The organism is Lentzea sp. NPDC102401, from assembly GCF_044765805.1.
In the GTDB taxonomy this organism is placed as follows: domain Bacteria; phylum Actinomycetota; class Actinomycetes; order Mycobacteriales; family Pseudonocardiaceae; genus Lentzea; species Lentzea sokolovensis.
Window position 1 is genome coordinate 1 of the sequence record NZ_JBIWKS010000008.1, and the last position, 55574, is coordinate 55574.

Annotated in this window: 57 protein-coding genes, 3 tRNA genes, 1 rRNA gene and 1 other RNA gene; 41 read left to right on the forward strand and 21 right to left on the reverse strand. The window is 68.3% G+C overall.

The window, feature by feature from the left end:
- Nucleotides 1-132: 132 nt before the first annotated feature.
- From rrf to ACIRG5_RS26250, 3 genes are all read left to right on the forward strand, one after another.
- Nucleotides 133-249, forward strand: a 5S ribosomal RNA gene (gene rrf / locus ACIRG5_RS26240).
- 100 nt (nucleotides 250-349) lie between these two features.
- On the forward strand, nucleotides 350-1177 hold the full coding sequence (locus ACIRG5_RS26245; protein WP_402908991.1) for a GNAT family N-acetyltransferase: 828 nt from the start codon (nucleotides 350-352) through the stop codon (nucleotides 1175-1177).
- Nucleotides 1165-1977, forward strand: coding sequence for a GNAT family N-acetyltransferase (locus tag ACIRG5_RS26250; protein ID WP_402908993.1), 813 nt, complete (start codon nucleotides 1165-1167; stop codon nucleotides 1975-1977). Before ACIRG5_RS26245 ends, ACIRG5_RS26250 begins: the two co-directional genes overlap by 13 nt.
- On the opposite strand, the gene ACIRG5_RS26255 is transcribed toward ACIRG5_RS26250, so the two are convergent.
- Entirely contained in the window at nucleotides 1970-2419 is a 450-nt protein-coding gene (locus ACIRG5_RS26255) for an Lrp/AsnC family transcriptional regulator (protein ID WP_402908995.1), read from the reverse strand. The genes ACIRG5_RS26250 and ACIRG5_RS26255 overlap by 8 nt on opposite strands.
- 81 nt (nucleotides 2420-2500) lie before the next feature.
- On the opposite strand from ACIRG5_RS26255, the gene ACIRG5_RS26260 reads away from it, so the two are divergent.
- The 6 genes from ACIRG5_RS26260 to ACIRG5_RS26285 all read left to right on the forward strand — a co-directional run bounded on the left by ACIRG5_RS26260 (nucleotide 2501) and on the right by ACIRG5_RS26285 (nucleotide 8965).
- Nucleotides 2501-2932 (forward strand): rhodanese-like domain-containing protein, encoded by a 432-nt coding sequence (locus tag ACIRG5_RS26260; RefSeq protein ID WP_402908997.1) that lies wholly within the window; start codon nucleotides 2501-2503, stop codon nucleotides 2930-2932.
- A gap of 25 nt (nucleotides 2933-2957) precedes the next feature.
- Entirely contained in the window at nucleotides 2958-3713 is a 756-nt protein-coding gene (locus tag ACIRG5_RS26265; protein WP_402908999.1) for a type 1 glutamine amidotransferase, read from the forward strand.
- Nucleotides 3714-3799: 86 nt separating this feature from the next.
- Nucleotides 3800-4933: an anion permease gene (locus tag ACIRG5_RS26270; protein ID WP_402909001.1), complete on the forward strand. Its 1134-nt coding sequence runs from the start codon at nucleotides 3800-3802 to the stop codon at nucleotides 4931-4933.
- The gene (locus ACIRG5_RS26275; RefSeq protein ID WP_402909002.1) at nucleotides 4930-5115 is read left to right on the forward strand and encodes a hypothetical protein; all 186 of its coding nucleotides are present in this window, start codon (nucleotides 4930-4932) and stop codon (nucleotides 5113-5115) included. Before ACIRG5_RS26270 ends, ACIRG5_RS26275 begins: the two co-directional genes overlap by 4 nt.
- Before the next feature lie 20 nt (nucleotides 5116-5135).
- Nucleotides 5136-8036 (forward strand): bifunctional [glutamine synthetase] adenylyltransferase/[glutamine synthetase]-adenylyl-L-tyrosine phosphorylase, encoded by a 2901-nt coding sequence (locus ACIRG5_RS26280; protein WP_402909004.1) that lies wholly within the window; start codon nucleotides 5136-5138, stop codon nucleotides 8034-8036.
- Nucleotides 8033-8965, forward strand: a complete 933-nt coding sequence (locus tag ACIRG5_RS26285; RefSeq protein ID WP_402909006.1) for an NADP-dependent oxidoreductase — start codon at nucleotides 8033-8035, stop codon at nucleotides 8963-8965. The genes ACIRG5_RS26280 and ACIRG5_RS26285 overlap by 4 nt, the downstream gene beginning before the upstream one ends.
- 64 nt (nucleotides 8966-9029) lie before the next feature.
- Here the strand turns inward: ACIRG5_RS26285 and ACIRG5_RS26290 are convergent, their stop codons facing one another.
- Nucleotides 9030-9263: a hypothetical protein gene (locus ACIRG5_RS26290; RefSeq protein ID WP_030481542.1), complete on the reverse strand. Its 234-nt coding sequence runs from the start codon at nucleotides 9261-9263 to the stop codon at nucleotides 9030-9032.
- Between the two features lie 137 nt (nucleotides 9264-9400).
- Here ACIRG5_RS26290 and ACIRG5_RS26295 point away from each other — a divergent pair, with 137 nt between their 5' ends.
- The 3 genes from ACIRG5_RS26295 to ACIRG5_RS26305 are packed head-to-tail and all read left to right on the forward strand — an operon-like array spanning nucleotide 9401 to nucleotide 10642.
- Nucleotides 9401-9940 (forward strand): hypothetical protein, encoded by a 540-nt coding sequence (locus ACIRG5_RS26295; protein WP_402909008.1) that lies wholly within the window; start codon nucleotides 9401-9403, stop codon nucleotides 9938-9940.
- 31 nt (nucleotides 9941-9971) lie between these two features.
- On the forward strand, nucleotides 9972-10133 hold the full coding sequence (locus ACIRG5_RS26300; RefSeq protein ID WP_402909010.1) for a hypothetical protein: 162 nt from the start codon (nucleotides 9972-9974) through the stop codon (nucleotides 10131-10133).
- Nucleotides 10134-10150: 17 nt separating this feature from the next.
- The gene (locus ACIRG5_RS26305) at nucleotides 10151-10642 is read left to right on the forward strand and encodes an NADAR family protein (protein ID WP_402909012.1); all 492 of its coding nucleotides are present in this window, start codon (nucleotides 10151-10153) and stop codon (nucleotides 10640-10642) included.
- Here the strand turns inward: ACIRG5_RS26305 and ACIRG5_RS26310 are convergent.
- Nucleotides 10590-11150 carry an NUDIX hydrolase gene (locus ACIRG5_RS26310; RefSeq protein WP_402909014.1) on the reverse strand — a complete coding sequence of 187 codons (561 nt, stop codon included), beginning with the start codon at nucleotides 11148-11150 and terminating at the stop codon, nucleotides 10590-10592. The two genes, ACIRG5_RS26305 and ACIRG5_RS26310, sit on opposite strands and share 53 nt — an antisense overlap.
- Nucleotides 11151-11252: 102 nt before the next feature.
- Between ACIRG5_RS26310 and ACIRG5_RS26315 the strand changes: the two genes are divergently transcribed.
- A complete protein-coding gene (locus ACIRG5_RS26315; RefSeq protein WP_319977883.1) occupies nucleotides 11253-11516 on the forward strand; it encodes a hypothetical protein in 264 nt (87 codons plus the stop codon).
- Between the two features lie 172 nt (nucleotides 11517-11688).
- On the opposite strand, the gene glnA is transcribed toward ACIRG5_RS26315, so the two are convergent.
- Nucleotides 11689-13113: a type I glutamate--ammonia ligase gene (glnA, locus tag ACIRG5_RS26320; protein WP_319977884.1), complete on the reverse strand. Its 1425-nt coding sequence runs from the start codon at nucleotides 13111-13113 to the stop codon at nucleotides 11689-11691.
- A 169-nt stretch (nucleotides 13114-13282) separates the two neighbouring features.
- On the opposite strand from glnA, the gene ACIRG5_RS26325 reads away from it, so the two are divergent.
- On the forward strand, nucleotides 13283-13756 hold the full coding sequence (locus ACIRG5_RS26325; RefSeq protein WP_402909017.1) for an RDD family protein: 474 nt from the start codon (nucleotides 13283-13285) through the stop codon (nucleotides 13754-13756).
- A gap of 75 nt (nucleotides 13757-13831) precedes the next feature.
- Here ACIRG5_RS26325 and ACIRG5_RS26330 read toward each other — a convergent pair whose 3' ends face one another.
- On the reverse strand, nucleotides 13832-14563 hold the full coding sequence (locus tag ACIRG5_RS26330; protein ID WP_402909019.1) for a DUF4191 domain-containing protein: 732 nt from the start codon (nucleotides 14561-14563) through the stop codon (nucleotides 13832-13834).
- A gap of 60 nt (nucleotides 14564-14623) precedes the next feature.
- On the opposite strand from ACIRG5_RS26330, the gene ACIRG5_RS26335 reads away from it, so the two are divergent.
- From ACIRG5_RS26335 to ACIRG5_RS26360, 6 genes are all read left to right on the forward strand, one after another.
- Nucleotides 14624-16693 carry an ATP-dependent DNA helicase UvrD2 gene (locus ACIRG5_RS26335; protein WP_402909021.1) on the forward strand — a complete coding sequence of 690 codons (2070 nt, stop codon included), beginning with the start codon at nucleotides 14624-14626 and terminating at the stop codon, nucleotides 16691-16693.
- 146 nt (nucleotides 16694-16839) lie between these two features.
- Nucleotides 16840-17112, forward strand: a complete 273-nt coding sequence (locus ACIRG5_RS26340) for a hypothetical protein (protein WP_402909023.1) — start codon at nucleotides 16840-16842, stop codon at nucleotides 17110-17112.
- Between the two features lie 98 nt (nucleotides 17113-17210).
- Complete coding sequence (locus tag ACIRG5_RS26345; RefSeq protein ID WP_402909025.1) at nucleotides 17211-17531, forward strand: WhiB family transcriptional regulator; 321 nt, start codon at nucleotides 17211-17213, stop codon at nucleotides 17529-17531.
- Entirely contained in the window at nucleotides 17528-17746 is a 219-nt protein-coding gene (locus tag ACIRG5_RS26350) for a hypothetical protein (protein WP_402909027.1), read from the forward strand. The genes ACIRG5_RS26345 and ACIRG5_RS26350 overlap by 4 nt, the downstream gene beginning before the upstream one ends.
- A gap of 74 nt (nucleotides 17747-17820) precedes the next feature.
- Complete coding sequence (locus tag ACIRG5_RS26355; protein WP_402909029.1) at nucleotides 17821-18693, forward strand: class I SAM-dependent methyltransferase; 873 nt, start codon at nucleotides 17821-17823, stop codon at nucleotides 18691-18693.
- Nucleotides 18690-18860, forward strand: coding sequence for a hypothetical protein (locus ACIRG5_RS26360; RefSeq protein WP_402909031.1), 171 nt, complete (start codon nucleotides 18690-18692; stop codon nucleotides 18858-18860). The genes ACIRG5_RS26355 and ACIRG5_RS26360 overlap by 4 nt, the downstream gene beginning before the upstream one ends.
- 969 nt (nucleotides 18861-19829) lie before the next feature.
- On the opposite strand, the gene ACIRG5_RS26365 is transcribed toward ACIRG5_RS26360, so the two are convergent.
- From ACIRG5_RS26365 to ACIRG5_RS26380, 4 genes are all read right to left on the reverse strand, one after another.
- Nucleotides 19830-20372, reverse strand: coding sequence for a hypothetical protein (locus tag ACIRG5_RS26365; RefSeq protein ID WP_402909033.1), 543 nt, complete (start codon nucleotides 20370-20372; stop codon nucleotides 19830-19832).
- 85 nt (nucleotides 20373-20457) lie between these two features.
- On the reverse strand, nucleotides 20458-21768 hold the full coding sequence (locus ACIRG5_RS26370; RefSeq protein ID WP_319977892.1) for an AarF/UbiB family protein: 1311 nt from the start codon (nucleotides 21766-21768) through the stop codon (nucleotides 20458-20460).
- On the reverse strand, nucleotides 21765-22529 hold the full coding sequence (locus tag ACIRG5_RS26375; protein ID WP_402909035.1) for a TOMM precursor leader peptide-binding protein: 765 nt from the start codon (nucleotides 22527-22529) through the stop codon (nucleotides 21765-21767). The genes ACIRG5_RS26370 and ACIRG5_RS26375 overlap by 4 nt, the downstream gene beginning before the upstream one ends.
- 82 nt (nucleotides 22530-22611) lie before the next feature.
- Nucleotides 22612-22767: a DUF5679 domain-containing protein gene (locus ACIRG5_RS26380; RefSeq protein ID WP_169746029.1), complete on the reverse strand. Its 156-nt coding sequence runs from the start codon at nucleotides 22765-22767 to the stop codon at nucleotides 22612-22614.
- Between the two features lie 195 nt (nucleotides 22768-22962).
- On the opposite strand from ACIRG5_RS26380, the gene ACIRG5_RS26385 reads away from it, so the two are divergent.
- Nucleotides 22963-23490: a M48 family metallopeptidase gene (locus ACIRG5_RS26385; protein ID WP_402909037.1), complete on the forward strand. Its 528-nt coding sequence runs from the start codon at nucleotides 22963-22965 to the stop codon at nucleotides 23488-23490.
- Nucleotides 23491-23593: 103 nt separating this feature from the next.
- On the opposite strand, the gene ACIRG5_RS26390 is transcribed toward ACIRG5_RS26385, so the two are convergent.
- A complete protein-coding gene (locus ACIRG5_RS26390; RefSeq protein ID WP_402909039.1) occupies nucleotides 23594-24895 on the reverse strand; it encodes a zinc-dependent metalloprotease in 1302 nt (433 codons plus the stop codon).
- Nucleotides 24896-24939: 44 nt separating this feature from the next.
- Between ACIRG5_RS26390 and ACIRG5_RS26395 the strand changes: the two genes are divergently transcribed.
- Nucleotides 24940-26019, forward strand: a complete 1080-nt coding sequence (locus tag ACIRG5_RS26395; protein WP_402909041.1) for a PDZ domain-containing protein — start codon at nucleotides 24940-24942, stop codon at nucleotides 26017-26019.
- A 305-nt stretch (nucleotides 26020-26324) separates the two neighbouring features.
- On the opposite strand, the gene ACIRG5_RS26400 is transcribed toward ACIRG5_RS26395, so the two are convergent.
- Complete coding sequence (locus ACIRG5_RS26400) at nucleotides 26325-26864, reverse strand: PPA1309 family protein (protein WP_402909043.1); 540 nt, start codon at nucleotides 26862-26864, stop codon at nucleotides 26325-26327.
- Nucleotides 26865-26958: 94 nt separating this feature from the next.
- Between ACIRG5_RS26400 and ACIRG5_RS26405 the strand changes: the two genes are divergently transcribed.
- The 3 genes from ACIRG5_RS26405 (at nucleotide 26959) to ACIRG5_RS26415 (ending at nucleotide 30414) form a co-directional block, all read left to right on the forward strand.
- Nucleotides 26959-29961: a UPF0182 family protein gene (locus ACIRG5_RS26405; protein ID WP_402909045.1), complete on the forward strand. Its 3003-nt coding sequence runs from the start codon at nucleotides 26959-26961 to the stop codon at nucleotides 29959-29961.
- Between the two features lie 53 nt (nucleotides 29962-30014).
- Nucleotides 30015-30088: transfer RNA gene (locus ACIRG5_RS26410), tRNA-Met, on the forward strand.
- 252 nt (nucleotides 30089-30340) lie between these two features.
- Nucleotides 30341-30414: transfer RNA gene (locus ACIRG5_RS26415), tRNA-Met, on the forward strand.
- 198 nt (nucleotides 30415-30612) lie between these two features.
- Here the strand turns inward: ACIRG5_RS26415 and ACIRG5_RS26420 are convergent.
- Nucleotides 30613-30822 (reverse strand): hypothetical protein, encoded by a 210-nt coding sequence (locus tag ACIRG5_RS26420; RefSeq protein WP_089922009.1) that lies wholly within the window; start codon nucleotides 30820-30822, stop codon nucleotides 30613-30615.
- Between the two features lie 388 nt (nucleotides 30823-31210).
- On the opposite strand from ACIRG5_RS26420, the gene ACIRG5_RS26425 reads away from it, so the two are divergent.
- From ACIRG5_RS26425 to ACIRG5_RS26450, 6 genes are all read left to right on the forward strand, one after another.
- A complete protein-coding gene (locus ACIRG5_RS26425) occupies nucleotides 31211-31711 on the forward strand; it encodes a PadR family transcriptional regulator (RefSeq protein ID WP_030470382.1) in 501 nt (166 codons plus the stop codon).
- A gap of 61 nt (nucleotides 31712-31772) precedes the next feature.
- Nucleotides 31773-32876 carry a peptide chain release factor 2 gene (gene prfB / locus ACIRG5_RS26430; protein WP_402909047.1) on the forward strand — a complete coding sequence of 368 codons (1104 nt, stop codon included), beginning with the start codon at nucleotides 31773-31775 and terminating at the stop codon, nucleotides 32874-32876.
- A gap of 175 nt (nucleotides 32877-33051) precedes the next feature.
- Nucleotides 33052-33741 carry a cell division ATP-binding protein FtsE gene (gene ftsE / locus ACIRG5_RS26435; RefSeq protein ID WP_030470385.1) on the forward strand — a complete coding sequence of 230 codons (690 nt, stop codon included), beginning with the start codon at nucleotides 33052-33054 and terminating at the stop codon, nucleotides 33739-33741.
- A gap of 40 nt (nucleotides 33742-33781) precedes the next feature.
- A complete protein-coding gene (ftsX, locus tag ACIRG5_RS26440) occupies nucleotides 33782-34684 on the forward strand; it encodes a permease-like cell division protein FtsX (RefSeq protein WP_319977901.1) in 903 nt (300 codons plus the stop codon).
- Nucleotides 34685-34714: 30 nt separating this feature from the next.
- Entirely contained in the window at nucleotides 34715-35191 is a 477-nt protein-coding gene (smpB, locus tag ACIRG5_RS26445) for an SsrA-binding protein SmpB (RefSeq protein ID WP_093598230.1), read from the forward strand.
- Nucleotides 35191-36018: an amidohydrolase family protein gene (locus ACIRG5_RS26450; RefSeq protein WP_402909050.1), complete on the forward strand. Its 828-nt coding sequence runs from the start codon at nucleotides 35191-35193 to the stop codon at nucleotides 36016-36018. The genes smpB and ACIRG5_RS26450 overlap by 1 nt, the downstream gene beginning before the upstream one ends.
- Here the strand turns inward: ACIRG5_RS26450 and ACIRG5_RS26455 are convergent.
- Complete coding sequence (locus ACIRG5_RS26455) at nucleotides 36003-36644, reverse strand: response regulator transcription factor (RefSeq protein ID WP_319977903.1); 642 nt, start codon at nucleotides 36642-36644, stop codon at nucleotides 36003-36005. The two genes, ACIRG5_RS26450 and ACIRG5_RS26455, sit on opposite strands and share 16 nt — an antisense overlap.
- Nucleotides 36632-37873 (reverse strand): sensor histidine kinase, encoded by a 1242-nt coding sequence (locus tag ACIRG5_RS26460; RefSeq protein WP_402909052.1) that lies wholly within the window; start codon nucleotides 37871-37873, stop codon nucleotides 36632-36634. Before ACIRG5_RS26460 ends, ACIRG5_RS26455 begins: the two co-directional genes overlap by 13 nt.
- A gap of 122 nt (nucleotides 37874-37995) precedes the next feature.
- On the opposite strand from ACIRG5_RS26460, the gene ssrA reads away from it, so the two are divergent.
- Nucleotides 37996-38373, forward strand: a transfer-messenger RNA (tmRNA) gene (ssrA, locus tag ACIRG5_RS26465).
- Nucleotides 38374-38536: 163 nt separating this feature from the next.
- Here the strand turns inward: ssrA and ACIRG5_RS26470 are convergent.
- Complete coding sequence (locus ACIRG5_RS26470) at nucleotides 38537-38659, reverse strand: hypothetical protein (RefSeq protein ID WP_402909054.1); 123 nt, start codon at nucleotides 38657-38659, stop codon at nucleotides 38537-38539.
- 202 nt (nucleotides 38660-38861) lie between these two features.
- On the reverse strand, nucleotides 38862-39788 hold the full coding sequence (locus ACIRG5_RS26475) for a saccharopine dehydrogenase NADP-binding domain-containing protein (protein WP_402909057.1): 927 nt from the start codon (nucleotides 39786-39788) through the stop codon (nucleotides 38862-38864).
- A gap of 71 nt (nucleotides 39789-39859) precedes the next feature.
- On the opposite strand from ACIRG5_RS26475, the gene ACIRG5_RS26480 reads away from it, so the two are divergent.
- From ACIRG5_RS26480 to menC, 4 genes are read left to right on the forward strand one after another with little or no spacing between them, the layout of a single operon-like run.
- Nucleotides 39860-40786 carry a GlxA family transcriptional regulator gene (locus tag ACIRG5_RS26480; RefSeq protein WP_402909060.1) on the forward strand — a complete coding sequence of 309 codons (927 nt, stop codon included), beginning with the start codon at nucleotides 39860-39862 and terminating at the stop codon, nucleotides 40784-40786.
- Between the two features lie 28 nt (nucleotides 40787-40814).
- Nucleotides 40815-42227, forward strand: coding sequence for an amino acid permease (locus tag ACIRG5_RS26485; RefSeq protein WP_402909062.1), 1413 nt, complete (start codon nucleotides 40815-40817; stop codon nucleotides 42225-42227).
- Entirely contained in the window at nucleotides 42205-42924 is a 720-nt protein-coding gene (locus tag ACIRG5_RS26490) for a hypothetical protein (protein ID WP_402909065.1), read from the forward strand. Before ACIRG5_RS26485 ends, ACIRG5_RS26490 begins: the two co-directional genes overlap by 23 nt.
- Entirely contained in the window at nucleotides 42921-44024 is a 1104-nt protein-coding gene (gene menC, locus ACIRG5_RS26495) for an o-succinylbenzoate synthase (RefSeq protein ID WP_402909068.1), read from the forward strand. Before ACIRG5_RS26490 ends, menC begins: the two co-directional genes overlap by 4 nt.
- Here the strand turns inward: menC and ACIRG5_RS26500 are convergent.
- From ACIRG5_RS26500 to hrpB, 3 genes are read right to left on the reverse strand one after another with little or no spacing between them, the layout of a single operon-like run.
- Nucleotides 44009-44611 (reverse strand): hypothetical protein, encoded by a 603-nt coding sequence (locus ACIRG5_RS26500; RefSeq protein WP_402909070.1) that lies wholly within the window; start codon nucleotides 44609-44611, stop codon nucleotides 44009-44011. The genes menC and ACIRG5_RS26500 overlap by 16 nt on opposite strands.
- Nucleotides 44608-45690, reverse strand: coding sequence for a macrolide family glycosyltransferase (locus ACIRG5_RS26505; RefSeq protein WP_402909073.1), 1083 nt, complete (start codon nucleotides 45688-45690; stop codon nucleotides 44608-44610). The genes ACIRG5_RS26500 and ACIRG5_RS26505 overlap by 4 nt, the downstream gene beginning before the upstream one ends.
- A gap of 57 nt (nucleotides 45691-45747) precedes the next feature.
- Nucleotides 45748-48027 (reverse strand): ATP-dependent helicase HrpB, encoded by a 2280-nt coding sequence (gene hrpB, locus ACIRG5_RS26510; protein WP_402909076.1) that lies wholly within the window; start codon nucleotides 48025-48027, stop codon nucleotides 45748-45750.
- A gap of 26 nt (nucleotides 48028-48053) precedes the next feature.
- Between hrpB and ACIRG5_RS26515 the strand changes: the two genes are divergently transcribed.
- The 4 genes from ACIRG5_RS26515 to ACIRG5_RS26530 are packed head-to-tail and all read left to right on the forward strand — an operon-like array spanning nucleotide 48054 to nucleotide 52071.
- Nucleotides 48054-49103 (forward strand): glycosyltransferase, encoded by a 1050-nt coding sequence (locus tag ACIRG5_RS26515; protein ID WP_402909079.1) that lies wholly within the window; start codon nucleotides 48054-48056, stop codon nucleotides 49101-49103.
- On the forward strand, nucleotides 49096-49905 hold the full coding sequence (locus ACIRG5_RS26520; protein WP_402909081.1) for a GNAT family N-acetyltransferase: 810 nt from the start codon (nucleotides 49096-49098) through the stop codon (nucleotides 49903-49905). The genes ACIRG5_RS26515 and ACIRG5_RS26520 overlap by 8 nt, the downstream gene beginning before the upstream one ends.
- Before the next feature lie 50 nt (nucleotides 49906-49955).
- Nucleotides 49956-51242, forward strand: a complete 1287-nt coding sequence (locus ACIRG5_RS26525) for an MFS transporter (protein WP_402909084.1) — start codon at nucleotides 49956-49958, stop codon at nucleotides 51240-51242.
- Between the two features lie 46 nt (nucleotides 51243-51288).
- Complete coding sequence (locus ACIRG5_RS26530; protein WP_402909087.1) at nucleotides 51289-52071, forward strand: DsbA family protein; 783 nt, start codon at nucleotides 51289-51291, stop codon at nucleotides 52069-52071.
- Here ACIRG5_RS26530 and ACIRG5_RS26535 read toward each other — a convergent pair.
- Entirely contained in the window at nucleotides 52064-53302 is a 1239-nt protein-coding gene (locus ACIRG5_RS26535) for a phenylacetate--CoA ligase family protein (RefSeq protein WP_402909090.1), read from the reverse strand. The genes ACIRG5_RS26530 and ACIRG5_RS26535 overlap by 8 nt on opposite strands.
- A gap of 123 nt (nucleotides 53303-53425) precedes the next feature.
- On the opposite strand from ACIRG5_RS26535, the gene ACIRG5_RS26540 reads away from it, so the two are divergent.
- Nucleotides 53426-53498, forward strand: a tRNA-Ala gene (locus ACIRG5_RS26540).
- Nucleotides 53499-54077: 579 nt separating this feature from the next.
- Here the strand turns inward: ACIRG5_RS26540 and ACIRG5_RS26545 are convergent.
- Nucleotides 54078-54863, reverse strand: coding sequence for a tyrosine-type recombinase/integrase (locus tag ACIRG5_RS26545; RefSeq protein WP_402909093.1), 786 nt, complete (start codon nucleotides 54861-54863; stop codon nucleotides 54078-54080).
- Nucleotides 54864-55574: the final 711 nt, after the last annotated feature.

Below are 55574 nucleotides of genomic sequence, written 5' to 3' on the forward strand. Positions count from 1 at the left end.
CGGTTGGAGCTGACTGGTACTAATAGGCCGAGGACTTGTTACAAAGACGCTACGCATCCACTGTGCGGTTCTGGAAGAACAACCAGAACCGATCGCGACCCCGCGGGGTTGCTGGTTGTAATTTCATAGAGTTTCGGTGATCATAGCGTTGGGGAAACACCCGGTCCCATTCCGAACCCGGTAGTTAAGCCCTTCTGCGCCGATGGTACTGCACTGGTTACGGTGTGGGAGAGTAGGTCGCCGCCGAACATTCTTTCCAGAAGACCCCTGAGGGTCGAGCACTTCGGTGCTCCCCTCAGGGGTTTTTTGCGTGCTGATTTTCGCTTGCGCACTCTGGTCTGATGGACCCATGGACGCGGTCGTGCACGCCACCCTGGAATCGTTCGATGCCGCCACCCACGATCGGCTGTCAGCCGATCCGGTGCGAAACACGGTGGCACTCACCTCGCTCGACCGCATCCGCCGCTCGCCGGCCACCGACCTCCTGCCGACCCTGATCACCTTCCACGACAACGGCGAAGTGATCGGATCCCTGGTCCGCACCCCGCCGTGGCCGTTCCAAGCGGCCGACCTCCCACTCCCCGCGGCGGAGCTGGCGGCGAACCTCGCCGCGAGAATCGATCCGGACGCCCCAGGAGTGACCGGCCCGCGCGACAGATCCGAGGCCTTCGCCACAGCGACGGGCAAGAACTACACCGAGTCCCTGACCACCAGGCAATACCGCCTGGGCACCCTCGCCCAGCCCACCGTCGAAGGCACCGGCCGCCTGGCCACCGAGGAAGACGTGGAACTCCTGGGCGTCTGGCGCCAAGCGTTCCTCCGCGAAGCCGTGCCAGAAGCACCGAACGAGCCGGCGACCGAAGCCATGCGCGCCTCCCTGCGCCTCGGCAACGGCCACGCCCTCTGGGTGATCAACGGCATACCGGTCGCCTGGGCCGTCGCCAGCCTCCCGCAGGCGGGCATGACGAGGATCGGCCCGGTCTACACCCCGCCCGAACACCGCAAGCACGGCTACGGCGCCGCGGTCAGCGCGTTCGCGAGCCAGTGGGCACTGGACCAGGGCGCGACCGACGTCCTGCTCTTCGCGGACCTGACCAACCCGGTCTCGAACTCGATCTACCAACGCATCGGCTACCAACCACTCGACGACTGGGCGGAGTTCTGGTGGAAGCACTGAGCCACAACGACATCAAGGACTTCCTCGCGGCGGCGGGCGACCTCCTCGACGCTGATCCCGTGAACAACAGCGTGCACCTGACCGGTGTGGACGCCGCACTCCAGGGACGTCTGACACCGATCACGCTGATCTCGTTGCACGACAACGGGACCGTGGTCGGCGCGGTCACCCAGATGGAGGGTCGTCCACTGCACGTCGCCGCGATGCCGGCGCCTGCGGCACCTGCGGTCGTGGAAACACTTCGGGGTCGTGAGATCAACGAGGTCAGCGGAACGCGGGACCGGGTCGAGGCCTTCCGCACGCTCTGGCGTGACGGCGGGAAAGAGCTCTACACCCTGCGGCTCTACCGGCTGGCGGACCTGACGGTGCCGGACGTGCCGGGGGAGTCGAGGCTCGCCACGCCCTCCGACGACGACCTGATCACCGAGTGGTGGATCGCCTTCTGGACCGAACTGGACGGACTCCCGCGGGACGAGGCCGAGAAGCGGGCGATGGAAAGCCGGTGGATGCCCGCGGGGCACGTCCTGTGGCTGGTCGACGGCGTCCCGGTGTCGTGGGCGGGCAGCACCTCCCCGGTCGGCGGGGTGTCACGGGTCGGCCCGGTCTACACCCCGCCCGAGCACCGGCGGCACGGCTACGCGGCCGCGGCCACCGCGGCGGTCAGCCAGTGGGCGTACGGCGAGGGTGTCGATCACGTCGTGCTCACCGCGGACCTCGCCAACCCCACGGCGAACTCCGTCTACCAGGGCATCGGTTTCCGCGCGGTCTCCGACTGGTCCGAGTACAGCTGGATCAGCTGAACAGTTCGGGCGCCAGCGGACGGTTCCGGACGTGGGAGGAGAACACGAGCGAGGTCGTGGTGTCGCCGTAGCGCTGCATCACCTCGACGAGCTCCTCCAACTCGACCATCGACCGGCAGACGACGCGCAGCAGCCAGCAGTCGTCGCCGGTCACGTGGTCCGCGTCGAGGATCTGCGGCAGCACCAGCACCTGCGTGCGGAACCGCGGCGTGTCCAGCGACCGCACCCGCACGCGCACGATCGACTCGATCGGCAGGCCGAGCCGTGCGGGGGAGACGATCGCGGTGAAACCCGTGATCACGCCGAGCGACTCCAGGCGCCGGACCCGTTCGGTCACCGCCGGCGCGGACAGCGACACCTCGCGGCCCAGCGAGGTGAACGACATCCGCCCGTCCTGCTGCAGCAACGACAGGATCTTCCAGTCCACCGCGTCGAGTTCCACCTGGAAATCATAGGGAGAACGCCCAGAACGCCTGGACTTCCGCATGTCGAAGACATGCAGGTGCCCAGCAGGATCAAACGCATGACGAACGCACTGCGCTTCCCCGCCGCCGACCCGCACGCCGCGGCGGCCCACTTCGCCGCCGAGCTCGCGTTCGAGGCCGACCCCGACGACGTGCACCGCGACCTCCAGGAAGGCAACACCCAGGGCTACGTCCTCGTGGAGACGCGCGCCCCGGAGGCGTTCGCGCAGGCCCGCATCCCCGGCGCGATCAACCTGCCCTACCGCGACCTGCCCGAGCGGCTCGACCTCGATCCGAGCCTCGTCTACCTCTGCTACTGCGAGAGCTTCCAGTGCAACGCCGCCACCAAGGGCGCCCTCGCGCTCGCCCAGCGCGGTTACCGGGTGAAGCGGCTGTCCGGCGGCATCACGGCCTGGCGCGAGGCGGGCTATCCGGTCGAGTCGGATCAGCTCGTCGGAGCAGGTGTATCCAAGGTCGCGTGTCATTGCTGAGCTGGGCCCACCTAGGCTCAGGTGCGTGAACGCACCGCGCCTGCTCGTCCTTCAGCCCTCGCAGTCAGACCCGTTGGCCAAGCTCGGGGACTGGCTGGAGGCAGAGGGCGTCGAGCTCGACCTCGTGCCGCTGAAGGAGATGCCCGCGCCGCGGAACCTCGACGGCTACCAGGGCCTCGTCTGTCTCGGCGGCGAGATGGGCGCGCTCGACGACCTCGACCACCCGTGGCTCGCGGACGCCCGCCGGCTGCTGTCCAGCGCCGTGTCGAAGCGGCTGCCCACCCTGGCGATCTGCCTCGGTGCGCAGCTGCTCGCGGCCGCCACCGGTGGCCAGGTGCGCAAGGGCCCGCAGGGGCCGGAGGTCGGCGTGCTGCTGGTGGCGAAGCGCGACGCGGCGGCCGCCGACCCGTTGTTCGCCGACCTGCCGTTCACCCCCGACGTCCTGCAGTTCCACAACGACGAGGTGCACCTGCTGCCGCCCGGCGCGGAACACCTCGCGGCGTCCCCGAAATATCCGAATCAGGCGTTTCGGGTGGGGGAGAGCGCTTACGGCCTTCAGTTCCACATCGAGACGACCCCGGAAATCGTCTTGAGCTGGGCCTCGAAGGATCCTGATTCGGCGTCCTGTGCGCGAGCTCACCACTTCGACCAGGAGTTCCTCGAAGAGGCCCACCGCGACTTCGAAGAGGTGTGGCAGCCGTTCGTCGGCAGATTCGCGAAACTCGTTCGGGGAGAACTGTTGCCCGCACTGGGTTCGGGCACACAACTTCCGTTGGTGTGACGTTACTTTCGTAGGTTTTAAGACATCCTCCGTTGGCGGTACCGTAATCTCCTGGACAGCTTGTTCGATCCAGCCGGAGGATCAGTGTGGATCCCGCACTTGTAGTGATCATCGTCGTTGTCACTGCTCTCATCTTCGACTTCACCAACGGGTTCCACGACACGGCCAACGCCATGGCCACCTCCATCGCCACGGGTGCCCTGAAGCCCCGCACGGCGGTCGCGCTGTCGGCGGTTCTCAACCTCGTAGGCGCATTCCTCTCCGTTGAGGTGGCCAAGACCATCTCCGGCGGCATCGTCGACGACGCCCAGATCACCCCCGCCGTCATCTTCGGCGGGCTGGTCGGCGCGATCATGTGGAACCTCGTCACCTGGTACGTCGGCCTGCCGTCGAGCTCGTCGCACGCGTTGTTCGGCGGCCTGATCGGCGCGGCCTGGGTCGCGTCCGGTGTGGACGCCATCCACTTCGCCAAGGTCGTCGACAAGGTCCTGGTGCCCGCGATCGTCGCGCCGCTGGTCGCCGGCCTGGTCGCGGCCATCGCCACGATCGTCGTCTACCGGCTGAAGAAGGCGGCGGACCCGCGCGTCTCGCACACCGGCTTCAAGGTCGGTCAGGTCGCGTCCGCCTCGCTGGTCTCCCTCGCGCACGGCACGAACGACGCGCAGAAGACCATGGGCATCATCACGCTCGCGCTGATCACGTCCGGCTCGCTCGCCCCCGGTTCCGGCCCGCCCACCTGGGTGATCATCAGCGCCGGTCTCGCGATCGCGGCGGGCACGTACCTCGGCGGCTGGCGCATCACGCACACGCTGGGCCGCGGCCTGACGACCATCGAGCCCGCGCAGGGCTTCGCGGCGCAGACCTCGACCGCCACGGCCATCCTCGCGTCGTCGCACCTCGGCTTCGCGCTGTCCACCACGCACGTCGCGTCCGGCGGCATCATGGGCTCCGGCCTGGGACGCGACCGCCGCGGCGTCAACTGGGGCACCATGGGCAAGATGGCCGCCGGCTGGCTGTTCACGCTGCCCGCCGCCGGCATCGTCGGCGCCCTCGCGGGCAAGTGGGCGTCGACCGGCACAGTCGGCATCATCGGCGTCGCCGCCATCGGCCTCGCGGTGTCGATCTTCATCTGGATCCTGGCGCGGCGTGAGCCGATCAAGCCGGAGCACATCGTCGACGAGGTCGCCGCCCAGGCCGAGCTGCACAAGGTGGTGGCATGAAGGTCGACTGGACGGCGCTGCTGCAGGTCTTCGGCGCCACGCTGCTGGCCACGGTTCTCGTGGTGACGTTGTTCGTGCTCGGCATCCGCGCTCTGTCGGGTGACAAGAAAATTCCCGCGTACGCGAGCTTCGCCGGTTGCGTGGCGGTTGTGCTCTACGGACTCTCACTGATCGTCTTCTAGCGCATTAGGGTTGGCTCACGATGAGCGAACCAGTCCGCCACGCGTCCCCGGCAAGATTCGGGCTCACCGAGCCGCGCAGCGAGGAAGTGCTGCGCGGTCTGGGTCTGTGGGCTGACCGCCGGCCCACCGACGGCTCCGAACCGGTCCTGGCGGCGCTCTCCCGTTCCCCGGACCCCGACCTCGCGCTGCGGGGCTTGGAGCGCCTGCACGCCGTCGCCGACTGGGACGCACTGTCGGCCGCGTTGCACAAGGACGTCGTGGTGCGCGGGCGTCTGCTCGCCGCGCTCGGCTCGTCCACCGCGCTGTCGGACTTCCTCGTCGTGAACCCCGACCGGTGGCGTTCGCTGACCGACGAGGTCGACGTGTCGCTGGAGCTCGCCGACGACGACGTGCTGCGCACCGAGTACCGGGCGAAGCTGCTGCTCGTCGCCGCGAACGACCTGGCGCACGTCGTCGAGCCCGATCTGCCGTTCGTCCCGTACGACACGGTGGCCGCGCAGCTGTCCGATCTGGCCGTGTCGGCGTTGCGGGCGTCGTTGAAGCTCGCCTCGGAGAAGGTGAACGGCGCCGACCGCTGCCGGCTCGCGGTGATCGCGATGGGCAAGTGCGGCGCGAACGAGCTGAACTACGTGAGCGACGTCGACGTCGTGTTCGTCGCCGAGGGTGATCTGGGCGTGGCGACCCGGCTGGCCAGCACGCTGATGCAGATCGCGGGCCAGTCGTGCTTCGAGGTCGACGCGGCGCTGCGGCCGGAGGGCAAGGCGGGCGCGCTGGTCCGCACCCTGGACGGGCACGCGTCGTACTACAAGAAGTGGGCGCGGACCTGGGAGTTCCAGGCGCTGCTCAAGGCACGGCCGGTCGCCGGGGACGCCGAACTGGGGCAGGCGTACCTCGACGTCGTGCGGCCGTACGTGTGGACGGCGGCCGAGCGCGAGAACTTCGTCGAGGACGTGCAGGCGATGCGGCGCCGGGTCGAGGACCACGTGCCGTCGGGGCTGGCCGACCGCGAACTGAAGCTCGGCCGCGGTGGACTGCGCGACGTCGAGTTCGCGGTGCAACTGTTGCAGCTCGTGCACGGGCGCTCCGACGAGGACCTGCGCATCCAGGCGACGACGGCCGCGTTGGCCGCGTTGGGCCAGGGCGGGTACGTCGGGCGTGAGGACGCGGCGGAGTTCGGGCGTTCGTACCGGTTCCTGCGCACGTTGGAGCACCGGCTCCAGCTGCAGCGTTTACTGCGCACGCACCTCTTCCCTGCCGACGACGACGTGACGGCGTTGCGCTGGCTGGCGCGGTCGACGGGGCTGGCGGCGGACGGGCAGAAGTCCGAGGGGCAGGTGCTGCTCGCGGAGTTCCGCAAGCACGCCAACCAGGTCCGGCGGCTGCACGAGAAGCTGTTCTACCGGCCGCTGCTGCAGTCCGTGGCGGGCGTGCCGACCGAGGCGCTGAGGCTGACCACGAAGGAGGCCGTGGCGCGGCTGTCGGCGTTGGGCTACACGTCGCCGGACGGCGCGTTGCGGCACATCCAGGCTTTGACGCACGGGATGTCCCGGCGGGCTCGCATCCAGGGCGCCCTGCTGCCGGTGCTGCTCGACCTCTTCGCCGGCACGCCCGATCCCGACGGTGGCCTGCTCGCGTACCGGAAGGTGTCCGAGGCGCTCGCGGAAACCCCCTGGTACCTGAGGCTTCTGCGTGACGAGGGCGCGGTCGTCGAACGGCTCGCGGTGCTGCTGGGCACGTCGCGCTTCGTGCCGGACCTGCTCGTGCGGGCGCCGGAGGTGTTGCGGTTGCTCGCCGACACCGACGCGTTGGTCGGCGGTGATCCGCACTCGATCGGGAAACCATTGCGCAGCGCCGTTTCCCGGTACGGCGAGGCGGCACGGGCGATCGCGGCGGCGCGATCGTTGCGGCGTCACGAGTTGCTGCGGATCGCCGCCGCGGACCTGCTGGGGTTCATGCCGCTGGAAACGGTGTGCGTTTCGCTGTCCGAGGTGTGGGGGTCGGTGCTGCGCAGCGCGCTGGACGCGGCGGTGCGCTCGTCCGGTGAAGCGGTGGCCGCGATCTCCGTGATCGGCATGGGCCGGCTCGGCGGGCACGAGCTCGGGTACAGCTCGGACGCGGACGTGATGTTCGTGTGCCGGCCGTTCGAGGGCGTGTCCGACGCCGAGGCGGTGAAGTGGGCGAGCGGGGTCGTGGAGAAGATCCGGCGGCTGCTCGGCGCCCCGTCGCAGGACCCGCCGCTGCAGGTCGACGCAGACCTGCGGCCGGAAGGCAAACAGGGCCCGCTGGTGCGGACGCTGGACTCCTACCGCGCGTACTACCGGCAGTGGGCCGAGCTGTGGGAGAAGCAGGCGCTGCTGCGGGCCCGGTTCATCGCGGGCGACGCCGAGCTGGGCGCCGAGTTCGAGGCGTTGATCGAGCCGCTGCGGTATCCGCCGGACGGCCTGGACGCGGCGTCCGTGCGCGAGATCCGGCGGATCAAGGCGCGGGTCGACGCGGAACGGCTGCCGCGCGGCGCCGACCCGAGCACGCACACCAAGCTCGGCCGCGGCGGGCTCGCGGACGTCGAGTGGACCGTGCAGTTGTTGCAGCTGCAGCACTCCGGTGCCGTGCCCGGCCTGCGCACACCGTCCACAATGGCCGCGATGGAGGCCGCGGTCGCCGCGGGCCTGCTGGCCGCGGAGGACGCCGCCGCGCTGACCACCGCGTGGAATCTCGCGACGCAGGCCCGCAACGCCCTGATGCTGGTGAGGGGTAAGGCATCTGATCAGCTGCCGACGTCCGGGCGCGATCTCGTGGCGGTCGCGTCGGTGATGGGGTACGAGCCAGGGGGCGATCCGGGGGAGTTCCTGGAGGAATATCGCAGGACCACTCGTCGTGCACGTGCGGTGGCGGAGCGTGTCTTCTACGGTGAGGGACTGTGAAAGCCATCGCGTTTACCCGGTTCGGCGACGCCGACGTCATGTCGCTGCAGGAGCTGCCCGACCCGCTGCTGGGGCCTGACCAGGTCCTGGTGGAGGTGCGCGCGGCCGGCGTGAACCCGGTGGACTACAAGATCAGAGCCGGGTACCTGCAGGGTCTGATGCCGCACCACCTGCCGTTGATCCCCGGTTGGGACGTGTCGGGCGTCGTGCGGGCGGTCGGGATCGGCGTGCAGGACTGGAAGCCGGGCGACGAGGTGCTCGCTTATGCCCGCAAGGACCACGTGCAGTTCGGCACCTACGCCGAGTTGATCTCCCTGCCGGACCGGATGATCGCGCGCAAACCGTCCACCGTGGACTTCGTGACCGCGGCCGCGTTGCCGCTGGCAGGACTGACGGCGTTGCAGGCGCTGAAGGCCGTCGGCACCGGCTCCGGCGACGTCGTCCTGGTGCACGCCGCGGCCGGTGGCGTCGGGCATCTCCAGGTGCAGATCGCGCGCGAACTGGGCGCTTCGCGGGTGCTCGGCACCGCTTCGCCGCGCAACCACGAGTTCGTGCGCTCACTGGGAGCGGAACCGGTCTCCTACGGTGACGCGCTGGTCGACGCGGTGGCGGAGATCGTCGGCGGCGACGGCCTGGTCGACGTGGTGGTCGACAACGCGGGAGGGCTCGCGTTCGACCAGTCGTTGCAGCTGGTGCGCGACCGGGCGCGGGTGACGTCCATTGTGGACGGACCGCGGGCGCTGGAGAACGGCGTGGTCAACACCTGGGCGCGGCCGAACGCGGAGCAGACGCAGTGGCTCGTGGATCTGGTCGCTGACGGAAAGCTGCGCGTCGAGGTGCAGCAGACCTTTCCGTTGGAAGAGGCCGTGAAGGCGCACAGGCTGCTCGAAGGTGGCCACGTACGAGGAAAAGTTGTACTGACCGTCTGAAATCTTCAGGTATTTCTTCAGGTTCGGGGGCACACCTGCCGGTGTGCCCCCTTATCTGAACTGCTCAGTCCTCGTCGGAATCGGGGTCCACCGCGGGAGCGCTGGTGTAAACCTCGACCACCCACTCCTCCTCCAACGCTTCCGCGTCGTCGGCGTCGGGCACGAGCCGGTTGTAGACGCGGACACCGAGGTCGAGCACGTCAGCGGCCTGAACCGCTTCGAGAGCGTCCGGTGCCGAGTCGAAGATGTGAGTGGTGAGCAGCTGCGGAGCCGTGAATTCGGCGACATCTTGAGACACGGGCGGACCCTAGCGCATTGACGTTTCACCCAATCGAGATGAGACTAGGCCCGCTCAGTGGGGGAGCTGTGGTTCGTCACGGGGGTCTAGCAGAGGAAGTCATGCAGCATCGCAGGGTCACGCGCCGAGGAAAAACCGTGATCGCCATCGCGGGCGTGGCGGTTGGTGTGCTGGCACTACTCGGTGTGATCGAATATGCACTGAACGGCAGCAACTCCGCCGCGCAGCCCAACGTCACCGCCACGACGACCACGTCGAACGTCGTCGAAACCCCTGATGGCGCACTGGAAACCACCGAGCCGTCCGCGGACGTGAAGGTGCAGACGGGTTCGTTCAAGCAGCAGCGCGGCATGCTGACCATAGAGGTCACTCGCGTGGAAGCGGCGAACGGCCGCGTGAAGCTGTTCGTGACGGCCACCAACGCCTCCCAGGCCAGAATGACCCTCCCCGTGGTCGGCATCGCGGTCCTGGACGACCTGAACCGCACCTACGCGGCGTCGAGCAGCAAGTGGGACGGCCCCGTCACGCAGGGCACCACCGCCTCGGGCACCGTCATCCTCGACGAGAAGCTCGGCACCGGTGTGAACTCGCTCACGCTGACGTTCTCGTCGATCTCCGGCCAGTTCGCGCCGACCGGCGCCGCCATCACGGTCACCGGAATCCCGCTGCCGAAGTGATTCGGCCCCGCCTCGCGGGTACGCCTGACGCATGACTCAACGCGGAAGTGATCAGCACGGCTTCCTGAAGGACGACCACCTGAAGAAGGAGGTCGAGAACGAGCTGCGTGCCAACGGACCCACGCGATCCGAGCAGTGGCGCGAGCCGGAGATGCCGGAGCCCGGCGAAATCGACGAGATCGAGCGCGGCTAGGCACCTACTGTGGCCGCATGAAGTACCTGTTCTTCTGGGGCCACCAGCCCGAACGCGACGGCGGCAAGGGCTGCCTCTCGCAGTGGTGGCCGTGCACGTTCACCGCCGACGGGCAGGAGTTCGCGTCCGCCGAGCACTACATGATGTGGCGCAAAGCTTTGCTCTTCGACGACGCGTCCGTTGCTTCGCGGGTGCTGGCCGCCCGCACGCCGGCCGAGGCCAAGGCACTGGGCCGCGAGGTGTCGGGTTTTTCGGACTCCACGTGGGATTCCGCGCGGCTGGAGATCGTCGTCGAGGGAAACCTGGCGAAGTTCGGCCAGGATCCCGCGCTGCGTTCCTACTTGCTGGGCACGGGTTCCCGCGTCCTGGTCGAGGCCAGCCCGCAGGACCGCGTGTGGGGCATCGGCCTCGTCGCGTCGGACCCGCGTGCTCAGGACCCGTCCTCGTGGCTGGGCCTCAACCTGCTCGGCGAGGCCCTGATGGAGGTCCGCTCGAGGCTGTCAGCGTGAGGTAGGTGGTGAGTGCCGCCAGCGTGATCCCGCAGGGAACGAGTCCTTTTCGGATCAACGCGGGAATCTCGTTGAGCGGCATCCACTCCACCCGCGCGGCCTCGGCGGGATCGTGCTCGCCGGTCTTGACCGCGCCCGTGCCGGTGAAGACGTGCGTGGTGTGGGAACTGAGGCCGTTCAACGGGTTGATCGTCACCAACGGCTCGACGCCCACCCGGTAACCGGTCTCCTCCTCGGTCTCCCGCACGGCCGCGGTCTCGGCCGTCTCACCCGCTTCGAGCCGGCCGGCCGGAATCTCCCAGCCCCACACGTCGGTCGTGAACCGGTGGCGCCACATCAGCAACACGTGCTCGTCCCGCACCACGACCACCGCCGTCGAGGCGAACGGCAACCGCAGCACGTGATGCTCGAACCGCTCGCCTTGGGGAATCTCGACGTCGTCGAGGTCGACGCTCATCCACTCCGACTCGTAGATCCTGCGGGTGCCGTGCACCGTCCACTGCGTCACGCCGCAACCTCTATCACGCGGCCGTCACTTCCTGCTCGATGAACCCCGCGGCCGCCCCGCCCGTGTGTCAGGGAGTCGGGGAGATCTGGCAGAGGAGAAGTGATGTTCAGCTACTCAGGGCCCGCCCGGCTCGTCTACGCGGACGGCAACGCGGTCGAGCTGGACCGGGTGGACCTGATCGAGACGGTGAACGACGGCGGGCTCTGGCAGCTGTCCGGTGCCGGGACCGCCATGACCGAGCTGACCGGTGGCGAGGCCCGGATCAAGCTGCCGACCGGCGGCGAGGCCGAGGTCCTGGTCTCGAACGTCCGGGTCAGCGAGGGGATGAACGGGGTGTCGTCCACCGTGACGCTGCTCGGTACCTAGTGGCGCGTCGCGGAACGTCGGCGAGGTAATCCACGCTCAGCAGGGCGCCTCGCGGCACCACGATGCACCCGTCTGACCGCGAATTCCCCTGGCAACGTTCCGAGCCACACCACTGGACAGGCCGAAGGCCCGGCGGGAATCCCGCCGGGCCTTCGGTGCGAAGCTCAACCGATCACACGTCGTAGTAGAGCGCGAACTCGTAGGGGTTCGGGCGCAGACGCAGCGGGTCGATCTCCTGCTCACGCTTGAACGAGATCCAGGTGTCGATCACGTCCGGGGTGAAGACGCCGCCCTCGAGCAGGAACTCGTGGTCGGCCTCCAGGTTGTCCAGCACCGCGTCGAGGGTGGCAGGGACCTGCTTGACGTCGCGGGCCTCCTCGGGCGGGAGCTCGTAGAGGTCCTTGTCGATCGGGGCCGGCGGCTCCATCTTGTTCTTCACGCCGTCGAGGCCCGCCATGACCATCGCCGAGAAGGCGAGGTACGGGTTGCCCGAGGAGTCGGGGCAGCGGAACTCGATGCGCTTGGCCTTCGGGTTGTTGCCCGTGATCGGGATGCGGACGCACGCCGAGCGGTTGCGCTGGGAGTAGACCAGGCTGACCGGGGCTTCGTAGCCGGGGACCAGGCGGTGGTAGGAGTTCACCGTCGGGTTGGTGAAGGCCAGCAGCGACGGCGCGTGGTGCAGGATGCCGCCGATGTAGTGGCGGGCGGTGTCGGACAGGCCCGCGTAGCCGCTCTCGTCGTGGAACAGCGGCGAGCCGTCCTTCCACAGCGACTGGTGGGTGTGCATGCCCGAGCCGTTGTCACCGAACAGCGGCTTCGGCATGAAGGTGACGGTCTTGCCGGCCTGCCAGGCGGTGTTCTTGATGATGTACTTGAACAGCATCAGGTCGTCCGCGGCGTGCAGCAGCGTGTTGAACTTGTAGTTGATCTCGGCCTGGCCGCCGGTGCCGACCTCGTGGTGGGCGCGCTCGACGGTGAAGCCCTGGGCCTCCATGTTGAGGACCATCTGGTCGCGCAGGTCGGCGTAGTGGTCGTTCGGGGTGACGGGGAAGTAGCCACCCTTGTACTTGACCTTGTAGCCGAGGTTGCCGCCCTCTTCCTCACGGCCGGTGTTCCACCAGCCGGAGACCGCGTCGACCTTGTGGAAGGAGCCGTTCGCGGTGGTGTCGAACTGGACCGAGTCGAAGATGTAGAACTCGGCCTCGGCGCCGAAGTAGGCGGTGTCCGCGATGCCCGAGTCGGTGATGTACTGCTCGGCCTTGCGCGCGATGTTGCGCGGGTCGCGGCTGTACGCCTCACGCGTGAACGGGTCGTGCACGAAGAAGTTGACGATCAGCGTCTTCTCGATGCGGAACGGGTCCAGCCGCGCGGTGTACAGGTCGGGCAGCAGCAGCATGTCCGACTCGTGGATGGACTGGAAGCCGCGCACGGAGGAGCCGTCGAAGGCGAGTCCCTCTTCGATCGCGTCGGCGTCGAACGCCTTGGCCGGCAGCGTGAAGTGCTGCATCACGCCGGGCAGGTCGCTGAACCGCACGTCGACGAACTTGACGCCCTCGTCGGTGATGAACTTCAGCACCTCGTCGGAATTCTTGAACACCCTCGTCGACTCCTTGGCTATGGAATACGGCTGGCCATCGCGTGCGACCGTATGCGGGCGGTGTTGCCCGTCCGTCACTCCGATGTTTCGCCAGTGTTAACGGGGACGCTCAACCGGGCAAGGCGACCTGCCCGTGCTCACCCGTTGAGCACGGCTTTACTCTGGTGGGGTGAGCAGGTGGACCGGTTCGTGGCTGTCTGGACCTAATTCGGTGCTGTCGCCGGGTGACGACTCGAACGACGGCACGCAACAGCGCTGGCGAGGCGAGCGGCACGGTTTCCCCGAGAAGGGGGCGGGCTCCATCGCCTCCATCGGGCGGCGCACGGCTGCCATCTTCGTCGACTTCCTGCTGGCGGCCGGCGTCGCGGCCGTGTTCACCCAGCCCGACCTGCCGAAGAACTGGAGCCTGCTGGCCTGGTTCGTGATCACCGTGGTCGCGGTGGCGTTCTTCGGCTTCACGCCGGGGCACGCGCTGCTCGGACTGCGGGTGGCGCGGATCGACGGCAAGACGTTCGTGCACTTGCCGCGCGCAATGCTGCGCACCGTGCTCATCTTCCCGCTGATCCCGGCGCTGGTCTGGGACGCGGACGGCCGCTGCCTGCACGACAAGGCCGCCGGCACCGTCGTCATCAAGGTCCGCTAGCTCATCCAGAACGTGAAGAGGCCCGCCGCACGAGATGTGCGGCGGGCCTCTTTGAGCTGGTGGGAGCGGGTTCGGTCAGCCCCGGCGGCGCATGGCGCGCTGGACGTTGCGCATCTTGGCGCCGGCCGGCATCGGGCCCTTGGGCAGCGCGGCGCCGCGGCTGGCCAGTGCGGCGAGGCGGGTCTCCAGCGTGTCGACCTGGGCGGCCGTGATGTTGCGCGGCAGCTTCATCAGCTTCGACTGGAGCTTCTTCAGCGGGACCTGGCCCTCTTCGGTGCCGATGATGAAGTCGTAGATCGGGGTGTCGCCGACGACGCGGGAGATGCGCTTCTTCTCCTGCGCGAGCAGCGGCTTCACCCGCTGGGGGGCGCCCTCGGCGACCAGGACGACGCCCGGCCGGCCCAGCACGCGGTGCACGGCGTCGAGCTGCGTGGTGCCCGCGACGGCGGGGGTGACGCGCCAGCGGCCGCGCAGGTTCTCCAGGGCCCAGGCACCGGCGCCCGGCTGGCCGTCCGCCTTGCGGAAGACGTTGCTCTGCACGCGGCGGCCGAAGATGATCACAGCCAGCAACGCGCCGATCGCGACGCCCAGCGGCACGAAGATCCAGACCGCGTTGAAGACGATGCCCAGGACCACGGCGACCGCGGTGGCACCCAGCAGGGCGCCCAGCATCATCGGGATCAGCGCCTTGTCCTCGCGGCGCTGCATCTTGAACGCCTCGAAGATCTGCTTGCGCCGTTCGCGTGAGGCCGCGCGGCGAACCTTCGCCGCTTCCTTTGCCGCCGCCTTGTCCTGCTTACCAGCCATGTGGACAGGATACGGCGCGGTGGTATCAGACTCGCATCGGCCGTCTGCGAGACTGCCGGGATGGACGCGTTGCTGGAGGGTCTTGATCCTGAACAGCGCGCCGCGGTCGAGGCCCCACGTGGCCCCGTGTGCGTGCTCGCGGGCGCCGGTACCGGCAAAACGCGCACCATCACCCACCGCATCGCCTATCTGTGCCAACGCGGTCACGTCGCTCCGTCGCAGGTCCTGGCCGTCACGTTCACCAAGCGCGCCGCGGGGGAGATGCGCACACGTTTGCGCTCCCTGGACGTGCAGGGCGCACAGGCCGTGACGTTCCACGCCGCCGCATCACGCCAGCTCCGCTACTTCTGGCCGCGCGTCATCGGCGGTCCGCGCTGGGAGCTGGTCGACCAGAAGATCCGCGTCGTCGCCCGCGCCGCGTCCCGGCTGGGACTGCCGACGGAGCCGGACGCGCTGCGCGACCTCACCAGCGAGATCGAGTGGGCGAAGGCGTCGCTGCTGACGCCGGAGGACTACCCGGTCGCCGCCGCTCGCGCCGCGCGGGACATCCCGGCGCCCGCCGAGCAGATCATGAAGCTCTACACGACCTACGAGCAGCTCAAGAACGAGGCGCAGCTGCTCGACTTCGACGACCTGCTGCTCTACACGGCCGGCGCGCTGGAGGACAACGCGGAGGTCGCGCAGGAGTTCCGCGACCGCTACCGCTGCTTCGTCGTGGACGAGTACCAGGACGTGACGCCGCTGCAGCAGCGCGTGCTCGACTCGTGGCTGGGCAATCGCGACGACGTGACCGTGGTCGGCGACGCGAACCAGACCATCTACTCGTTCGCGGGCGCCTCTCCGCAGCCGCTGCTGAACTTCGGGCGGAGGTTCCCCGAGGCGGTCGTCGTGCGGCTGGAACGCGACTACCGGTCGACGCCACAGGTCGTGGAACTGGCCAACGACGTGATCAAGTGGGCGCGCGGGCGTCCCGCCGGCTCGCGGCTGCAGCTGATCGGGCAACGCCCGGAGGGACCGAAGCCGAGGTTCCACGAGTTCGACGACGAGCCGAGCGAGGCCGACGCGGTCGCGGGCCGCATCAAGACGCTGCTCGACGAGGGCGTCGCGGCGTCCGAGATCGCGATCCTCTACCGCGTCAACGCGCAGTCCGAGGCGTACGAGCAGGCGCTCGCCGGCCTCGGCATCCCGTACCTGGTGCGCGGTGGAGAACGCTTCTTCGAGCGCGCCGAGGTGCGCCAGGCGATGATCACACTGCGCTCGTCGGGAGACGTCGCGGGGAGCCTGCCCGAGGTCGTTCGCTCGGTGTTGCACCGCGTCGGGCTCACCGACGAGCCGCCGACCGGTGGCACGGCGCGTGAACGCTGGGAGTCGTTGCTCGCGCTGGTCGAACTGGCCGAGGAGTTCGCCGTCACCGTGCCCGACGCCGACCTGCCGCGGTTCTGCGTGGAACTGGACGTGCGGGCCGAGGCGCAGCACCCGCCGACGGTCGAAGGCGTGACGCTGGCGTCGCTGCACGCGTCGAAGGGCCTCGAGTGGGACGCCGTGTTCCTCGTCGGACTGGTCGAGGGCACGATGCCGATCCAGTACGCCGACGGCGACGACGCGAAGATCGAAGAAGAGCGCCGCCTTCTCTACGTAGGTGTCACGCGTGCGCGTGAGCACATCTGGCTGTCGTGGGCGCTGGCGCGCGCGGCCGGTGGGCGCAAGTACCGCCGCCGTTCGCGGTTCCTCTACAACCTCGTTCCCGAGAATCACCCGGCCGCACGCGTATCCGCCGCCGCTCAGCGCCCTCCTCTCATGAAGAAGGAGAAGCCGACCTGCCGGGTGTGCGCGTCGACGCTGGTCGATGCGCAGGCCGTCAAGCTCGGCCGATGCAGGTCCTGCCCGTCCGATGTGGACGAAGAGCTGCTCGAGTCGCTGCGCCGGTGGCGTGCGGGACGGGCGCGGGAGCTGAAGGTGCCCGCGTACGTCGTCTTCACCGACGCGACCCTGGTGGCGATCGCGGAGCAGCGACCCACGGATTCGGCCGGACTCGTCGCGATCTCGGGCATCGGCGCCTCCAAGCTTGATAAGTTCGGTGACGACGTGTTGGGCCTGGTCCGAGCCGGTGTCGGGTACTCCGCTACCTGATCGGGACAAGTTTCGTTAAATAGGTTGCGAGCCCCCGGGACGGGGTCATAACCTGCTCATGCCGGGTCCGGAGGACCCGTCTGGGGAAGAAGAACTACTACTAGCTCTCGATGCAGAGCTCTCTCGTTCGGAGGAGGTGGCCCGTTGTGAAGATCTTCAGCATCTCCCGCGCGCTCGGCCTCCCGTTGACCGAGGGCATCTGCACGTCCGCATCCGCTCAGGCCATGTGGCACACCTCTGCCCACAAGCCAGTGGCACTGCTGGGCCGTGAGCGGGGCACCGCTCTGCGCGGCACCGCTCTGACCGCCGTCGAACTGGGCAGCGAGCAGCCGATCGCGCTGCCGGTCATCGATGACGTCGACAACTACACGAATGCGCTGTCCGCGCATCAAGTGAGAAGGCTCCTGCCGACCCCCTAGAGGGTCGAAGGACCACCAGGCTCACGAAAGCCGCGGACTCGCCAAGAGTCCGCGGCTTTCGTGTTTTTTGCTGTACCCCACACAAGGAGAAAACCCTGATGTTGACCGCGACTGTCCCGCTCACGGGCGAGACACTTCCGGACCTCGCGGAGGGGCTGGACATCCCCTGCCGCACCCACAACCCCGACCTCTGGTTCGCCGACGCACCTGCCGACCTCGAGAAGGCGAAGTCCTTCTGCGGGACCTGCCCGGTCCTCGCGGAGTGCCTCGCCGGCGCGGTCGCACGTCACGAGCCGTGGGGCGTCTGGGGTGGAGAGATCTTCGAGCGCGGTGTCGTCATCGCGCGGAAGCGGCCCCGTGGCCGTCCGCGCAAGGACGCGACCGTTGTCACTGCCAGCAAGACGGAGGCGGCGGCGTGAACACCGACCAGCTCACCAACAACGGCACGATCCCCGCCTACCTGAACGAGGGCCTGACACCCATGTCTCTGAATGAAGAACTCGTGCGAATACGAATACAAGAAGCCCAGAGGTTCGCGGAGGAGCAACGCCTGGCGAACCGCCTCGCGTCAGCGCAACGTTGGCGCAGGTTGTCGCGATGGGCGGGACGCAGAGCGGCTCGCTTCGACCTCTGACAGTCTCGAGCTGAGGCCGTCATCCACGAGAAGGTGGATGGCGGCCTCGGCCGTTCCTCCGTACCGTTCCCTTTGTGCCGCACCACACTCACGACGGAATCGACTGGTCCTCCCGCCTCCACGCGATGAGGCGCTACGGCTCGCTGCAGGCGGAGGCGCTGTCCTCGGTCGCGCGCAGGCTCGTCGCCCCACTACCGGACTCGCCGGTGGTGATGGACGTCGGTTGCGGCGCCGGCTCGATGAGCGTGCCGCTCGTCTCGGCCCTGCGCGAGCACGGCGGAGGCGTCCTCGTACTGGTGGACGCCACGCCCGAACTGCTGGACGCGGCCTGCGCCGCGGCCCGCACTGAAGGCGACGGCGTCGTCACGGTGAAACCCGTGCTGGCCGACCTCACCGCCGAAGACCCGCTGTCGTTCGCCGGCCCGGTCGAGCTCATCTGGGGCTCGCGGGTGATCCACCACCTCCCTGATCAGTTGCGCGGAGTGAAACGCCTGGTAGAAGCCTTGGCTCCCGGCGGATGGCTCGCCCTGGCGGAAGGCGGCCTCGAAACCCGCTTCCTCCCGTGGGACCTCGGCGTCGGCTCACCCGGCCTCCAGGACCGCATGGCCGCGGCCCGCGCGTCGTGGTTCACGGCGATGCGCGAGAACATGACCGGCTCAGTCCGCCTCCCTGTCGGCTGGAACGTGGCCCTGGCCGACGCGGGCCTCGGTGAGATCAGCGCCTTCAGCTTCGTCGTCGACCACCCGGCCCCGGCCAAACAACTCGTCCGCGACTGGGCGGTCGACCGCCTGACCTGGCTGTCCGAGGTCACCGGCCCGCACCTGCACCCGTCCGACCGCGACGCGTTGCGCCGCCTGCTCAACCCCTCCGACTCGGAGTACGCGGGGGCCCGCGAGGACGTGTTCCTGCTGGAGACCGACACCGTTCATGTGGGACGGCGCCGGTGACCGCCTGCCACAGATGCGGGCGGCAGCGTTCCTCCGTTTCCGACCTGGAGTTCCTGGCCTGGTCGTCCGAGCGGACCGGTGGCTCGATCCGGTGGTTGTGTCAGGTCTGCTCGAAGACCCACGTGCGGGACATCGAGGGCAAGCTGCCGGACGAGTACTGGCGCTGACTCACCTGGGTCGCGGATCGCGCGACGGGTGAGGTGGCTGGCGGCCCGTGAGGGTGGGCCGTGCCGGGCACTGGTCCGGACTGGGGTGGGCGCGAGTTTTCGGTGCAGTTCACGCGGGATGCCGTTGGTGGATGTCCTCCGGTGGGCATGCCGTCTGACCTGCGGTGTCTTGGACGTGGTGAGGGTCGGTGGTCCGATCGGGCGGTGTTGGTGAGAGGGATCGTGCGACGGGTGAGGTGACGTGGGCCTGTGGGTGGGGCCGTGCCCGGTACCGGTTCGACCCAGGGTGGGCAGCGAGTTCCGGTGAAGCTCGTGCGGGATGTCGTTGGTGGATGTCGGTCGCCGGGGCGTGCCATCTGACCTGTGGTGGCTCAGACGTGGTGACGGTCGGTGGTCCGATCGCGCGGAGTCGGTGAGAAGAATCGCGCGGCATGAGGTGGCCCGCAGGTGTGGGCCCCGCTGGGGTGCAGGTCCGACCCAGGGTGGGCAGCGAGTTCTGGTGCAGTTCGCGCGGGATGCCGTTGGTGGATGTCGTTCGCTGGGCATGTCGGCTGACCTGCGGTGGCTCAGATGTGGTGAGGGCTGGTGGTCTGTTCTCGCGAGGGTTGGCGAGAAGAATCGCGCGGTGGTGAGGTGGGCCTGTGGGTGTGGGCCCCGCTGGGATGCAGGTCCAAGCCGGGAGTGGGCAGGCGCGAGTTCTGGTGCAGTTCGTGCGGGACGCCGTTGGTGGATGTCGGTCGCCGGGGCGTGCCATCTGACCTGCGGTGGCTCAGACGTGGTGACGGGCGGCGGTCCGATCGCGCGGAGTCGGTGACGGATCGCGCGGCGGGACAGGCGACGTGAAGCCCTGGGGTGTGGGCATGCGTCATGAGTGAGGGGACTGCTTCCGAGGCGAGGCTGTGATGCTTGCGCGAAGCCGAAAGTGATCCCCACTGACCTGCGGCGACACCTACCGCGAGTGTCGAGTCGTCAGGTCGGGTAGAGGTGGCGTAAGGCCTGCCTGACCAGCGCCGTTCCTCTCCTGCTGCTCACCCGCAACTCCTCCGCGAGATCGGCCGGCGAGCACAGCCGCGCCCCCACCACGGCGTCGAGGATCTCCACGACGGCGCGGGGGTTCAGCTCCCGCCGGGCCATGTCCAGGGCAGCTCGGGCCGGGCCGGCCAGCCGAAGCCCGTGGCGCTCCACCACGTCCGGCGGGCGGCTGGTGCGTTCGAGCAGAATCCACGGATGTGCTCTTCGCGCATTCATTCCCGCGAGTACGTGAATGTGTCGCGGAAGAGGAAGTGTGGCGCCTTGGCGGACCAGTGCGTCGGCTCCCGTGATCACCGAGGAAGGCCCGGCAAAGGAAAGAACAGCACGCAGCCGATCGAGCCGGGTCGGTGGGGACGGCTTGGTCAGAACGACGCCGGGCAGCAGCTGCTGCCACGACCCGGCGGGGGTGCAGTGACGCAGGATCTCGCGCGAGGAGATACCGGATTTCCGCAGCTCAGCGGTGGTCGCGATGTGTGTCATGTGTTCATCGTGGCGCACCGGAAGGCAGGCGAACCGGGCTGGAAGCCAACCTGTGGACAACTTCCCGCAGGTTCACTCGGACGAGTTAGTCGTCGAATCCCGGCTGCCAGCGCGCGACGATTTCCCGTGCGGTCACATGGGCGTCCAACTGGCAGAGAATGCCCGTCGCTCCCATTGTCACGCGGTGAATCAGCAGGTATTGCGGCGGCAGGTTCAGCGAGCGGCCCGTCTGCGAATCCGGGCTGCGCAGATCGCCCACCCGCTCGGCCTGCGACTGCAGCCAGCGGCGGGTGAAGTGGAACGACTCGGCGCGCAGCGGCTCCACGAACGGCGCCAGGTAGCCGAGCACGTCCTCGCCGTGCAGTTCCATGCCCTCGCGGATGAAGTTCTCGGTGCGCAGCAGCTCGACCAGGTCGGCGGAACGGCCGTCCAGCGCCAGCCTCGTCATCAGGCCCAGCGTCTTCGGCAGGCCGTCGGGCAGGCGGGCGACGGCGCCGAAGTCGAGCACGCGCAGGCGGCCGTCGTCGCCCAGCATGAAGTTGCCGGGGTGCGGGTCGGCGTGCAGCAGGCCCGAGCGGGACGGTGCCGAGAAGTGGAACTCGGCGAGGAGCTGGCCCGCCAGGTCGCGGTCCTCGGCGGTGCCTTCGCGGATGATGTGGGACAGGCCCACCCCCGACGTCCACTCGGTCACCATGACCTTGGGCGACGAGGCGATGACGCGGGGGACCAGCACGTGCGGGTCGTTCTCGAAGGCCTTCGCGAACGTGCGCTGGTTCGCGGCCTCGTCGCGGTAGTCGAGCTCCTCCAGGTACCGGTCGCGCAGCTCCTCCAGCAGGGGGCGCACGTCGGTGCCGGGCATGATCGCCTGCAACAACCGGCTGAACCGCAGCAGCTGCTTCAGGTCGGCGCGCAGGGCCTCGTCCGCGCCGGGGTACTGGACCTTCACCGCCACGTCGCGGCCGTCGTGCCACACGGCGCGGTGCACCTGGCCGATGGACGCCGACGCGGCCGGGGTGTCGTCGAACTCCTGGAAGCGCTTCGCCCAGGACGCGCCGAGCTGTTCGGCGAGCACGCGGTGCGTGGTGCGGGCGGGCATCGGCGGGGCCGCGGTCTGCAGCTTCGTCAGCGCTTCGCGGTACGGGGCCGCCAGCTCGTCCGGCACCGCGGCCTCGAACACGCTCAGGGCCTGGCCGAACTTCATCGCGCCGCCCTTGAGCTGGCCCAGCACCGCGAAGACCTGTTCCGCCGTCTTGGCCGTCACCTCGGCGTTGACCTCGTCGGCCGCGCGTCCGGTGAGTCGCTTCCCCCAGCCGCCGACAACCCGGCCGGCCACCCCGAGCGGGAGGCTCGCCAGCTTGGCGGTGCGCTGCACGGCCTTGCGCGGAATCTCGGTCACTCGGCCATGTTATGTGCGGAGCACTGACAGTCAGGGTGCGGATACCAGCTTCGCCTCTCAGCGACGCCTGCCGCGAGGTCGAGTTCGAGAGTGGCGTTCACCACGGGTGGAGGTGCCAGGTCGCGGCCGCGGACGTAGATCAACGACTCCAGGATCTGCGCCACCGCCAGCGCCGCCGTGCCCGACGCGAACAGCACGTCGGTCGAGGCCGGTCGGCCCGCGAGCTGGGCGGAAATGACGGGCCAAGCCGGATCCTGGTCGGCACGGTGCAGGTCCGCGCAGTTCAGGCAGGACGAACGGCCAGGTAGGACCAACGGTCCGACGATGCCCACGCCTTCACGGACGCGCACGGCCAGATGCGGCGTCCGGAACGCCATCAGCGTGCTCACGAGGTTCGGATCGGGGACCTGCGTCGCCGCCAGCACCGTCAGATCGGCGTTGTGCGCGAGCTGAACGCTGGATTCGGCCAGAAGCGAAGTGATGGAGAGGGCGAGGTGGCCTGACCCGTGGACCGCGGCCGTTCCGCCCCTTGAAGGCGGGCCGTCGTCGAGCAGGCCGGCTTCTTCGAGTGAGACGAGAACTTCACTCAACTGGGTGGGGTCCTCGCCGCGGGATTTCAGTCTTTCACCCAGTTCAGCGACGGTGTGGCGGCCGTCGAGGGTGATCAGTTCGTCGACCACCGCCTCGGACAGCGAGTCGATCACGACGGCGTGTTTCGGGTCGGTGCCGACCTGGACGACGCCGGGGGCTCTGCGCACCACGGCCAGTCCTGCACGCACACGGGGTCTTGTGTCCACGAGGGTAGAGACTGGCAGGGGGCGGGGCCCCCTGCCAGCGCAAACGTCAGACCTTGGCCTTGCCGAGGATCCGCGTCATCTTCGTACCGCAGACAGGGCAGGTGCCCTTCGCCATGCGCCGCCCATTGGTCTCCTCGACGTTTCCGTCGAAGTCGCGCTTCTCGCGACACTTGACGCAGTAGCCGTTGTAGGTGTCGGCCACAGCCCCTCCCTTGCAGTTGTGAGTGCGGACACACTCGGGGACCTTGGCGCGACGGTACCTCCGCAGGCGTGCGAAACCGCGCATGTCGATCCCGCGCGTGTCCAGCCGCCGTTCGGTGGAACTTCACCCGCCGGGTGCGCGCCTGCCGCCGGTTGGGGGCCGAAAATTGTCGGTGGCGACGTTTACGGTGACTGCATGGCCGAACCGCGGGTGGAAGTGCGGCGGAGCCCCCGGCGCCGCCGCATGGTCAGCGCGTACCGGGAGGGCGACACCGTCGTCGTCCTTCTGCCGGCACGGATGACCAAGGGGGAAGAGAAGCACTGGGTGGCGGAGATGTTGAGCCGTCTCCAGCGCAGTGAGACGCGCAGGAAGTCCCCTGCGCGAGCATCGGACGAGGCGCTCATGGAGCGCTGCGCCGAACTGTCGGCGCGTTACCTCGACGCGCTGGCCGAACCGGTGAGCGTGCGCTGGGTGCCGCCCATGCGCACGCGCTGGGCGTCGTGCACGCCGACAGAGGGCACGATCCGCGTGTCCGAACGGCTGCGCGACGTGCCGCCGTGGGTGCTCGACTACGTGCTGGTGCACGAACTCGCGCACCTGCTGGTGCCAGGGCACGGCAAGGACTTCTGGGAGTGGGTCCACCGCTACCAGAAGACCGAGCGGGCCATGGGCTATCTGGAGGGACTCTCGGCCGCCGCAGGCTGGGGGATCTCGGAAGACTGAAGATCGACCACGGAAACCGCTCGGCGAGGGTGTGCGCGCCGAGCCCAGAACGCAACGCGCCCGGCGAGGAAGTCCTCGCCGGGCGCGTCGTTCAGAACTTCGATCAGGCCTCGTCGGGCTTGTCGCCCTTCTCGCCGTCCTCGCGCATGGTGCGCTCCAGCTCGGCGATCGGGTCCTCGAGAGCCTTGCGGGTGTTGGTGAGGCGCTCGGCGAACTCCAGCGGGTCGTCGAGGTCCTCGGCGGTCGGGACGAGCTCGGCGTGCTCCCACACGCTGTCGCGCACCTCGACGCCGTGCTGGTCGCCGATGAGCTTCCACAGCGCCGAGGCGGCCCGCAGCTTGCGCGGGCGCAGCTCCAGGCCCACGAGCGTCGCGAACGTCTGCTCGGCCGGGCCACCGGAGGCACGGCGGCGGCGCAGCGTCTCGCGCAGGGCCGGAGCGCCGGGCAGGCGGTCGGCAACGGCGGCGTCGACCACGACGTCCACCCAGCCCTCGACGAGCGCGAGGAGCGTCTCGAGGCGGTTGAGCGCCGCCTTCTGCTCCGGGGTGGTCTGCGGTTCGAGCAGGCCCGAGCTCATGGCCTCCTCGATGGAGGCGGGGTTCGACGGGTCGATCTGGCCCGCGAGCTGCTCCAGTGCCGAGGTGTCGACCTTGATGCCCTTGGCGAACTCCTCGACGGTGTCGAGCAGGCGCTGCCGCAGCCACGGCACGTGCGTGAAGAGACGCTGGTGGGCTGCCTCGCGGGCGGCGAGGAACACCATCACCTCGGATGCGGGGCGCTCCAGGCCCTCGGTGAACTTCTCGATGTTCGCCGGCAGCAGAGCCGCGGTGCCCTCCGGCCCGAGCGGCAGGCCGACGTCGGTCGAGGTGAGCACCTCGGAGCCGAGCTGCGCGAGCGCGTTGCCCAGCTGCGAGCCGAACGCCATGCCGCCCATCTGCCCGAGCATCGCGAGCAGCGGACCGGCCGCCTGCTTCGCCTCGGCGGGCATCGCCTCGACCCAGGCGCCGGACATGCGCTGCGCGACCGGGTCGCACAGGCGCTGCCACGTCGGGATGGTGCGCTCGATCCAGTCGCGCGCCGTCCACGCCTGCGTCGTGCGGGTGCCCGCGGGCAGTGACGTGACCGGGTCCAGCCACATCTCGGCCAGGTGCACGGCGTCGGTGACCGCGCTCGACTGGTCGGAGGCGAACCCGATCGTGGTCGTCGTCGAGGACAACTGCTGGAACGCGATCTGCTTCGCGAGGTCGTAGTTGACCGGCCCGCTCGACGACCCCGCGTTGCTCAGCATGGAGCCCAGCTGACTGAGCATGTCGCCCAGCTGGCTGAAGTCGAACGGGTTGTCTCCCGGCTTCCCGCTCTTGTCCTCGGGGTCGTGCGGGCTGAACCCGAACGGCACGTCACTCATGCCTCTACCGTACGCGGACGGACATGGTCGTACGCTGTTCAGCCGTGAGTGAAACCGTCACGACCGCACCCCCGCCCGCGCTCCCGCCGAGGGAACGCGGACTGACCCGCCGGACGTGGACGCTGATCGTCAGCTTCCTAGTGGTGGCGGCGCTCGGACTGCTCGGCGGTTTCGCCAGAGTCCCGTACGTCGCGCTGGGCCCCGGCCCCACCTACGACGTGCTCGGCAAGGTGAAGGACACCGACGTCGTCTCGGTCGACGGCCAGGACACGTTCCCCACCAAGGGAACCCTGCGCATGACGACGGTCTCGCTCACCGACGACGTCTCGCTGTTCGGCGCACTGGGCCTGTGGCTGTCGGGCCGCTACGCCCTGGCGCCGCGTGAGGAGTTCTTCAAGCCCGGCGAGTCGGAGGAGGAGGTGCAGAAGAACAACGAGCTCGCGTTCAGCGAGTCGCAGACCTCCGCCGAGGTCGCCGCGCTGCACTACCTCAAGTATCCGGGCATGGTGATCGCGAACCAGGTCACCAAGGGCAGCCCCGCGGACAACGTCATCCCCCTCGGCGCCCGCATCATCTCGGTCAACGGCAAGCAGGTGCAGAGCGCCGCCGACGTCAGCAGCGCCCTGGAGAACACCAAGCCCGGCGACCGCATCGAGGTGGCGTTCGAGAAGGACGGCACCTCCCAGTCGACCCAGCTCACCCTCGGCACCCGCGACGACGGCCGCACCGCGGGCTTCATCGGCATCTCGCCGGTCGACCGCGCCGACGTGCCGTTCAAAATCAAGATCAGCCTGTCCGACGTCGGCGGCCCCTCGGCTGGCCTGATCTTCGCGCTGGCGATCGTCGACAAGCTGACGCCGGGCGAGCTCAACGGCGGCAAGGCCATCGCGGGCACCGGCGAGATCGCGGGCGACGGCACGGTGAAGCCCATCGGTGGCATCGCGTTCAAGATGGTCGCCGCGAAGGAAGCGGGCGCGACGGCGTTCCTCGTGCCGGCCGCCAACTGCACGGACGCGAAGCAGCAGGCGCCGAGCGACCTCAAGCTGATCAAGGTCGAGAACCTGTCGGACGCCGTGTCGTCGCTGGAGGCGCTCAACTCCGGCAAGGACACGCCGAGCTGCTGACGGCTCTCGACTCCGGAGGAGCTTTCGCGCCTGTTCTGGGTCGCGGGAGCTCCCCCGAGTGCGTGGGCGGGCAGCGGCTCGGTGTTCAGCGGGTACCCCTGACCTGGGAGCCCCTGCATCTCGACGTGCTCAGAGGGTCCGCCAAGATCGGTGGTCCCTCGCACCGCGCGCTCTGAGCGTCCTGCGGCTGGAGCTGGTCGTTTCTCGGGGTCGGCCGCTGTCCGCTTGCCGCGAACACCAGGCAGAAAGATCACAACCCCGGCGCGAGAACGTGCCGGGGTTGTGCCAGCCTGGGGACGTGACGACTAGGGCCGCAGCGTGGCGAGCAGGGCGTCGGTGAGGTTCGGCGCCAGCTCGGGGTGCTCGACGACCTCCTCTGGCATCTCGACCGTGCCGCGCAGCCGCAGCAGGCAGGAGACCGAGCCGTCGCGCAGCACCACGGCCACCAGGCGCGCCTCGCGCCGCGCCGGGTGTGCGGCCGCGAACTGGCGGGCCGCCTCGTCGTCGAGGTCGCCGTGGCTCAGTTCCGTCTCCGCCTCCGGGGGCAGCACGACGATCTCCTGGGCCAGGGCGCAGCCGGTGACGGCCGGGGGCCATTCGATGCCCGCGAGCGCGTCGGCCAGGTCGCCTTCCAGGGCGTCCTGGGCGATCGGGGTCAGCGGGCTCGCCTCGGGGTCGAGCTGGCTGCGCAGCTCCGGCTGCTGGTCGATCAGGTTTGAGGTCGCCACGAGGGCGAAGAGCTGCGGAGGCTGCTCCCAGCCGCCTGCCGCTACGAACTCCTCGACCTCGCGGGCGACCGTCGGGAGGATGACCGCTGGCGTTTCACTCGCTGACACGCGTGTCATCGTAAGACTGCGGGCTTCACGGGAACCCAGGGCGTCGTCCGTAGAGTTGGACTAAACGTACGTAACGAAATACCGCGATCCAGGAGCGTGCCTCGTGGCCACACGGCCTCCGGTCGGACTGCCGAAACTGTCCCGGCGAAGCCGAATACTGCTCATCGTAGGTGTTGTGCTCCTGTTCGGTCTCATCACGGGATCGCGGCTGCTCGACACCTACGTGAACTGGCTGTGGTTCGGCGAGGTGAAATTCCGCGACGTCTACAGCACGGTGCTGCTCACCCGGCTGGCCTTGTTCGTGGCCGTCGGGGCCGTCGTCGGCGGTGTCGTCGCACTCAACCTCTACCTCGCCTATCGGGCCCGGCCGGTGTTCGTGCCGGTGTCCGGTCCGGACGACCCGGTGGCGCGTTACCGCACCGTCGTGATGCGGCGGATGCGTCTGTTCGCGATCGGCATCCCCGTGTTCGTCGGGTTGATCGCGGGCGCGTCGGCGCAGGACGACTGGCAGCAGATCCAGCTGTTCCTGAACTCGCAGCCGTTCGGCGTGACCGACCCCCAGTTCGGGCACGACATCGGCTTCTACGCGTTCCAGCTGCCGTTCTACGAGTGGCTGCTGTCGTGGCTGTTCATCACGGTCGCGGTGTCGTTCATCGGCGCGGTGATCGCGCACTACCTGTTCGGCGGCATCCGGCTGGCCGGTCGCGGCGGTCAGCTCTCCGGGCCCGCGCGGCTGCACCTGGCGCTCGTCGCCGGCACGTTCGTGCTGCTGAAGGCCGTCGCGTACTTCTTCGACCGGTACACGCTGCTGCTGCACGAGAACGAGAAGTTCGTCGGCGCGAGCTACACCGACCTCAACGCGGTGCTGCCGGCCAAGCTGATCCTGCTGTGCATCGCGGTGTTCTGCGCCGTCGCGTTCTTCGCGGGCGCGTTCATGCGCAACGTGCAGCTGCCCGCCATCGCGACCGTCCTGCTGGTGCTGTCGAGCGTGCTCGTCGGCGCGGCGTGGCCCGCGGTGCTGGAGCAGTTCTCGGTCAAGCCGAACGCCATCCAGAAGGAAGCCGAGTCGATCACCCGCAACATCGCGGCGACACGGCAGTCGTTCGGGCTGACCGACGACAAGGTCGAGACGAAGCCCTACGAGGGCAAGCAGAACGTCAGCAACGACCAGGTCAAGACCAACGACGCGGGGACGCTCGGCAACATCCGCCTGCTCGACCCGGCGGTGCTGTCGCGCACCTTCACGCAGTTCCAGCAGCTGCGGCCGTTCTACGGCTTCCCGAACAAGCTCGACGTCGACCGGTACACAGTGGACGGGAAGCTGCGCGACTACATCGTCGCGGTGCGCGAGCTGAAGCTCGACAGCCTGCCGCAGGGCCAGCGCGACTGGATCAACCAGCACCTCATCTACACGCACGGCAACGGCTTCGTCTACGCCGAGGCGAACAAGGTCAACGCGGTCGCCGACGAGTCCAACGGCGGCTACCCGGACTTCAAGACCGGTGAGGTCAAGTCCAACGGCGACGTCGGCAACGTGCAGAACGGCATCAAGGTCGACCAGCCGCGCACCTACTACGGCGAGCTGTTCGGCCAGAACGACTACTCGATCGTCGGCGGCCGCCCGGCCGGTTCGGCGGCGGAGTACGACACGGACGCCAAGTCCTACACCTACACCGGCACCGGTGGTGTCCCGATCGGCGGCCTGTTCGACAAGCTCGCCTTCGCGGCCTACTACGGCGAGCGCAACATCCTCTTCAACCAGTCGATCGCGGACGACTCGAAGATCCTGTTCAAGCGCGTCCCGCGCGACCGCGTGCAGGCCGTCGCCCCGTGGCTCACGGTGGACAGCGACCCGTACCCGGCCGTCGTCAACGGCCGCATCACGTGGATCGTCGACGGCTACACCACGCTGGAGAACTACCCGTACGCGCAGCGCACCCAGCTCGGTGACGCGACGAACGACTCGCTCACCGCGGACGGCGTCGTCATCTCGCAGGTCAACAAGCCCATCAACTACATCCGCAACTCGGTCAAGGCCACTGTGGACGCCTACGACGGCTCGGTGAACCTGTACCAGATCGACGACAAGGACCCGGTCCTCAAGGCGTGGATGGGCGTCTTCCCCGGCACGGTGAAGCCGGGCAGCGAGATCTCGAACGAGCTGCGCCAGCACTTCCGCTACCCCGAGGACCTGTTCAAGGTGCAGCGGCAGATCCTGTCGAAGTACCACGTCTCGTCGCCGTCGGACTTCTACTCCGGTGTCGCCTACTGGGCGCCGCCGCAGGACCCGACGATCGACAACGTGACGACGGCCGACGCCCAGCGCGACGCGGCGAGCAAGCGAAGGGACGCCCAGCCGCCGTTCTACGTCCTCGCCGGTGACCCGAGCGACCCGAGCAAGGTCCGCTTCCAGCTGACCAGCCCGCTCGTCCGGGAGAACCGCGAGTTCATGGCGGCCCACGTCTCGGTCGGATCCGACCCGGACAACTACGGCAAGATCAGCGTGCTGCAGCTCAGCCAGGACGCCAAGGGTCCGCAGCAGATCCAGACGCAGTTCCTCACGTCGGACAACGTCAGCCGCGAGCTCAACCTGCTGACCCAGCAGAAGACGACCGTCGTCTACGGCAACCTGCTCACACTTCCCGTGGGTGGAGCGCTGCTCTACGTCGAACCCGTCTACATCGAACGCGCGTCCAACAACACGTCGTACCCGCAGCTGTCCAAGGTGCTCGTCTGGTACGGCGACCGGGTCGGCTACGCGTCCACGTTGAACGAGGCGCTGGACCAGGTCCTCAGCGGTGCCGGCGCGGTCGTGCCGCCGCCGAGCGACAACAGCAACGGCAATGGCCAGACCTCCACGCCGCCGTCGACCACGCCGCCGACCAACGGGGCACTGAGCCCTGAGCTGCAGAAGGCGGTCAACGACATCGACGCGGCGCTGGCCGACATCAAGAAGGCCCAGCAGAACAGCAACTTCACCGAGCTCGGCCAGGCGTACGCGAAGCTGGACGACGCGACGAAGAGGTTCAAGCAGTACAACACCGCTGCCGCGACCCCGCCGACGGGCCAGTCGTCGGTTGTGCCGAGCCCCACACCGTCCGGCTGACCACACGATTTGCTTTATCCGCTCCACCCCGCGTAAGGTTCTATTCATACCGACGCGGGGTGGAGCAGCTCGGTAGCTCGCTGGGCTCATAACCCAGAGGTCGCAGGTTCAAATCCTGTCCCCGCTACAAAGTAGGAAGAGTCCTGTTCGCGGAGATCGCGAACAGGACTTTTTCGCATTTACATTGGGGGCTTGCCCCCAAACCCCACCCTGGGGGCAAGCCCCCAGACCCCCGTAGGTCGCCCAGGCGGCCCGGTAACCGTGGCTTACATCGGTTGACCTGCGGAAATGGCAGTTAGTGGGGGGTGGTAAAAACGGGTTTCCAGAGGGTGTATAGTTCTACTTACAACAGCAAGACAGCAACAAAAGCTTGAAGCGGCGCGGGGTGGAGCAGCTCGGTAGCTCGCTGGGCTCATAACCCAGAGGTCGCAGGTTCAAATCCTGTCCCCGCTACAAAGTAGAGAAAGTCCTGTTCGCGGAGATCGCGAACAGGACTTTTTCGCATTTGCAATGGGGGCTTGCCCCCAAACCCCACCCTGGGGGCAAGCCCCCAGGCCCCCGTAGGTGGCCCGTCGGGCAAGGCCCCAGGCCTCCGCCGGTGTGCCCGTCGGAACGAGCCCCCGGACTCCGCAGGTGCTCGGGTGGGGTCGTTCAGGTCATGTTCTCCGCCCAGTACTGGGCGCACAGCATGCTGGAGCAGATGCGGCCCTCGCCGTTGACGGTGCGGTGCTTGCGGATCTGCTTGCCACACACCATGCACTCGTCCTTGCCGGCCTGCTCCGGGATGCCGCCCGTCACCCACGCCCTCGTGTGCGCGGCCACCTTCTTGTGGTCCAGCCACTTCAAGTTCAGGTTCTTCATGGGTCCCCGACCTCCGTCGTCTCGCACCGCATGCCTGGCAGTGATCATTTTCCCGCAACGGCGGGCGCGGGAAAGGGGTCTGCGCGGACATCACCAGGTCGTGCGACGGACGACCCCGACCGTCCATTCGGGTGGCTTCGGCCGGTGAGACTCGTACCGCCGATCGAGTGAGAGAGGGGGACTTTCGTTTCAGCGAAAGGACTTTTCCATCCGGGATGGACACGGACGGTCAAGCGGCCAAACGCGTGAGGCTGGAAAACTGCCGCTTACTCAGCGAGACTTTTCGTTGCTCCGCATGGCCCATCAGACTAGCCCGGTGATCAGCCACTGTGGACAGAACGGCTGACCATTGTGGACAGCTTCCCCCAGACGTGGGAACGTTGTCGTTGTGTCAGACCTGAATGCGACCGCAGCCGCCCTGCTCGGGCTGCTGCACGACGGACCCAAGACCGGTGGCCAGTTGGTGGCGGAGGCAGGAGACCGCTTCGGCGCGTTCTTCAGCGTGACCCGCTCCCAGGTGTACCGCGAGCTGCCCGCGCTGGCTGACCAGGGCCTGCTGCGCCTCGGCAAGCAGGGACCGCGGTCCAGTCAGCAGTACGTGCTGACGGCCGCGGGCAAGAAGGCCTTCAAGAACTGGCTGCTGTCCGAGCCTGGCCCGGACCACCTGCGCAGCCCGCTCATCCTTCGTCTGGTGCACGCCGGTTCGCTGACCGCGAAGCAGCGTGAATCCCTGATCACGACCGCGCGTTCGACGTACGGTCAGGAACAGGAGAGCGCGAAGAGCGCGGCCAAGACGGCGGAGGACCCCTACGCCAAGGCGGTGGCCGAGTTCGGTCTCGCTCACGCCAAGGCCGTTCTCAAGCTGCTCGACGCGATCCCCACCGCGTAACAAGAGAGCGCCAGTGAGCACCGGTCGCGTACGGCGGCCGGTGCTGGCGTAATCTTTGTGCGTGAACCCGGACGTCGAAGCAGACATCAAGGACCTCTCCGCCACTCTTGCGAGCATCGAGGCGGTGCTGGACCTCGATGCGTTGCGCGCCGCTGTCGCGGACCTGGAGGCGCAGGCGACCCGCCCCGACCTCTGGGACGACCAGGAGAAGGCGCAGAAGGTCACCAGCGCGCTCTCCCACAAGCAGGGTGAGCTGCGGCGCGTGACCGGTCTGCGTTCGCGTCTCGACGACCTGCCGCTGCTCTACGAACTCGCCGAAGAGGCAGAGGACGCGGACGCGGCGGCCGACGCGGACAACGACCGGGCCAAGCTCCGCGACGAGATCGCGAGCCTGGAAGTGCGCACGCTGCTGTCCGGCGAGTACGACGAGCGCAACGCCCTCGTCACCATCCGCGCCGAGGCCGGTGGCGTCGACGCCGCGGACTTCGCCGAGATGCTGTTGCGCATGTACTCCCGCTGGGCTGAGCGTCACAACTACGGCGTCGACGTGTTCGACACGTCCTACGCCGAAGAAGCGGGCATCAAGTCCGCCACCTTCCGCATCAGCGCCCCGTACGCCTACGGCACGCTGAGCGTCGAGCAGGGCACGCACCGTCTCGTGCGCATTTCGCCGTTCGACAACCAGGGCCGCCGCCAGACGTCGTTCGCCGGCGTCGAGGTCGTGCCCGTCGTCGAGCAGACCGACCACGTCGAGATCGACGAGAAGGACCTGCGCGTCGACGTCTACCGCTCGTCCGGCCCCGGTGGCCAGGGCGTCAACACGACGGACTCGGCGGTGCGCCTGACGCACATCCCGACCGGCATCGTGGTGTCCTGCCAGAACGAGCGCTCGCAGCTGCAGAACAAGGCCACGGCCATGAACGTCCTGCAGGCCAAGCTCCTCGAACGCCGCAGGCAGGAGGAGCAGGCCAAGATGGACGCGCTGAAGGACTCCGGCTCCAGCTGGGGCAACCAGATGCGCTCCTACGTGCTGCACCCGTACCAGATGGTCAAGGACCTGCGGAACAACCACGAGGTCGGCAACCCGTCCGCGGTGCTCGACGGTGAGATCGACGACTTCCTCGAGGCCGGCATCCGGTGGCGCAAGCAGTCCCAGCAGAGCTAGTTCGCTGATCTGAGTCGAAGAGCACGTTCAGCCCCGAACGAGGGCTGGACGTGCTCTTTTTGTGGACGGGTAGTGCCTGGTCGGACACGCGGCGTCGAGGTCGCAGCCGCCCTTCCGGGGCTGGAAGTTAACCGGAACGGGGGCTTTACCCCGGCCATGAGTAGACTCGCGCCTCGTGATTCGTCTCGAACACGTTTCCAAGGTCTACAAGACCTCCACGCGTCCTGCGCTCGACGACGTGTCCGTCGAGATGGAGAAGGGCGAGTTCGTCTTCCTGATCGGTCCTTCGGGGTCCGGCAAGTCGACGTTCCTGCGTCTGCTGCTGCGCGAAGAGGTGCCGACCAGGGGACGCGTCTACGTCTCCAACTTCGACGTCGCCAAGATGTCGCGACGCAGGGTCCCCCGCCTGCGTCAGTCCATCGGCTGCGTGTTCCAGGACTTCCGTCTTCTGCCCACGAAGACGGTCGCCGAGAACGTCGCGTTCGCGCTGGAGGTCATCGGCAAGCCCCGCAACACCATCGTCAAGGTGGTGCCGGAGGTGCTGCAGCTGGTGGGTCTCGACGGCAAGGAGGACAGGTTCCCGACCGAGCTGTCCGGTGGTGAGCAGCAGCGTGTCGCGATCGCCCGTGCGTTCGTGAACCGCCCGCTGGTGCTGATCGCCGACGAGCCGACCGGAAACCTGGACCCCGACACGAGCCAGGACATCATGTTGCTGCTGGAGCGGATCAACCGCACCGGCACGACCGTCATCATGGCCACGCACGACCACGGCATCGTCGACTCGATGCGCCGCCGAGTGGTGGAGCTGTCGTACGGCAAGGTCGTCCGTGATGACGCGCGCGGCGTTTACGGCGTTGGCCGTTAAGCGTCCCTAAGCCCCCGAACCCCAAGGAACCCCGCCCCCGATGCGTACCAGCTTCGTGTTCAGCGAGGTCATCACCGGACTTCGCCGGAACGTCACGATGACGATCGCGATGATCCTCACGACCGCCATCTCGCTCGGGCTGCTCGGCGGTGGCCTGCTCGTCGTCCGCATGGTCGACAAGATGCAGGCCAACTACGCGGGCAAGCTCGAGGTCTCCGTGCTGCTGACGAACGATGTCAGCGCCAACGACAAGGACTGCACCCAGCAGCCGTGCGCGGGCCTGCGCTCCGCCCTGGAACAGACGTCCGGCGTCGAGACAGTGGTGTTCCAGAACCGCGACGAGGGCTTCGAGCGCTTCAAGAAGATCTTCGAGGCCCAGCCGGAACTGCTCAAGCTCGCGCGTCCGGAAGCCATCCCGGCGACGTTCCGCGTGAAGCTCGAGGACCCGGAGCGCACCGACGTCATCAAGCAGGCCTTCGAGGGCAAGCCCGGTGTGAAGGGCGTCGACGACCAGGGCAAGTTCCTGGAGCGGTTCTTCGAGGGCCTCAACGGCATGCGTGACGTCGCTCTGATCCTCGCGCTCATCCAGGCGTTCGCCGCGCTGCTGCTGATTTCGAACACCATCCAGGTGTCGGCGTTCACCCGCCGCGTCGAGGTCGGCATCATGCGACTGGTGGGCGCGACCCGGTGGTACACGCAGTTGCCGTTCCTCATTGAGGCGGTCGTCGCGGGCATCATCGGCTCGGTCACCGCGGTCGGCGGCCTGGTGCTGTTCAAGGCGTTCTTCCTCGACCGGATCACCAGGAACCTCACCGAGTCGGGCATCATTCCGCCGATCGGGTATCTGGACATCCTGATCGTGTCGCCCTGGCTGTTCCTCGTCGCGATAGTCATCTCCGCGACGACCGGCTACGTGACACTGCGTCTCTACGTGCGCCTTTAAGAGTTTTGCCGAGCATTTAGACTGGTTGTCATGGTCAAGGAACGCGGGCAGAAGGTCATCGCGTCGAACCGCAAGGCTCGGCACGACTGGTCCATTCTGGACACCTACGAGGCGGGCATTCAGCTCGTCGGCACCGAGGTGAAGAGCCTGCGCATGGGACGGGCGTCCCTGGTGGACGCCTTCGCCCAGGTCGACGACGGCGAGATCTGGCTGCACGCGCTGCACATCCCGGAGTACGTCGCGGGCACCTGGACGAACCACGAGGTCCGGCGCAAGCGCAAGCTGCTGCTGCACAAGAGCGAGATCGAGCGGCTGATCGGCAAGACCAAGGAGTCCGGTCTGTCGCTCGTGCCGCTGCAGATGTACTTCAAGGACGGCTACGTCAAGGTCGAGATCGCGCTGGCGAAGGGCAAGAAGTCCTACGACAAGCGCCAGGACCTGGCGAAGCGCGACGCGAACCGCGAGATCGCGAAGGCGCACGGACGGGCGTTGAAGGGCCGTTACTGATGGCACTGGTGGACGTCCATGTCCACTTCATGCCGCAGAACGTCCTGGACAAGGTCTGGTCCTACTTCGACCGCGTGCGCGAATCCGGTGTCGACTGGTTCATCCAGTACCGCACCGACGAGAACGCCCGGCTCACCGCACTGCGGGAGCTGGGCGTCGTCGCGTTCGCACCCCTGCTCTACCCGCACAAGCCGGGGATGGCGCAGTGGCTGAACGAGTGGGTGGCCGACTTCGCGGCGCGAGTGCCCGAGGCGGTTCCGACGGGCACGTTCTACGCGGAACCAGGCGCCGAGGCGTACGTGCGCAAGGCCCTGGAAGCCGGTGCGCGGTGCTTCAAATCGCACGTCCAGGTCGGTGGCTACGACCCGCGTGACGCGCTGCTGGACGGTGTCTGGGGTCAGCTCGCGGAGGCCGGCGTGCCGGTCGTGGTGCACTGCGGCGACGGGCCGATGCCGGGCGAGTTCACCGGGCTCGGCGTCTTCGAGGGAGTGCTCAAGAAGCACCCGCGGCTGACGGCGGTCATCGCGCACGCCGGGATGCCGGACTACTCAGGCGCGCTGGACCTGGTCGAGCGCTATCCGAACGTGCACGTCGACACCACGATGGTGGGCGTTCCGTTCACCGAGCGGATGGTGCCGCTGCCGGCTGACTGGGGTTCCCGGATCGCGGGGCTGGTGGACCGGGTGGTGCTGGGCACCGACTTCCCGAACATCCCGTACCCCTACGAGGTGCAGATCGACGCCATCAGGTCGTGGGGCCTGGACGCCGCCGCCGAGCAGGCGATCCTGCACGACAACGGCGCCCGTCTGCTTCAGCTGTCGAGGTAGGCGAGCACGGCGCGCACCCGGCGGTGCTCGGAGTTCGACGGCTCCAGGCCGAGCTTGGCGAAGATGTTGCCGACGTGCTTCTCGACGGCGCCGTCGGACACCACGAGCGTGTTGGCGATGGCCGTGTTGGACAGGCCCTGAGCCATCAGCCCGAGCACCTCGCGTTCGCGGGGCGTCAACTTGTCGACCGGGCTCTTCTTGCTGCGCACCATGAGCTGCGTGATCACCTCGTGGTCGATGCTCGTGCCGCCGTCGGCGACCCTCCGCACCGCGTCGACGAACTCCTTCACGTCCGCCACCCGTTCCTTGAGCAGGTATCCGACACCGCTGGCGCCACCCGCGAGGAGTTCCACGGCGTAGCGCTCCTCGACGTACTGCGACAGCACCAGCACTGGCAGCCCGGGAAAGCGGCGGCGGCACTCGATGGCGGCCCGCAGGCCCTCGTCGGTGAACGTCGGCGGCATCCGCACGTCCACCACGCACAGGTCGGGCCTGTGCTCCGTCACGGCGTCCAGGAGGTCGTCGCCGTTCTCCACCGCCGCGACGGTCTCAATGCCCTCGTCGGCGAGCAACCTCTGCACGCCCACCCTCAGCAGCACCGAGTCCTCGGCGATCACCACGCGCACGGCAACTCCGCTCGAATAACGGTCGGCCCACCAACGGGGCTGACGACGACAACCACACCGTCGATCGTGGCAGCACGGTCCGCGAGGCCGGCGAGTCCGCCGCCAGGCTTCAGCTCCGCGCCACCCTGACCGTTGTCGGTGACCTCGACCAGCACCCCGGTGTCCACCCTGTTGACCCGCACGGTCGCCCTGGTGCCGTTGGAGTGCTTGGTGATGTTCGTGAGCGCCTCGCCGACGGTGAAGTACGCGGCGCTCTCCACCGATGTCGGCGGCCGCGGCTCCACGTTCACCTGCAACTCGACCTCGATCGGCACACGGGCGGCGAGCGCGGACAACGCGGCGTCGAGCCCCCGGTCACCCAGGACCGACGGGTAGATGCCCCGCGCCAGATCCCGCAGTTCCTTGATGGCGAGCTTCGCGTCCGCGTGCGCCTCCGCGATGAGCTCCGCGGCACCCTCCGGATCGGTGTCCATTTTGGACTTCGCCCGGCCCAGCCCCATCGCCACGGCCACGAGCCGCTGCTGCGCGCCGTCGTGCAGATCGCGTTCGATGCGCCGGCGCTCCGCCTCGGCCGCCTCCACGCCGCGGGCCCGGCTCGACGACAGCCGCTCCGCCTCGATCGCCAGCGCGTCGGCCCGCGTCGGACCGAGCATGCCCCGCGCGAACTTGCCGTGCACCGTGCCGAGCGCCCTGGTGCCGAGGACCGCGAACGGGATCAACGCCAGCCCGATCAACGAGACCGGCAGCGCCGACACGAACGAGTCGATCGTCCAGAACTCGCCGACGATCACCGCGAACGGCGCCTCGCCGATCCAGAACGGCACCGCCATGAACGCTGCCACCACCACCCACATCGTGAGGACGGACGCGAACTCCACGATGCCGATCGGCAGGAGCAACAACAGGTAACCGTAGTCGCGCCAGGTCGCCGGATCGGTGAACTGCGCCTTCCAGCGCTGCCACAGCGTGACACCCGGCGGCGTCGCGCGGTACGGGCTGGGGATGTCCGTGCGCAGCGCCGCCCTGACCCACGACCGCTCCATCGTCGCGCCACCCCGCACGACGTTCATCGCGAGCCACAGCAGCGGGATGCCCACCCAGACGATCGCGGTCGCGAACCCGACCACGGTCAGCACGACCGAGAGGGTGAACCAGAAGATGCCGGTCACCAGGTTGGTCAGCAGGTAGAACCCGGCTGCGAGCGCGTTCGGTTTCCTCATGACGTCCATGGTGTCGTTCCCGCTGGTCAGAGACCATCTGGCTAGCTATCCGGTCGGAGGTGGGGACAGCCCTACCTGCCTCGGGAAGAACTCAGTGGCCGCAGTCGTTATGCTAGGTGCAACCACTACCAGGGGGTGAACGGTTTCGACTGTGGACGTTGATTCAGGGGAAGCGTGTCGGTGCAGGCGAGAGACCACCGTTAAGCGTCATCGCAAACCAATAAGCGCCACGTCTAACGACAAGCGCACCGCGTACGCTCTCGCTGCCTGACAGCGGAGCTAGCGGTTGTCGGCCTAGGAGTGCCTTCGGCCTAGTTCCCGGCATCAGCTAGAGGGCTTACCTGCAGTCTCGGTCGCGGAGACTGTTCGGGAAACTCACAGCGACTGGGCCCGTCACACCTGCTCGTTCGCGTGACAGGTGGGGTCAAGCAGAGACACAGCGGACTGCGCACGGAGAAGCCCTGATGAACCGGCACAGGACCCGGGTTCGATTCCCGGCACCTCCACTTCGGTGGGCGGCGAGTGCTCGCACCTGCGGGCGCTCGCCGTTCCTCGTTTCGGGTGTTGTCTGGGGGCCGAGCCCCCAGACCCCCACGCCGGGGGCAAGCCCCCGGACCCCCGCCGCCTCGTCGCTTCGCGACCTTGGCGGCCATCCGGCGTCGCTGGCGCGGTCTACTGGTTGCCGTCGACGTAGTAGGTGTTGGTCACCGCGAAATCTGGTTCGGCTGCGGCACGCTCGTTGCCAGTGCTGCTACGGCCAGCAGGGTTGTGGGCCAGCCAGGTGAAGATCCGCATCTGAGGTCCCCCTTCGTGCTTTCGTGTTCATCGGCACGGTAGTGGGTGGGGCTTGCGGAAGTTCTGGAATCCGCAGGTCAGGGTGGAGGCGGTGGTGGGGCGGGAGATCGTCTTCGTCCTGTTCGACGCGCGGCGGGTGTGAACGACGATGTGCTTGCGCACTTCGATCCCTCGTTCCGGCGCACGGACTTCGTGGACGTCATCAAGAACAGTCCCTGGTCTGAATGATGTCGGCGAGGGATGCCAGGAAATCCGGGGCGTCGAACATCGCGCCCGCTGACGCGACGCCGGTGACGTTGTAGCGGTTGGTCAGCAGGCGTTCTGCTGCTTCTACGGCCAGAGGGGCGCTCACGGCGTAGATGTCCTTGCCGGACGCGGTCAGGCGGCGTTCCTCGCCTGCCCTGCGGACCCGGACGTCCACCTCGAAGGTCTCGGGTTCCTGTCGTGCTTCGGCGGCCTGGAGGCCGGTGGCCGCGTCCGTCGACATGTAGCTGGTCACCGACGGGATCTTCAGGTGGCTGGGGACCGTGACGATGTCGGCCATCGAGAACTCGGCGATGACCTGGCGCTCGCCGTCCGGGAAGTCCCACTTCAGGGCCGGTCGCGGGGTGTCGTGGTGGTACTGGAGTTCGCCGTCGCGGAACCGGACGCGCTGACCGTCGCGCCGGTCGCGGGAAACCTGACCCGCGGTGATGGAGCCCGCGGTGGGCTGCCAGCCGCTGAGGCCGTAGGCGATGTGTGCCTCGTCCGCGGTGGTCCAGCCGGCCATCGCGGTGGTGATCAGGAGGTCGGCGAGGCCGCCGAAGAAGGCCATCGCGGGTACCGCCGGGATCGAGGCGCCTCGGGCGAACGTGTCGGCGTTCGCCTCGATCTCCGCCGCCACGTCGACGTACGGGATGCCGGCGCGTTCGGCGGCGGCGATCAGCGGGAGAGCGGTCGTCGCGAACGGGCCCGCCGTGTTGATCACCGCGTCGGCGTGCGCCAGGGCTTGGGCCAGGGCTGCGGGGTTGTCGGCGGTGGCCTGGGCGCGGCCGAACGGGAGTGGGGTGTGGCCGCGCTTTTCCAGTTCTGCCAGGACGAAACGTCCCGTGTGGCCCGACGCGCCGTAGACCGCGATCTTGTGTCCCATGTGGACCATTCAAGTGCTGGGGGCGGATGGGGGCTAGTGTCTGGAACGACACGATGCGTACAGTTTCGGACATGCTGGCGTTTGCTGTGACGGACGGGATGCTGCACTTCGAGCTGACCGCCACCTACGAGATCTTCACCGCCCCGCAGCTCGGGTATCGGGTCCAGATCTGCGGGGACGGGCCGGTCCGTCTCGGTAAGTTCACGCTGGAGCCGGACCTGCCGCTCGACCAGGTGCGGAGCGCGGACACGGTGATCGTGCCCGCGATCGAGGACGTGGACGAGCCGCTTGACCCGGCACTCGTTCAGGCTGTCAAAGCTGCTCACGACAAAGGGGCGCGGATCGTCTCGTTGTGCACCGGTGCGTTCGTGCTGGCCGAGGCGGGGCTGCTCGACGGGCTCCGGGCGACGACGCACTGGGGGCACACCGACGAGCTGGCCAGGCGGTATCCGCGGGTCGAGGTCGATCCGGACGTGCTGTACGTCGACAACGGGCAGGTGCTGACGAGCGCGGGCAAGGCGGCGGCGATCGATCTGAGCCTGCACGTGATCCGCAACGACTACGGCGCCGCCACGGCCAACACGGCCGCGCGCAGGCTCGTCGTGCCGCCGCATCGGGACGGTGGACAGGCTCAGTTCGTGCTCGCGCCCGTGCCGTCCGGGGAAGGGCATCCGCTCACCGAGCTGTTCGACTGGGTGTCGGCGCGGTTCGACCAGATGATCACCGTGGAGGACATGGCTCGGCAGGCCAGCATGAGTTCGCGGCACCTTGCGCGGCTCTTCCGGGCCGTGACGGGCACCACGCCGTTGCAGTGGCTGCACACCCAGCGGATCCGGCGCGCGCAGGAGTTGCTGGAGATGACGGACGACAGCGTGGACCAGATCGCGGAGGCGTCCGGGATGGGCACGGCCACGACGTTGCGCCGGCACTTCCACCGGACCGTCGGTGTGCCACCGGACACATACCGCCGCACGTTCCGCCCTGTTGGTGGCCGCTAGACGCATCGGTGAGCGTTAGGTTGTCCTGATGAGGAACGATCAGCGCATCGGGGCGCGGGTGTTGCGGCGCAAGCCGATCGACCAGCTGACTCATCCGGGGAGCGAGCTCAAGCGCACCATGGGCGTCGGGCACCTCACGATGATCAGCATCGGGGCCACGCTCGGCACCGGCATCTTCGTCGTGCTGGGGGAGGCGGTGCCGCTCGCCGGGCCCGCCATCGTGCTGTCGTTCGTGCTGGCCGGCATCACCGCGTTGTTCTCCGCGCTGTCCTACGCCGAGCTCGCGGGCCTGATCCCCGCGTCCGGCTCCTCCTACTCCTACACCTACGCCACGCTCGGCGAGATCGTCGCCTGGGTCTGCGGCTGGTGTCTGGTGCTGGAGTACGGGGTGTCGGTCGCCGCCGTCGCGGTCGGGTGGGGGCAGTACGTCAACGAGTTGCTGCACCTCGTGACGGGACTGCGGATTCCGGACGTGCTGAGCCAGCCGCCGGGTGCGGGCGGGATCGTCAACATTCCGGCCGTGGCGATCGTGGTCATCGCGATGCTGGTGCTGCTCGGTGGCTCCAAGGGCAGTGCACGCACGAACACGATCCTGGTGTGGGTGAAGATCGGTGCGCTGCTGATGTTCTGCGCCGTCGCGTTCACCGCGTTGAAGGCCGGCAACCTGCAGCCGCTGTTCCCGTTGGGACTGGCTGGGATGAGTGCCGGCGCGGCCACGTTGTTCTTCTCCTACATCGGGTTCGACGCCGCGTCGACCGCCGGTGAGGAGGCCAAGGATCCGCAGCGCGACCTGCCGCGCGCGATCATCATCTCGCTGGTCGTGATCACCGCGCTGTACTGCGCGGTCGCCCTGGCCGCCGTGGGTGCGATGCCATGGCAGACGTTCGAGGGCACGGAAGCCGCGCTGAGCCGGGTGCTCACCGACAACGTCAACGGCGCGATCTGGCCGATCCTGCTGTCGATCGGCGCGGTGGTCGCGACCACGTCAGTGGTGCTGACCGTCCTCTACGGACAGACGCGCATCCTGTACGCCATGTCCCGTGACGGCCTCGTGCCGTCGATCTTCGCGAGGCTGAGCCCGAAGACCGGGGTGCCGTTCGTGAACACGGTCGTCGTCGGCCTGTTCATCGGCGTGCTGGCCGCGCTGGTGCCGTTGGGGTCGCTGGCCGACGCGACGAGCATCGGCACGCTGTTCGCGTTCGGGCTGGTCAACATCGCGGTGATCATCCTGCGGCGCACCGAACCAGACCGGAAGCGCACCTTCCGGGTGCCGTTCTCGCCCGTGACGCCGTTGGTGGGCCTGGCGTTCTGCGTCTACATGATGTTCAGCCTCGGGCTGGACACGTGGATCGCGTTCCTCGCCTGGATGGTCCTCGGGTTCGTCATCTACTTCGGGTACAGCGTCAGGAAGGCACGCCTTGCGGTTCCAGGTGATCAGTGACGTCGCCGGCATCGCCCGCGCCGCCAGGTACTACGCCGAGGTCTGGGACACCACCGAGGACGTGCTGTCTTCGGAGACGCTGCACTGCGTCCGGCACGCGGGTGGCGCGACGATCGGGGCGTTCGACGGCGACGAGCTGATCGGTGCCACGACCGGACTCTTCTGCCCGGACGGCTCGGTGTACTCGATGATCGCGGCCGCACGCCAGGGTGCCGGGCATCCGCTGAAGCTCGCGCAGAGGGACTGGGCGGTCGGGCTCGGAGCGAAGTCGATGCGGTGGACCTACGACCCGCTGGTGTCGCGCAACGCCCGGTTCAACCTGGTCAAGCTCGGGGCGATCGTCACCGAGTACACAGTGGACTTCTACGGGCCGATGCGCGACGGCGTGAACGACGGCGACGAGACCGATCGGCTCACCGTGCGCTGGGACCTCACCGAGTCCCGTGAGCCGCACGAGTCGGTGCCCGCCGGTGAGGTCATGAAGACCGCGCCGGACGGGGAACCGTTGGCACGCACGGACGGCGAACGGATCTGGTGCCGGGTGCCGCGTGATGTCGTGCAGGTGCGCAAGGAATCGCGGGATCTCGCCAAGCAGTGGCGGGAGGCGGTGCGCGAGGTGTTCGTCGGCGCCTTCGAGCAAGGCTACGTCGCCACGTCGATGTCCCGTGAGGGCTGGTACGAGCTGGAGCGCCGATGAGGATCGAACGGATCGAGCTGCTGCACGTCGCGATTCCGCTGGTGTCGCCGTTCCGCACGTCGTTCGGGACGATGACGACCAAGGACACGTTCCTGCTGCGGGTCGTCACGGACGCGGCGGAGGGCTGGTCGGAGTTCGCGGCCGACCCGGAACCGCTGTACTGCTCGGAGTTCGTCGGCGCCGCGGAACTGGTGCTGGAGCACCACCTCGTGCCGCGGGTGACGCCTGAGATCACGGCCGCGGAGGTCGCGCCCAGAACAGAGGCGGTCAAGGGGCACAAGCTCGCCAAGGCGGCGCTGGAGACCGCGATCCTGGACGCCGAGCTCCGGTCGTTCGGGATGCCGCTCGGCACGTTCCTCGGCGCCACGACCGCGTTGGTGCCCGCCGGGGTGTCGGTCGGGATCAAGAACTCGATCCCCGAGCTGATCGCCGACGTCGAGGGCTACCTGGCCGAGGGCTACGCGCGGATCAAGCTCAAGATCGAGCCGGGCTGGGACGTCGAACCGGTGCGGGCCGTGCGCGAACGGTTCGGCGACATCCTGCTGCAGGTCGACGCGAACACCGCGTACGCGCTGGCCGACGCCGAACACCTGCGGCGGCTGGACGAGTTCGGCCTGCTGCTGATGGAACAGCCGCTCGACGAGGACGACATCCGCGGGCATTCGCTGCTCGCACAACGGATCCGCACGCCGATCTGCCTGGACGAGTCGATCACCTCGGCCAGGGACGCGGCGACGGCCATCGCGCTGGACGCGTGCCGGGTGATCAACGTCAAGCCCGCGCGGGTCGGCGGTTACCTGGAGGCGCGCCGGATCCACGACGTCGCGGTGGCGCACGGGATTCCGGTGTGGTGCGGCGGAATGCTGGAGACCGGCATCGGGCGCGGGCCGAACCTCGCGCTGGCCGCGTTGCCCGGATTCGTGCTGCCTGGCGACGTCTCGGCGTCCCGCCGCTACTTCGCCGAGGACCTCACCGAACCGTTCGAGCTCCAGGACGGCCACATGCACGTGCCGGCCGGGCCGGGCATCGGCGTCGAACCGATCCCGGAGACGGTGAAGCGCTTCACGACCGCGACGAAGGTCCTCTACGCCAAGGACTGAAGCTCACGGGCCAGGTTGGTCCGCGCGGCGGCGTCCCAGAGCTGCCGCGCGGGCTCGGTCACGAACAGCACCTCGCGGTCGAGCAGCGTCTTCACCACGCGGCTGCGGCCCGCGCGCCACGCAGGGTCGTCGTACTGCGAGTACTCCTGGCGCACGGCCTGGCTGTAGCGCTCGTAGTGCTCCGGCTCCGAGCCCAGGATGGCCAGGTCGGCGTCGAGCAGCACGTGCGCCAGCGGATCGCTGGACGAGTGCGTGATCGTGGCCAGCACCAACGACTCCACGCGCGCGATGTGCTCTTCGTCCACACCGGCCAGGCGTTCGCGCGCCCACGCGGCCGACGCGCGTTCGTCCTCGCCGGGCTTGCCGTCGTAGATCACGTCGTGCGCGCAGGCCGCCAGCGCGAGGATCGAGCGCTCCTCCACGGTGAACGCGAACGCGTCGGCCAGCGCCGACGAGTCGCGGACGACGGACATCACGTGGAAGGTGTTGTGGTAGGTCCGATGCGGTTCGGCGTAGCGCTCCATCAGATCGCCCGCGTCCGGTGCGCCACCGAGCGTGCGGACCGCGTCGTCCCAGATCCGTCTCACCGCGCCAGTTCCTCCTCGACGACGTTCGCGGCAGCCGCGCTGCCGCCCGCCTGGTGAATCATGCGCCGCATGTCCTTCACCCGCGCGGAGATCGCGGAATCCGACGTCAGTTGACTCACCAACGAGCGCACCCCCTCCACGGTCACCGTGTCGAGCAGCACACCGAGCCCGAGTTCCTCGACGCGCTGGCCATGCAGCCGCTGGTCGGTCATGTGCGGCACGACGATCATCGGAACGCCGTGGTGCAGCGCCTCCATCACGCCGCCCATGCCGCCGCGCGTGATGAACACGCCGGCGTGTTCCAGGACGGCCAGTTGCGGTACCTCGTCGTGTGTTTCGACGTTCATCGCGGGACTCAGGACAGTGCCCTTCGTGACGAGGTGCCACGGCATTCCGCGTGCCGCGTCCGCGCAGATCTGCGTGCCGGTCGTCGCGAGCACCACCGGCCTGTCTTGCGGTGGTTTCCACGTGCCCTGGAACGCGCGTTCGGTCAGGCACGGGCCGACGAAGGTGAAGCGCTCGTCGAACGTGTGACCCTCGGGCTGGAACTCCCTGGGGAACAGGGCGATCCGGCGGCGAGCGCCCGAGACGAACTCCGGCAGCGAGCTGCCGACGAAGCCGTGGACCCTGGTGAAGAACCTGATCGCGGCCCGGTCGAACCGGCGCGGCGGCACCACCGCGGTGCCGAGCGACCAGTGCTCGTTGCTGGTCAGGAGGACTTCCAGCAGCACGTTCCGCACGTCCAGGCGGTGCGCGATGACACCGCCGGACCAGGCCGCGATGTCCCACGCGATGATGTCCGGCCGGTCGTCGCGAAACGTGCCCTCCAGCTGCGGCAACGCCGACTCGGCCTCGGTGAGCGCGAGCTGCGCGGCGTCGTAGAGCGATGCGGGCAGCTCGTCGGGGAGCGTCGACTCGTAGTGGATCGCGGTCGCGCCGCACTCCGCGATGGCGGGGGCGAACCGCGCGGTGACCGGGCAACTCACCCGATGACCCCGGCGCACCAGCTCGGCGATCAGCCCGAGCGCGGGCAGGACGTGACCGCGTTCAGGCATGAGGAAGACCGCGATGTGCGCCATAGCCCAGAATAACGTTGTTCGATTCCTAATGGTTCAACGAGATCGTGGTGACTCGGTTCAGGTTTTGTTGTTATTACCTTTGTCGTAAGGGCGTTCCGGCCAGTGGTGCTTGGGATAGCGGCCCTTGAGCTCACTGCGCACCCGCAGGTAGCCGTTGCGCCAGAACGACCTGAGATCGCTGGTCACGGCGGTGGGGCGGCCGGCGGGGGACAGCAGGTGCACCACCACCGGAACTCCGGCGATGAGCGGCGTGTCCGCCCACTTCATGGCGTCCTGGAGCCGGACGTGCAGGGCAGGCTGGTCCTGCGTGTAGTCGACCTTGCCCTGGCCGATGCGTTCCGGGGCGAGTTTGTCGAACTCCGCCGCCTCCGGCCACGGCAACAGACTCCGCAGCAGTGCCACCGTGTCGATCTTGGCCAGGTCGGAGCGCTTCTTCGCCTTGCCGAGATCGATCGCGCGGATCAGGCGCTCGTCGTCGACGCTCGGCCAGTCGCGGGTCCGGTGCAGGAACGCCATTCGTTCGCGCAGGCGTTCGGCGGCGTCGGTCCACTTGAGCAGGCCCAGGCCTTCGGCTTCGAGGCCGAGGCGCAGTGCCTGCTGCGACTTGGCGAGGTCGTTGAGCTTGCGTTCGCCGAGGGTGATGGCGCCGAGCTTGCGGACCTCGTTCGCGATGACGTCGCCGTTCCACCTGATGTCGTCGACCGTGTGCACGAGGGCTGCCGCGGCGGTGACGGCGAGTTCCTCGTCGGCAGGGGCGGCGAGCCGGACGCGGCCGTGCTTGCTGCCCGGTTCGCGGTCGGCGATCGCGACCGCCAGCCACTGGAACTGCGAGTCGGTGTGCTCGACGGCCGTGCCGTTGGCCATCAGGTAGACGTTGCTGTTCTTGGACCGGCGCTTCGCCAGCCGTTCCGGGTAGGCGAGGGCGACGACCAGCGCGGGATCGCCGTTGCCTGCCGGGTTGGAGCCGAGCTTCTCCAGCTTCTTGACCTCCTGGCGCCACTTGCCGGGAGCCTTCAGCGCGGTCGCGAGGTCGGTCGTGCTGGTGTGCGTGCTGTCGTCGAGCAGCGCCACGACCTCGGCGGCGGTCCGGTTGCCGGCGAGCGCGCTGCCGTCGATGAGGGCGCGGCCGAGCCGGGGGTGCAGGCCGACGCTCGCGATGCGGTCGCGGCGATCGGGGGCGAGCGCGCCGATCGCGTCGAGGGTCTCCTGCGCCGCCTTGAGCGCGCCCTCCGGCGGGGCGTCCCACCAGTTCAGGCCGCTGCCGTCCGGGGTGCCCCACACCGCCAGTTCTAGAGCGAGCCGGGTGAGGTCGGCGGTCTTGATCTCCGGTTCCGGGTAGCGGGGGAGCGTCGAGTGCTCGTGTTCGGGCCAGCAGCGGTAGACGCGGCCGGGGGCCTCACGTCCGGCTCGTCCGGCGCGTTGCTCGGCGACGGCCTGGGAGACGCGGATCGTGGCGAGACCGGCGAGACCTCGGCGGTGGTCGACGCGTGGCACGCGGGCCAGACCGGCGTCCACGACCGCGCGGACTCCGGGGACGGTGAGGCTGGACTCGGCGATGCTCGTGGCGAGGACGACCCGTTGGTTCGAGCCGCGTCTGAGGGCCGCGTCCTGGGTCTGGGCGTTGAGCTGGCCGTGCAGGATCACGGTTTCCGCGCTGAGCAGGCTTGCCGTGCGGTTGATCTCCCGGACTCCCGGCAGGAACGCCAGCACGTCTCCATCCACTTCGGACAGTGCTTGGTTGATGGCCCTGGCGACCGTGGTCTCGATGTGCTCTTTGCGCGCGGGCGGGACGTAGGTGATCTGCGTCGGGAACATCCGCGACTCGGTGTGCAGGACCGGTGCGTTGAGCAGATCGGAGAGTCGTTGCGCGGCAACGGTTGCGCTCGTGGCGAGGAGTTTGAGGTCCGGGCGCAGGCCCGCTTTTGCGTCCAGCAGGAGCGCGAGCAGGAGGTCGGCGTCGAGATGGCGTTCGTGGACCTCGTCCAGCAGGACCGTGCCGACGCCCTTCAGCTCCTGGTCGTGTTGCAGCCTGCGGACGAGAAGACCGCTGGTCACGACCTCGATGCGGGTGTGCCTGCTGGTCTTGCGGTCGCCCCTGACCGAGTAGCCCACGGTGTGGCCGACGGGTTCGCCCAGCAGGCTCGCCATGCGCGCGGCGGCGGCTCTGGCGGCGATCCTGCGTGGTTCGGCGACCACGACCCTGCCGTCGAGCGCGAGCGGGACCAGCGTCGTCTTGCCGGTTCCCGGCGGTGCGACCAGCACGGCGGCCCCGTGTTCCTGGAGTTGCTCCAGGAGTTGGGGGAGAACGGATTTCACCGGGAGATCGGGCAGGTCCACGCCGATGAGTGTGTCAGGGTGGTCGCATGGGGATGATCGGCGTGGCTGCCGCGGTCCTGTCGGTGTTGCGGTCCGGGCGGACCGTGCGGCAGTGGAGGCACGTGCCGGAGGTGTCGGCGTCGTCCGTGGACGCGTCCGTCCTGGCCGTTGTGCCGGCACGCAACGAGGAAGCCACGTTGCCGCGGTTGTTGCCCGGTCTGGTCGGGCAGCCAGGTGTGCGCGTCGTGGTGGTGGACGACGCTTCCGCGGACGGGACTGCCGCCGTCGCGCGGTCGCTGGGCGCCGAGGTGGTCGAGTCGTCCGGTCCGGCGCCCGGCTGGGCGGGGAAGACGCACGCGATGCATCTCGGCGTCGCGTCCGCCCGGGACGAAGAGTGGCTGTTGTTCGTGGACGCCGACGTGACCTGCACGCCTGACCTGGTCGGACGGCTGGTGGCATCGGCGACGGAGCTCGGTGCGGACCTCGTGTCGTCGGCGGCGCGCGGGACCGGACCGGCCTGGTGGTTCCTGCTGCCCGCGTTCAACACGCTGGTGTTCGAGGGCTCGCCGCCGGACGGCCGCGGGGCCACGGCGCTCGCGGTCGGCCACTGCGTCCTGGTGCGGCGGGCCGCGTTCGAGGCCGCCGGTGGCTGGGAGGCGATCGCGGGGACCCACGCGGACGACGTCGGCCTGGGGACGTTGATCAGGGACTCCGGCGGGTTCGTGAAGTTCGTCGACGCCTCGGCGCTGTTGACGACCTCGGGGATCGACACGTTCGGCGACTGCTGGCGGTCGTTGCGCAAGAGCATCCAGCCGGGGTTCCGGGAGATGTTCGGGCCGTGGGGACGCGTGTTGCTGGTGGTCGCGGGGCTGCTGCACCTCGCGTACGGGCTGGTCCCGCTGCTGCGATGGCGGTCGCCGTGGTCGTGGCTGGCGTGGTTCGCGCAGACCGTGCCGCACCGCGAGTTTCTGCGCCGGAACGGGCAGCCGGAGACCGCGGCTGTGCTGGCGCCGCTGTCGTGGGCGACGATTGGGGTGTTCCTGTTGGACTGCGCGTTGCGTCCAGGTGCCCAGTGGAAGGACCGCCGCGTTGGTTGACCCGTTGCGCGACCCGGACGACCCGGAGCTGCTCGACCCCTATCAGTCGAGGTCGCTCGCGATCCTGGTGGAAGGGGCGCGGCTCGCGTCCGGCGCCGTCCGGTACGGCAAGGTCGGCAAGGTCGGTTCCGCGGCCGTCGTGATCAACCGCGAGAACCCGCTGCCGTCCGGCAACTTCGGATGCGCGCTGGACGGGACGTCGGTCGAGGTCGCGTCGACGTTGCTGCAGCTCGAGCACACGTTCGCCGCGGTGGGGAGGGCTGAGGCCGTCGTGTACGCCTCGCCGACCACTGTGGACGAGATCGAGGGCATCGCCGACGACTCCGGCTGGTACGCGGTCGAGGAGCTGCAGACCGTGGTTCATCGCGGGACTGCTTCGGCTGCCGCGGACGTCCGGCGGGCGGTCGACGCGGATGTTCCCGGGATCGTCGAGCTGCTGTCCGACGAGCTGGTCGGCAACCGGGAGCGGTTGTCGCGGTGGCTCGGGCATCGGCTGGACGACCAGCGGTGTTTCGTTCTGGTGGTGGACGACGGCGACCGGATCGGCGGGTTCGTGTCGGGGTTCGCCGAACGCGGTGTGGGCCTGGTCGAGCAGTGCGTGGTGCGTCCGGCACGGCGGCGTCGGGGCGTGGGGCGGTCGTTGGTCGTGTCCGCTGTTGCCGCCGTGCGTTCGTCGGGGGCGATGCTGGTCGCGTCCCAGGTGGACGAGGGTCCGGGGGAGCGGTTCGCCGAGGCGTGCGGGTTCGTGGCGGCCTATCCGGTGACGGCATATGTACGCAGAGTGGATGAGCTGCTCGACTGAATTAGTTAGTTGCCGCGTGACATATCCTTAGCAGGGCTAAGGGAGGCTTTGTGCGCGAGCGGTTGCCGGTCGAGGTGTGGGTTCTGGTCGCGGCGAGTTTCATCATCGCCGTGGGGTTCGGGATCGTGGCACCCGTTCTGCCGGTGTACGCGTCCTCGTTCGGTGTCGGTCACACCGCTGTCGCGGCTCTGATCAGCACCTTCGCGTTCGTGAGGCTGGCGTTCGCGCCGGTGAGCGGCAAGCTGGTCAACCGGTTCGGCGAGCCTCGGGTGTACATCGTCGGGATCCTGATCGTCGCGTTCGGCACCGCGATGTCCGGGTTCTCGACGAGCTACGCCGAGATGTTGTCGTGGCGCGCGCTGGCCGGTGTCGGGTCGACGATGTTCACGGTCGCGGCTCTCGGGCTGCTGATCCGGATCACGCCGGCGCCGATGCGCGGGCGTGCCTCGGGGATGTGGGCGGCGGGGTTCCTGATCGGCAACATCGCCGGTCCGATCATCGGCGCCGGGCTCGTGCCGTTCGGGCTGTGGGTGCCGTTCGTGTCGTACGGCCTGCTGCTGTGCGTCGCGGCGTTCGTGGTCTGGATCTTCCTCCGGCGGTCGACGCTGGTGGCGCTGGACCGGACCAACACCGAAGTGCCCATGACGGTGCGTGAGGCCGCACGGCACCCCGCTTACCGCGCGGCGCTGGCGTCCGGGTTCGCGAACGGCTGGGCCGTGTTCGGCGTGCGGATCTCGCTGGTGCCGGTGTTCGTCATCGAGGCGCTGGAGCACAGCGCGGCCGTGGCGGGCATCTCGATGTCGGTGTTCGCGGCAGGCAACGCCGCGATGCTGTTCCTGTCCGGCCGGATCGCCGACACCCGCGGCCGCAAGCCCGTCGCCATCGCCGGTCTCCTGGTGAGTGGCCTCGCGACGGTCGGGATGGGCTTCACCGGCGACCTGTGGACGTTCATGGCGGCGTCGTTGATCGCGGGCATGGGCGCGGGCCTGCTGAACCCGCCGCAGAACGCGGTCGTGGCCGACGTCATCGGCGCGCGCGGCAAGGGCGGACCCGTGCTCGCGGGCTTCCAGATGGTGACGGACCTGGGCGCGATCATCGGCCCGATGTGCGCGGGCCTGCTCGCCGACTCGTTCGGTTTCGGAGCGTCGTTCGCCATCACCGGCGCCTCGCTGCTGCTGGCCGTGGGCTTCTGGTTCGTCGCTCCCGAGACCCTGCCCACACACGAGGAGGAGCACACGGCCGCCACAGTGGCGCCGGAGTGCGGCTGCCTCGACGAAAGCGCCGAGATTCCGACCGGCGAACGCGTCGGCGGCAAGCCACGTCACCCGGAAGCGTGATTGCGCGCTCAGCTTCCTTTTAGTTTGGGTCGCTACCCTCGTCGCCGTGGGTGGAGCAGAGCGCAGTGCGCGGAAGAAGAAGCAGGCCGCGCGTGCGGTGGTCCAGGCTCGTTCGTCGGGCTCTGACCGCACGAAGGTCATCGCGGGCATCGCCGTCGTGGCGGTGCTCGCCGTCGCGGTCATCGGTTACGTCATCTTCCAGCAGATGAAGCCGTCCACGTCGGCCACGGACGCCATTGCGCTGGCGCCGGCCGACCACACGATCTCGGCGCCCGCCGTCCGTGACGGCAACACCGTGCTCGTCGGCAAGGACACGGCCACCGTGACCGTCGACGTGTACGAGGACTTCCTGTGCCCGATCTGCGGCACGTTCGAGAAGACCTACGGCACCGACATCAAGAAGGCCGTCGAGGACGGCAAGGTCAAGATCCGCTACAACATCCTGCCGATGCTCAACCGCGCGTCGAAGCCGGAGGGCTACTCGACCGAGTCGGCCAACGCCGCCCTCTGCGTGGCCGACGACGGCAAGTTCAACGCGTTCCACGCGGCGCTGTTCAACTCGCAGCCCGAGGAAGGCGACGCCGGCTACACCAAGGACCAGCTCATCAAGCTGGGCAAGGAAGTCGGCGTGACCTCCGCCTCGTTCGAGTCGTGCGTGCAGAACCAGACCTACAAGACGCAACTGGACGAGCTGATGTCCAAGACCAGCAACGATCCTGTTCTTCGGGATGCTGAGACGGGCCGCTTCCGCGGCACGCCCAGCGTCGCCTCCGGGGGCAAGCTCGTCGACCTGGACAACAAGAACTGGCTGTCCGACCTGGCTAAGTAAGTCCGTCGATCGGCGCCTGGCCCTGAGTCCACCGGGCCAGGCGTTGTGCTTTCCCCACCTCGGTGCGCGGCAGCTTGCCTAGTTCGAGGACATGCACCTGGCACGTGATCCCGAGGCGTTCCTTGAGTTTGCTCGTCAGTTGCCGCTTCACGTCCTCTGTGGACTCGACGGCCACGTGCAGCTGCGCCGTGGTGGTCCGGCGGTCCTCGACGATCAGGTAGTGCGGGCTCGCGAGGTCCAGCACGACGGCCTCGATCTCCGTCGGGAACACGTTCACGCCCCGGATGACGAGCATGTCGTCCTTGCGCCCCTTGAGCTTGCTCATGCGCCTGAGGGTTCGCTGCCCTGCCGGCTCGTGCAGGGTCGCCACGTCCCCCGTGCGGTAGCGGAGGAGCGGCATGCCGGTCTTGGTGAGCGTGGTGAAGATGAGCTCGCCGTCTTCCGTCTCCGGGTAGAAGTGGTCCTCGGCGATGTTGAGAAGCCCTTCGGAGTCAAGGGACTCGCACGCCACACCCGGTCCGATGATCTCGGACAACCCGTAGATGTCCAGCGCCCTGATGTCCAGCCGCTGCTGGATCTCCAGCCGCATCTCGTCCGTCCACGGCTCGGCGCCGAAGATGCCGACCTGGAGGGAGTTCTCGCCGAGGTCCTCCGCCAGCCGCAGCGCGTACGACGGCGTGCAGCACAGCACGTCCGGCCTGAGGTCCTCGATGAGCCGAACCTGCCGCTCCGTCATACCGCCCGACATGGGGATCACCGTGGCGCCGAGCTTCAGGCCACCGTGATGCACCCCAAGGCCGCCCGTGAAAAGCCCGTAGCCGTAGGCGTTGTGGACGATCGAACTAGTGGTGGCCCCCGCGCCCTTCAACGCCCTGGCCATCACCGTGGCCCAGATCTCGACGTCGTTGGCCGTGTAGGGGATGAGCGTCGGCCTGCCACCCGTGCCGGACGACCCGTGCACGCACACGATGTCTTCCTGCGGCGCGATCCGCAGCCCGAACGGATAGTGGTCCCACAGGTCCTGCTTGCTGATCGTGGGCAGCAAGTGGATCTCGTCGAGCCGCACGTCTGTGCCGCGCGTCACTCCCGAATCCCTGAGCCTGGCACCCTGGAGGTTGTCCGTGCTCAGCAGGCGGTCGACGAGTGCGCGCAGACGCTGTTCCTGCAGCTCGTGACGGGCCTCGGGGTCCATGCACTCGATCTTCGGGTCAAGCGGTGCTCCGGCGGTCATCACCCGGTCCTACCAGCCCGAATGCGCTTTGGATACCCCCGATTTTTATCTTGTGGCGTCGATGTTGTACGGTATTGCCACACGAGAACGGCGGGGAAACCTACCGGGAACGTGGACCTTCAAGGGGCTGTGGCGCAGCTGGTAGCGCATCACACTGGCAGTGTGAGGGTCAGGGGTTCGAGTCCCCTCAGCTCCACTTGAATTGAGAGCCCGTCTGATCGAGCGGTTTCCGCTGGTCAGGCGGGTTTCTTGCTGTCTGGGTGGATCGTGGGTGATCGTCTGTTGATCGTGTTGCGGTGACCCTATGGAGCAGTTCTGGAGCAGGATTCTCCGGCTTGATCGGTGTGCTGGTCGCTGGACTGGGTGATCGTCGAGACCCTCCCACTAACGGTGTGAGGGGCAGCGGTATTGCTTACGCCGCAAGCGGACCCGAGACATGGCGTTCTGTGGGTTCTGGTGCTTTCGGGTGCGCTCGGACATTCAGGTCTGCTTCGTGCCAGCGGCGCTGTAGGTCGTTGAGGAGTCGGAGTTCAACTTCGGGTGCCACGTGGGAGTAGACCTCGGTGACGCGATTCGGGAGATGGTGTCCCAGGCGCCGTGCTTGGGCGATCTCGGGTGCACCGCCGGCGATGAGCCAGGTTTTGTGACTGTGCCGCAATCCGTGGAAGGTCAGGCCCGGTCGGATCGGCACTGTGCGGACGCCTGACCGCGGACATCCTTCGTTGCCATTGATCGCGGGTTTGAGTACGCGGCGGATGAAGGTGCTGCGCCACAATCATGTTCCGCGTTCGGCGGTGAACACGAAGTCGTTGTCGTGCCGCTCCAGGTGCTTGCGCAGCAAGGTGATGAGGAACGGCGGCAGAGTGATGGTGCGGGCCGATGATGGAGTCTTGGGTGAGCCGAGCCATCGCGTATGCGCACTTTCGTGCAAGGCGCCGGTGCGTGGGTCGATGATCAGGACGCTGCGGTCGAGGTCGATGTTGTCGCGGCGCAGTCCGGTGAGTTCGCCCCAGCGGCATCCGGTCCACGCGGCGGTGATGATGAGCAGGCTGGCGGTGTCGCCGCCGAGTGCGGCGGCCTGTTCTGCGATGCGGAGGACTTCGGTAGGCGTTGCCCAGACGCGTTCGCGTTCGATGCGGTGGCTGCGTCGTCCTCGGCGGCGGTAGCGGCGGATGGGGTTGGTGCGGATGGGGTTGGTGGGGATGAGGTGTTCGTCGGCGGCGTCGGTGAGGATCATCGAGAGGACTTTGACGATGGTGGCGACGGTGGTGTTGGCGTACCCGAGTTGGCGCAGGTCGCTGATCCATTTGTTCACGCCGAGCGTGGTGATGGTGTTGAGCGGGGTGGCATCCCAGCGGAGCAGGATGTGGCAGCGCAGGACGCTGCGGTAGTTGTCGATCGTGCGCGGGTCGAGGTCGAGCGCGGCGAACCAAGCCTCGGCCCACTCGGCGACGGTCGTGCGTCCGCGGGTGGGATCCAGCCAGGTGTTGCGGCGTTGATCGCACTCGATGTCGGCGGCGTAGTTGTCGGCTGAGCGCTGCGTCGTGAAGCGTTTGGCCATCGCCCGGATTGTGGGCGAGTAGGCGCTGGTGGGTGAGCCGGTCGAACGCGGGGCGGGAGTGAGGCGATGGCCAGTTCCAGGAGTGCGGTGCCGCAGCCGATGGCATCACCACGCGGAACCCGTTGTGGGAGGGGATGGTGGTGACGCCGAAGGCGGTGGTCAGCTGTGCCAGGACGACGCCGAGTACGGCGCTGGAGATCGAGGTGCCGATGGCCCGCATGAGGGTGTTGAGGCTGTTGGCGGCGGCGGTTTCGGACGCCGGCACCGCGCCCATGACTAGGGCAGGCATGGCACCGTAGGCGAACCGGATACCGGCGCCGATGACGTAGGAGACCAGCACGAGCTGCCAGATGGCGGACATCAGCACGACGCTGAGGCCATAGCCTGCGGCGACCATGACCGCGCCGGCCATCATGACCAGACCCTGTGGCGCCATGACCAGACCGACGACCAGCATCGACTGTCCCAGCCCCAGGCGGTGCCCTTGGAGATCCCCAGCAGCAGGCATACCAGCGCGGTCGGCAGCGCTGAGCGGGTCGAAGCGTCCGCCGGTGCGCACCGTGGAGAACAGCGCCAGTTCGGCACACTCCTGCGCGGTGGGCTGCCTGTTGTGTCGGGCCGAGTACAGGACCAGGGGTTTGGCGCTGGTGGGCTTCCGGAAGCGTGCCCTGTCTGTCGCAAAACGTGCGCGTCGTGCGTTGAAGCACGGCG

Coding starts and splice junctions, on each gene's coding strand:
- ACIRG5_RS26245 (WP_402908991.1), top strand. CDS start 350: ATGGACGCGGTCGTGCACGCCACCCTGGAATCGTTCGATGCCGCCACC.
- ACIRG5_RS26260 (WP_402908997.1), top strand. CDS start 2,501: ATGACGAACGCACTGCGCTTCCCCGCCGCCGACCCGCACGCCGCGGCG.
- ACIRG5_RS26275 (WP_402909002.1), top strand. CDS start 4,930: ATGAAGGTCGACTGGACGGCGCTGCTGCAGGTCTTCGGCGCCACGCTG.
- ACIRG5_RS26280 (WP_402909004.1), top strand. CDS start 5,136: ATGAGCGAACCAGTCCGCCACGCGTCCCCGGCAAGATTCGGGCTCACC.
- ACIRG5_RS26300 (WP_402909010.1), top strand. CDS start 9,972: ATGACTCAACGCGGAAGTGATCAGCACGGCTTCCTGAAGGACGACCAC.
- ACIRG5_RS26305 (WP_402909012.1), top strand. CDS start 10,151: ATGAAGTACCTGTTCTTCTGGGGCCACCAGCCCGAACGCGACGGCGGC.
- ACIRG5_RS26315 (WP_319977883.1), top strand. CDS start 11,253: ATGTTCAGCTACTCAGGGCCCGCCCGGCTCGTCTACGCGGACGGCAAC.
- ACIRG5_RS26330 (WP_402909019.1), bottom strand. CDS start 14,563: ATGGCTGGTAAGCAGGACAAGGCGGCGGCAAAGGAAGCGGCGAAGGTT.
- ACIRG5_RS26335 (WP_402909021.1), top strand. CDS start 14,624: ATGGACGCGTTGCTGGAGGGTCTTGATCCTGAACAGCGCGCCGCGGTC.
- ACIRG5_RS26345 (WP_402909025.1), top strand. CDS start 17,211: ATGTTGACCGCGACTGTCCCGCTCACGGGCGAGACACTTCCGGACCTC.
- ACIRG5_RS26365 (WP_402909033.1), bottom strand. CDS start 20,372: ATGACACACATCGCGACCACCGCTGAGCTGCGGAAATCCGGTATCTCC.
- ACIRG5_RS26385 (WP_402909037.1), top strand. CDS start 22,963: ATGGCCGAACCGCGGGTGGAAGTGCGGCGGAGCCCCCGGCGCCGCCGC.
- ACIRG5_RS26390 (WP_402909039.1), bottom strand. CDS start 24,895: ATGAGTGACGTGCCGTTCGGGTTCAGCCCGCACGACCCCGAGGACAAG.
- ACIRG5_RS26400 (WP_402909043.1), bottom strand. CDS start 26,864: ATGACACGCGTGTCAGCGAGTGAAACGCCAGCGGTCATCCTCCCGACG.
- ACIRG5_RS26420 (WP_089922009.1), bottom strand. CDS start 30,822: ATGAAGAACCTGAACTTGAAGTGGCTGGACCACAAGAAGGTGGCCGCG.
- ftsX (WP_319977901.1), top strand. CDS start 33,782: ATGCGTACCAGCTTCGTGTTCAGCGAGGTCATCACCGGACTTCGCCGG.
- smpB (WP_093598230.1), top strand. CDS start 34,715: ATGGTCAAGGAACGCGGGCAGAAGGTCATCGCGTCGAACCGCAAGGCT.
- ACIRG5_RS26450 (WP_402909050.1), top strand. CDS start 35,191: ATGGCACTGGTGGACGTCCATGTCCACTTCATGCCGCAGAACGTCCTG.
- ACIRG5_RS26460 (WP_402909052.1), bottom strand. CDS start 37,873: ATGGACGTCATGAGGAAACCGAACGCGCTCGCAGCCGGGTTCTACCTG.
- ACIRG5_RS26470 (WP_402909054.1), bottom strand. CDS start 38,659: ATGCGGATCTTCACCTGGCTGGCCCACAACCCTGCTGGCCGTAGCAGC.
- ACIRG5_RS26475 (WP_402909057.1), bottom strand. CDS start 39,788: ATGGGACACAAGATCGCGGTCTACGGCGCGTCGGGCCACACGGGACGT.
- ACIRG5_RS26480 (WP_402909060.1), top strand. CDS start 39,860: ATGCTGGCGTTTGCTGTGACGGACGGGATGCTGCACTTCGAGCTGACC.
- ACIRG5_RS26485 (WP_402909062.1), top strand. CDS start 40,815: ATGAGGAACGATCAGCGCATCGGGGCGCGGGTGTTGCGGCGCAAGCCG.
- menC (WP_402909068.1), top strand. CDS start 42,921: ATGAGGATCGAACGGATCGAGCTGCTGCACGTCGCGATTCCGCTGGTG.
- ACIRG5_RS26505 (WP_402909073.1), bottom strand. CDS start 45,690: ATGGCGCACATCGCGGTCTTCCTCATGCCTGAACGCGGTCACGTCCTG.
- ACIRG5_RS26515 (WP_402909079.1), top strand. CDS start 48,054: ATGGGGATGATCGGCGTGGCTGCCGCGGTCCTGTCGGTGTTGCGGTCC.
- ACIRG5_RS26535 (WP_402909090.1), bottom strand. CDS start 53,302: ATGACCGCCGGAGCACCGCTTGACCCGAAGATCGAGTGCATGGACCCC.
- ACIRG5_RS26545 (WP_402909093.1), bottom strand. CDS start 54,863: ATGGCCAAACGCTTCACGACGCAGCGCTCAGCCGACAACTACGCCGCC.